The sequence below is a fragment of the Rhodoflexus caldus genome (assembly GCF_021206925.1).
GTDB classification, from domain to species: Bacteria; Bacteroidota; Bacteroidia; order Cytophagales; family Thermoflexibacteraceae; genus Rhodoflexus; species Rhodoflexus caldus.
On sequence record NZ_JAJPRF010000003.1, the window covers coordinates 401,795 to 449,211 of the forward strand.

The window sequence follows — 47,417 nt, forward strand, 5'->3', positions numbered from 1 at the left end:
GCGAGCAACTGACCGAAGTTTTGGATGAACTGGAACACAACGGCAATATCAAGATTGACAAAGGCGATAATATGTACATGAAGCTCGGTATTGATAAAATTCCGCCGATTTTGCTTGATAATACCGACCGCAACCGTACCTCGCCGTTTGCATTTACAGGTAATAAATTTGAGTTCCGTGCCGTGGGTTCATCTGCCAACTGTGCAACAGCACTGGTCGTATTGAATACCATTGTAGCCGACCAACTAAAGAAGTTTAAAGCAGAGGTAGATGCACAAATTGAAGGCGGCAAGAAAAAAGAGGTTGCCATTGTAGATGTACTGCGCGAATACATCAAGCAATCCAAAGCTATTCGTTTTGAAGGCAACGGTTACAGCGATGAGTGGGTGGAAGAGGCAGCTAAGCGCGGTTTGTCCAATATCAAAACAACTCCTCATGCGTTGGAAGCCTATCTGAGCAAAAAGTCCCGTCAGGTGTTGGTTGGCAACGGCATTTTCAGCGAGGTAGAACTGGAAGCACGTGTAGATGTTATGTTGCATAACTATGCGCTGAAAGTACAAATAGAGTCGCGTGCATTGGGTACTTTCGCCATGAATCAGGCCATTCCTTCGGCGTTGGAGTTCCAGAATAAACTGATTGAAAATGCCCGCGGATTGAAAGAATTAGGCTTGAAAGAAGAGTCGGAACACCTGAAAGACCTCATCAAAGACCTTTCCCGTCATGTAAATGCCATTAAGACCAACGTGGACGCAATGATTGAAGCCCGTAAGGCAGCCAATGAATTGGATACACATCACATGGCAATTGCTTACTGCGAGAAAGTAAAACCTTTCTTTGATGTGATTCGCTACCATGTGGACAAGTTGGAACTGATGGTGCCTGATGATATGTGGCCGTTCCCTAAATACCGCGAGTTGTTGTTTATCAAATAGTAGCCGGCAACTGTCATAAAAATGAGCCATCCTGTTTTTGGGGTTGGCTCATTTTGTTGTGAAATTATCGCAATTGCGCCTTATGATAAAGTCATTTCCGCAGGATTCCACTGCACGATGCGTCTTTCGGCAGCGCTCAGATTTGCTGCCAAGCAAGGCCCTGCTGCCCGAACGCCGAAGGCCGCATCCTGAATATTGGGTTTGCCTTCCCTGATGCTTGCGTAAAAGTTGCGGAAGTGGTCGGTGCGCTCATCGTAGCCTTGCGGTTGTTTAAATACGATGTCTTCCAATTTGGGAGCCTTGCGGTCTTCTTCTTTCCAGCGGCTTTTGTATTGCTGTTCAAAGGCTTCTTGTTGCTCCTTGGTGAAAGTATTGAACGAGTCATAGCCGCCATAGCCCGGCGCTTTGGGCAAAGGCGAGCGTTTAAGTGTAAACCCTGTCCATGTGAGTTCTATCATGCCCTCCGTGCCTATGATGCGGGTAAATTCGCCGCCGCCGGAGCCATCGGCAAAATTGACGGAAAGAACCATCTGAAAGGCAGGATGTGTGGCTGTGGCGGGGTACTCCATTACGGCCGAAACTACATCGGGCACATCGCGGCCGTCTTTCCAGTAGGAGAGTTGTCCCGATGCAAACACGCGCTCGGGGCCTAAAGAACCGGTGATGTAGTGCACGCCCGAAATCAGATGTACAAACAAATCGCCCGGGATGCCCGTGCCGTAGTCGCGGTAGTTGCGCCAACGGAAAAATCGCGTCGCATCAAACGGCGTTTTAGGTGCATTACCCAAAAAGGTCTCATAATCAACGGTTTGCGGATTGGCATCGGGTGGAATGGAGTATTGCCATGCACCGAGCGAGCTGTGCCGCCCCATATTGGCCACTACCATATTAATGGCACCGATAGCCCCCTGTTCATAATATTTTTTGGCTTCGTTAAATGCCAGACTGCTGACGCGCTGGCTGCCTACCTGCAAAATTTTACCCGATTTTTTCGCAGCTTCTACCAGCATTTTGCCTTCTTCGGGTTTGTGGATGAGCGGCTTCTCGCAATAGACATGTTTGCCTGCTGCCAAGGCATCCATTGCGATGCGTGTATGCCAATGGTCGGGGGTGGCAATGATGACGGCATCAATATCTTTGCGGGCGAGCAGTTCGCGGTAGTCGCGGGTGGTGAACAGATTTTTCCCGTATGTTTCCTTAGCCTTGGTAAGGCGACCTGTGTAGAGGTCGCAAGCAGCTACTATTTCACTACCCCCTGCTTCCAGCGCCGACTTAATGTCGTATTGCGAAATAATGCCCATACCGATACATCCCAAGCGGATTTTATCATTGGCGGCAAATCGGGAAGGAACGGGCGCTTGTTGCAGTTCTACGACCTGTGCATTTGACAGCGGAACAATGCCCGCACCTGCCAGCACGGAGGCTCCCAGCGTTTTTCTGATGAAATTGCGTCTTTTCATACTTACTGACAATCAATTACAATGCAGTAAGTTAGAAAATGATTGGCTATTTCTTCGTCGTCAGATTGCGGACTTTGAAGAGTTTTACCAAACGAGGTACGTAGTCTTCCGATGTATCTACGAACAAATAATTGGCATTGAACTGGTGGCACAATTTTTCTAATTGCTCACGCTTTTGGCTGAATTGTCCTGCAATTTTATCGCGAAATGCCTCTGATGACGTATTTACCCAAACGGTGCGGCGCGTTTCTTTATCTAACAGCGGTACAATTCCCATGGGTGGCAGTGTGCTTTCGCGATGGTCGGCGAGGTGAATAACAATCAGGTCGTGTTTTTTTGCCATTGCTTTCAGGTTGCGCTCGTAGCCTTCGTCTACAAAGTCGCTTACCAGTACTACGATGCTTTTGCGCTTAATGATGTTCATTGCCACTGCCAGAGCCTTGTTCAAACTGGTTTTGAACGATTCGGGTTGCAGGCGAAACATGGATGTAAGCAGTTCGTAGGCGTGTTTAGTGCCTTTTTTGGGCTTGATGTATTTTTCGCGTTGGTTGCTGAAACAGAGCAGCCCTACCGAACTGTTTTCTTTCAGTGCCGAGATGGTTAGGATGCCGCATATTTCGCGGCCATAGTCAATTTTTTGCTGATTCGGCTTGCCGATGTATTGCGAGCCGCTCACATCGAGAATCAGGAAAACATTCTGTTCTTTTTCTTCCTTGAACGTTTTAACATAGATGCCGTGGCCTTTGGCACTTACGTTCCAGTCGATAGTGCGTACATCGTCGCCGTATTGGTAGGCGCGCACGTCGTCAAACTCCAGCCCCGAACCTTTGAATACAGAGTGAAAGTCGCCCTGCATTTGGGTGTTTACAGCCTTGCGGATTTTGATTTCGTAGCGGCGCAACTTGAAGAATATTTCGCGAAGATTGTTTTCCAAAGCCTTTCAGGGAAATTAGCTTAAGCAAACTTACGCAATCGCTGCGTAACTTGCAGTATGATTATGCGTGAAATCCTCATTTTGCTGGGTAAGGAACTGCGCTTGGAGTGGCGCAGAAAGTACGCCTTTAACGGTATTTTGCTGTACATTGTCGCTACAGTATTTGTGGCCTATCTGAGTTTTAACCTGAAAAAGAGTCAGTTAAGCCCGCTTACATGGAATGCGCTGTTTTGGATTATTCTGTTGTTTACAGCCATCAGTGCCATTGCCAAAAGTTTTGTGCAAGAGCCTGAAAGCCGTCATTATTACTACTACCAATTGGTGCGCCCCGAAAGCGTGATTATATCTAAAATTCTGTATAACAGCTTGTTAATGGTTGTTATGTCTGTCATCGGGCTGTTGATATACGTCATTTTGCTGGGCAATCCGGTGCAGGATATGTCTTTTTTTCTGCTGGATGTGGCACTGGGCAGCATGGGGTTTGCTGCTGCACTAACGCTGGTTTCCGCCATTGCCGCCAAAGCGCAAAGCAGCGGGACACTAATGGCAGTGCTGGGTTTTCCTGTTGTGCTGCCAATGATTATGCTGCTCATCAAAGTTTCAAAAAATGCGATAGACGGCCTCGCACGCAGCCAAAGCCACGATGAGTTGCTGATGCTTGGCGGCATTAATCTGATTGTGCTGGCGGTTTCGTTCCTTTTATTCCCCTTTTTGTGGAAGGCGTAAAGCCTGACAGCCCTGCCGTTAGCCTTCCGACTTTTCGTGAGTGGCTAAGTCCCCACAAGCCGTTACGCAAAAGCGCAGGGGTGCGAAAAATATGTGTGTAAATACTTGAAAAATAGGTATTTAAACCTGACAGGTTTCCAATGCCTGTCAGGTTTGCTTATAACACGCAACATCCTTTTAACCGCCAAGAACGATGAGAAAAAACTTAGTGGATTGGGTGCTAAGAATCTGTATTGCTCACTCCACTACCAGCCGAAGTGTTGTCTGCTGTCCGGCCGTTGCAATTTTCAAAAGATACACCCCGTTTGCCAGCATGGGCAGTTGCAAGGCTGATTCGCCCGAGAGGTTTTGTTGATGCACTTCACGCCCCGACATATCTAAAACGACGATACTTGCAGACTGAAACACATCGTTAAAATAAACTTCGCTGCCCGAACGCGCAGGATTCGGGAATAGGCGCAAGGTACGTACCATGCCTGCGCTTCCCTCCCAAACAAGACTTACAATGCCCGAATAGTGAATCGTACCGTCAAAATCGCGTTGTGCAAGGCGGTAGTAGTTGATACCGGTAAAAGGCTCTTTATCAACAAATTGGTAGTTGGTCAATTGGTTGCTGTTGCCTCTGGCGGCCACTTGGCCGATATTTATCCAGCGTTTGCCGTCGGCACTTTTCTCAATGCCAAAAGTTTCGGCATCTTTTTCCCATGCGGTTGCCCATTGCAGCAGCGCTGAGGTTTCCTGCTTGGCAGCCGTGAAACTCACCCATTCCACGGGTGTAAGTTGGTCTTCAAATACAGGGACAAAGTCGGAAAAGGCAGAAAAGCCTGTGCGGGTATAGTTAGCGGCAAAGGTACTGCCCGAAAAACCCCATGCGGCCGTTGCATTGGCACGGCGTGCAATGGTCGGGCCTCCGCAAACATTGCTGGCGCCACAGGTAAAGCCGTTGGGGAATAATTGCATCGCATAAGTGCCTGAAATAGGCGTATCGGGCTCAAATGTCCAAAAGCCACCCGCGCAGGGGCTGTAAGCGCGGATACAACTTGGAACGGAAAAACTTGTCAGGGCATCGGTGTTGTTAAACCAAGCGGTTACGTGCGATACATTCAGAGAGGTAGTGATGGTTAGGCGGGCTAACTCATAGCGGGTATTACTGCCTACGGGGAAGTCATAAATAACATTATTAACGTTCTGCACATTGCGGCGCAATTTGCCAAATACATAATTGTTGGGTGCAGAGGCGTAGGAAAGTGTACTGAAGTTAAAGCCTGCCACTACATGCCCGCTGACAGCAGCAGGGGCATCATCTGTTACGCGAAACTCATATTCCATGCCTGTAGCGCCGGTTTGCAGCACGCCTGTTTCCAGCCGCAGCCGTGAGGCGCTGAAATTACTGGTTAGCATCACGCGGCTGTTATTGCTGACGGCAAAAGTTCCGCGCTCCCAATTGACAGCAGAGTTCTGAAAGGCAGTCTGCATAGCTGTTCCGTTCAGGCGGACTAAACTGCTGACTGCTCCGGCGCTGTTGCCCGTAATTGTTACCGTTCCCGCATTTTGGGTGAAACTGCCGGCGATATTGAGTTGTGCAAAGCCATTGTCCACATCGCGTGAAGAAAGATTGAGCGTGCCGCCTTCTTGTAAAAAATTTCCTGCCACATTAATTACAGGCTGAGTGGCAGTATGTGTAAGCACTAATGTTCCTCCTGTAATAGTCAGGTTGCCATTGATAGCACGCGTTACCGTAGCGGCAGCCACAGTATTCACCCAACGTTTTTCTCCTCCCCCTGAAATGATTAAGTGGTGATAAACAGTTATAAATGGTGTTCCCGATGTGTTAACAACCTGAATCCCTGATGTGGCGTGATAGTCTATCGTATTGCCAGGGTGGTCAGCATCCAGTCCACCGACATTCATCGGGCGCTGATTCAGACCAGCGTAGCGCAAAAGTGTGCGGTTTTCAAAAGTAGAGGTGGCGTCGGTGCCATTCAGCAAGCCGTTAATCACCAAGCCGTCTGTCGGTTCGCTGACCATGTTGGTGAGCACTACATTGCCCCCTACAATTACCTGACCATCAAATACAATGCTACTGCTTCCACTGATGTTTTGGTTATTGGTCGTGAAACTGTAAGTGCCTGTTCCTGAGTTGAAACTGAATCCGTTATGTTCCAAACCGCCCCGCAAGGTGATGTTTTCGTTGGCGGTGTTGTTCCATGCGCCGTTGATGGTAACTTTTCCCGTTAAAATTTTTTCACCTTGTATGTTATTCCACTCCAAAGTTGCTCCGGCTGCAATCTGGGAAGTTCCCAGCACGGTAAGTTCTACCTGCCCTATTTCGGAAATGGAGTTGGTAGGATTGGTATTAACCGAGAGGTTGCCGTTCACGAATATAGAGGAGGTAACAGTGCCGTTAATTCTACCCCCTTGCATAATGACATTATTTAGATTCGTAGTGCCTGTTATGCTGTTATCTGCCATAGTTGCCAGCCTGAGCGTAGTAGTTCCTGACACTATCAGGTTGAAGGTTGACAACTGAAAGACAGGTTTTGAGGCATCGCCTACGGCCAGCAAGTCGCCTAAAACATCTGTGCCTGCGGCCAGCGTTTTGGTACTGCTGCCGTTGTGTTGCAGCTCTAAGTGGTAGTAGCCATTGACCGTGCCGATGATATTTTGGTTGTTGCTGCCGCTGTAAATCACTCTGGATTGGTTGGGTGGTGTAGCACTTACCGGCTCAAATTGACCGCCACCCGTGAAGTTACCTCCGCGCAGGTCAAAAATACCTGTGCCTGTAATGCGAATAAAGTTACGTGGTGAGAGCGTATTGGTATTCATGGTTACGCCATTGGTAATATTGGCCCTGCCATTGGCAATGAGTATCCCGCAGCGACGGTTACCGTTAGCTGTTTCAGGCATGGTGATAGAAGCGGCATTCAGCGTTCCATCGCCTACATTAATTTGGTTGGTGGTGTTATTATTTGTCGGTTCGCCAATGTCTATATTGCCGGTATTCATTGTGCGGCCTGCATTAATAATAATGGTAGTGGCAGCACCACCGCCTGTCATAGTAACATTGCCGAATGTAAAGTCCGCATTAATTGTGAGGGTAGCACCGTTGGCCAAGATTATATTATCACCCGCTACAGGCAATGAGGGAGTCCATGTACCCGTGGTAGGCGTTCCTGCGCCTGTAAGCGTTTTTTGCGCATAACTAACCGGTATGCTAAACAGCGCTAACCATAGAAAAAAAAATCCTTTATGTTGATAAAGATTACGCAAAGTAATCTTTGGCAGTAAATGTATCATATGAAGTAAAAAGTTTGTTAGTTATCAGCAACTTACATCAAAACGGTTAAGTGAAAGGTTGTTATTTTGATGTAGTTTTAACCCTAAATTATGACAAAAAAAGAGAAAATGCAATAAAAATATGCAAAAAAATACATCATACTTACATTGCGGCACAATTGTCATACATTTGTTCGGATGCACACCACCGACATACATGCACTGCTGAAACAGTACTGGGGCTATGATGCTTTTCGACCCTTGCAGGAGGATATCATCCGCCATGTGTTGGCAGGTAGCGATGCGCTTGCATTGTTGCCTACGGGCGGGGGTAAATCGGTTTGTTTTCAAGTACCGACACTGGCAATGGGAGGGCTGTGCATTGTTGTTTCGCCGCTGATTGCCCTGATGAAAGACCAGGTAGAGCAACTCAACCGCAGGGGAATACATGCAGTGGCTATTTACAGCGGCATGACGCAAAAGGCAATAGATATTGCGTTAGACAATTGCATTCACGCACAGTCCCATCCGGTGCGCTTCCTGTATGTTTCACCCGAGCGGTTGCAAACAGAACTGTTTCGTACACGGGCAAGTAAAATGAATATTTGCCTGCTGGCCATTGATGAGGCGCACTGTATTTCGCAATGGGGCTACGATTTCAGGCCGCCCTATTTGGAAATTGCTGCATTCCGCGAGCATATCGGCATAAATATCCCCTGCCTTGCACTCACCGCTACGGCCACCCCCGAAGTGCAGCAGGACATACAGGAAAAATTGCTTTTCAGGCAAGGCAGCCGCGTATTTCGGAAAAGTTTCCTGCGCGATAACCTGTCCTATTCTGTTTTTGAAACCGAAGATGTTTACAACCGCCTGTTGCGGGTGTTGGCAGGAGTGCCCGGCACCTCGGTTGTATATGCGAACACACGCCGCGAAACCGAAGAAATAGCCCGATGGCTGCGGCAAAACAGTGTTTCGGCTGACTTTTACCATGCCGGATTGCCGCCGCAGGAAAGGTCGGCTAAGCAGGATGCATGGATTAAAGGCAAAACGCGCGTGATAGTAGCTACCAATGCCTTTGGGATGGGCATTGACAAACCCGATGTGCGTTCGGTGATACACTTAGCTCCGCCGGCATCGCCCGAGGCCTACTATCAGGAAGCAGGGAGAGGAGGCCGCGACGGTAAACGTGCCTATGCCGTTTTACTTTACAAACCCGACGAAATCCGGCATTTGACCCAAAGAGTCGAGCAAAGCTATCCCGATGTGGAAATATTGGCTACCGTTTACCATCGGCTGGCCAATTACCTCCAAATGCCTGTTGGTGTAGCGCCGCCTGCTCCGCAGGAGTTTGATATGGAGCACTTTCTGCAAACTTTTAAGGCTGCCGGCTTGGCTATTGCAACACCGACTGCTTTTCAGGCGCTCAATCGCTTAGAGGAGTTGGGGCTGATTCAGCGCAATGAGGCCTCCGAAACACAGGATAAGTTCCTGTTTCAGGCAGCATTTGAAGAAATTTACCGCTTTCAGGTAGCTCATGCAGCTTTCGAACCTTTGTTGAAATACCTGCTTCGCAACTTTGGCGGCGAGGCTTTCTCCGATTTTACGCCTTTTTCAATCAGTCGGGCGGCAACCTTGCTGAAAGTCAGCCCATCTGAAATTGTGAAACAATTACAAGTATTGGAACAGCAGGGGATAATCTGTTTTGCGCCTGCCCGTACCAAACCTCAAATCAGGTTTACCATGCCGCGCATGAGGGCAGATTACTTTCGGATAGACAAAAGTTTCTATCAGTTGCGCAAGCAGCAGGCAATGAGCAAGGCCTTGGCGATTGTCAATTACCTGCAAACCAAAGGCTGTCGCCAACAAGCCCTGCTTACTTATTTTGGCGAACGGCGCGAAACACCTTGCGGCATTTGCGACAACTGCATGGCTGCAAAAAAGCAGGCAATCAATAAGTTAGCCGATGTGTATGAATCGGCCGTCAGTGAACATTTGAGCAAACAACCTCTGCTGCCCGATGAGCTTCTGCGCAAAGTTTTGCCCGACAATGAAACCGTTTTCGCCGAAACGCTGCGGCAAATGGTAGCGCGCGGCCTGATAAAATATCTGGAAAACGGAAAAATCGCGCTCCAAGCAAAAAAAAATCGGAACACAGACGGTGCGGATTAGCTGCCCGTGCTTCAAGCAAAAAAATCGGTGCTATCCGTATAATCTGTGTTCCGAGGGGGCAGATGAGCAAAGTAAATCGCTATTTTCGGGTTGGGGATTAAAAAAATCGGCAAAGACCGTGCTATCCCCCAAAATCCGCGCACTTGTGTACGATGCGCTTTACATTACTCAACTGCTTTGCTGTTGTCAGCTTACAGCGACTTTTTCGCCAAATACCAATCTACCATTTCCAAATTGCTGGCTTTGCGGGCTACAAGTTCTTCCAGTGTTTTTGGCGCAGGAACGATAACCTTATCGCCGGGCTGCCAATCCAGTGGGCAAGCTACTTTGTTTTCCGAAGCAGTTTGCAGAGCCACCAGCGCACGTTTGATTTCTTCCATGTTGCGACCGATGTTCAGCGGATAGTACATAATCAAGCGAATAATGCCTTCCGGGTCAATGAAAAACACGGCGCGAACGGCGGCTGTTTCGCTTTCGCCGGGTTGCAACATGCCGTACAATTTAGATACGCTCATGTCTATATCGGCTACAATCGGGAACTCAAACAGCACACCTGTTTTTTCATACACAGCATTTACCCATGCAATGTGTGCGTGGATGCTGTCAATGCTAAGCCCCATCAGCAGGGTGTTGTGGTCGGCAAAGAATTGTTTTTCTTTGGCAAAACCTGTCATTTCAGTGGTACAAACAGGGGTGAAGTCAGCAGGGTGAGAGAAGAAGATAACCCACTTGCCTTTGTTGTAGTCTGAAAATTTAATTTTGCCAAGCGTGGTAAGTGATTCAAAATCAGGAGCTTTGTCGCCGATGCGCGGCATGGCATATGTTTGTTGATTTTCCATATCTGTTTGTTTTGTGAATAAATAACTTCAAATAGTACCACAAAATTAAGCCACGCGCTTTTTTGTATCAGTTACTTTTGTTACAAATCAAAGTGTAAAAAATACGTTAAGTTTCTGCTGAAAACGCTAACTTGTGGCATTAAAAAAGCGTTTCCATCAAGTAACGATATACCTACTTCTATGCAACTCATCAAAGTGGCCGGGGCTGTACTGAATCAGACACCCTTGGCATGGGTTCAAAACAAGCGAAATATACTATCGGCCATTGGTCAGGCACGCGCCGAGCAGGTAAGCATCCTCTGCCTGCCGGAACTTTGCATCACGGGCTATGGCTGCGAGGATATGTTTTACGCACCCGGTGTGCATCAGACTGCCTTACAGGTTTTGGAAGAAATCAGGCCGCATACCGAAGGAATGGCCGTATGTGTCGGCTTGCCGTTGATGTACCAAAACCGCATTTTCAATACAGCCTGTTTGCTGGTAAATGGCGAAATTGTCGGGTTTGTTGCCAAGCGATTTTTGGCAGGTAACGGCATCCACTACGAGCCGCGTTGGTTTACGCCTTGGCCTGAAGACGAGCAAGTGCAAATCAGCATCAACGGCAAAAAATATCCGCTGGGCGATATTTATTTCAACGTCGGTGGCGTAAAAATCGGTTTTGAGATTTGCGAAGACGCGTGGGTTGCTAATCGCCCGGGGCGGAAATTATACCGCTACGGCGTGGATGTACTGCTCAACCCAAGTGCAAGCCATTTTGCTTTTCAGAAGTTGGAAGTGCGCAAGCGCTTTGTGCTGGAAGGCAGCCGTGCGTTCGGTACGGCTTATGTTTACGCCAATTTGTTGGGCAACGAAGCGGGTAGAGCTATTTACGACGGCGGCACGCTCATTGCCTCATCGGGGCAATTGCTGGCAGTAGGTGAGCGGCTGACTTTCCACGACTATCTGCTGACTTCTGCTGTGGTGGACATTCAGGAAGCCCGTATGGCACAGGCGCAGGCAAGCACGGTTTTTAACATCCCCGAATTGCAGGAAAATTGCATTGAGGCCGATTTTCATTTCCCCGACATACTGCCCGTGGTGCAACAGGCCAAAGATGCCGCATGGGAAAAAAGTGAACATTTACAGGAGGAAGAATTTGCACGCGCCCTTGCACTGGGATTGTATGATTACATGCGCAAGAGCTATTCACGCGGATTTGTGGTGTCGCTCAGCGGCGGTGCGGATTCGTCTGCTATCAGTTGCTGTGTGCGCCTGATGCTTGAATTAGGTATCCAAAGCATTGGCTTGGAAGCATTTAAAGCGAAGTTGGGCTATTGGCAGGCGATTCAGCCGTGCCAAACTTCAAAAGAAATGATGCGCCTGATGCTTACGACTGCCTACCAAGCAACGCGCAATAGCGGCGAGGTTACGCGCACGGCAGCCCGTGAGTTGGCACACAGCTTAGGCGCTACTTTCTATGAGTTAGACGTAGATGCAGTAGTAGAAGGCTATAAGCAAATGGTTGCCGATAGCATCGGCAGGCCATTGAGTTGGGCTACCGACGACATCGCCCTGCAAAACGTACAGGCGCGGGTGCGCAGCCCAAGTATCTGGATGCTGACCAACCTCAGCGGCGGGCTGCTGTTATCTACTTCCAACCGCTCAGAGGCGGCGGTAGGGTATGCCACTATGGATGGCGATACCTCAGGCGGCCTTAGCCCCATTGCAGGCATTGATAAAGCATTTTTGAGACAGTGGCTGCGCTGGTTAGAAAAGAAAGGTATTTTGCTTGCCGATGGCAGCTACTTGACCGTTCCGGAATTACGCTATGTAAACGAACAAGCCCCAACGGCAGAACTGCGCCCACCCGACCGCAAACAAACCGACGAAGACGATTTGATGCCCTACGACCTGCTGGATGCGATAGAAGAAGCTGCCATCCGCGACAAAAAAATGCCGATTGAATGCTTTGAACTCATGCGGATTCGTTTTCCGCAATATACCATTCTGCAACTGCATGAGTGGGTCAAACGCTTTTTCCGCCTGTGGTGCCGCAACCAGTGGAAACGCGAGCGGTATGCGCCATCATTCCATCTGGACGACAAGAATTTAGACCCCAAAACGTGGTGCCGCTTCCCGATTCTTTCGGGGGGCTATGAGTGGGAACTGCAACAGTTGGACAATTACGTTACGACAAAATATTGAGGCTGCTTAAAAATCCCGAACGGTAAGAGTTTCCGATAGGAATTTCGCGGTTAGGCATCACTACTTTGTCGTCTTCAATGGAGCGGATGCAATCCGTATTGATGATGAACGAGCGATGTACGCGGACAAAGGTATTTTCGGGCAGTTTCTTTTCCATGCCCTTCATGGTGCTGTGAACCACGTAGCAGTTACCTGAAAGGGTATGGATTTCTACATAGTCGGAAAGTGCCTCAATGAACTCTATTTCATTGGTTTGCAGGTGTACGATTCGCCCGTCATCTTTGGTTTTCACAAAGAAATTTTCACCCTGAGCGGCTTCCTGTGGTGTGGCCATAATTTCCGGCTGCACGCGTTTTACGACAGGTTCGGCAACGGCCTTTACAGGCGGCAGTTGCAATTTGGAAGTTTCGCGTTGCAGGTTGCTTTCGGCGCGGTCAACGGCGCGCAAAAAACGCGGATATTCTACGGGCTTTACCAAAAAATCGGTTACGTCGTAGTCAAAAGCCTCTACCGCATAGTTCTTATTGCCCGTAACGACAATAATCTGCGGCATTTTTTTGAGGGTTTTCAGCAAATCCAACCCCGACATTTCCGGCATTTCCACGTCCAAAAAAATGATATCCACTTCTATGTTTTTCAATAGCTGATAGGCTTCAATCGCACTGCTGCATTCGGCTACTAGCTCGAGGTTGGTAGTCCGCTTTACCAATTGTCTAATTACGGTGCGGGAGAAAGCGTCATCATCTACAATAATGCAATTCATGGCAGTGCAAGGGGGATTTTGCTGTTTATGTGGCTTACTATATTAACCGTTTTTGGGGCGTGATATTGTGTTGCAGTGCAACTTATTTAGCGGCAGCAGGCATGTGCAAATCCATAATGCGCTTGATGTACTTGCCTAATATATCAAATTCCAGATTTACGCGGTCGCCAACCCGAAGGCTGTGGAAGGTGGTGTGTTCGTAGGTATAGGGAATAATGGCAACGCTGAACTCTCCGATTTTGCTGTCCACCACCGTCAGGCTCACCCCATTGACGGCAATAGAGCCCTTTTCAACGGTAAAGTTGCCAACAGAGGCATCGTAGGTGAACGTATAGCGCCAACTGCCGTTTTCATCGGCAATGCGGGTGCAAAGGCCTGTCTGGTCTACGTGTCCCTGCACAAAATGTCCGTCAAAGCGGCCTGTGGCAGGCATACAGCGTTCTAAATTGACCAAAGAGCCGACTTGGAGCGTTCCCAAATTGGTTTTATCCAATGTTTCCTGAATGGCTGTAACAACGTGCGTGTCGTTTTCAATGGCTACAACGGTCAGGCATACACCGTTGTGCGAAACGCTCTGGTCTATTTTCAACTCATGCGAAACAGGCGAAGTGATATGCAGGTGGATATTACTTTTATCCCGACGAATGGCCGCTACTTTGCCCAATGCTTCAATGATGCCTGTGAACATTTAGTTTATATTTGTGTTTCTGGCAAAATTATGCAAAAAAAGGATGACCCGCGTATCATACACGCATGGTGTATGTACGACTGGGCTAATTCGGCTTACATGCTGGTAATTAGCTCAACACTTTTTCCGGTATATTACAATTCGGTTACACGTAGCGCTTTTAATGGAGATATTGTTGATTTTCTTGGCTGGCGCGTGAGTAATACTGTTTTATATTCATATTCCCTTGCTTTCGCTTTTTTGTTGGCGGCGCTGCTTTCGCCGCTGCTGGCGGGCATTGCCGACTACGGCAGGTTTCGCAAACCGATGATGCGTTTTTTTACCCTGCTTGGTTCGCTGGCCTGTATCGGTTTGTTCTTTTTTGAAGGAGATAATATTGTCTGGGGTATTTTGTGTAACATTTTGGCCTGCTTTGGCTATACGGGCAGTTTGGTTTTTTACAACGCCTACCTGCCCGAAATTGCAAGCCGCAACCGTTTAGACAGTGTGAGTGCCCGTGGTTTTGCCTATGGTTATATGGGTGGTGTGGTGCTGTTAGTCATCAATCTGATAATGGTGCAGCAACCCCAATGGTTTGGGATTATCAATCAGTCGTCGGCCGTGCGCTTATCGCTGGCTTCTGTCGGGATTTGGTGGATTGTTTTTGCACAATATACTTTCTGGTATCTGGAAACCGCCCGCAAAGAGTCGGATATTTACACCAATATACTTACGCGCGGTTATGATAAACTGCGGTCGGTGTGGAAGCAGTTGCAACACCTGAAATCTACGCAATATTACCTGGTTGCCTTTTTCTTTTACAGCATGGGCGTACAAACCGTTATGCTGCTGGCAGCCACGTTTGGCGAAAAAGAAATTAAAATGAGTGCCGACAAGCTCATTATTACCGTGCTCATTATTCAACTGATTGCCATACCTGGCGGCTATTTGTTTGCATGGCTTGCCAAATCGGTAAGTAACCGCCTGTCTATCAACATTATGCTGGGGCTTTGGTTAGTGGTTTGCATGGGGGCTTATGTGGTGCAGGAAGAAACCGGATTCTATTTGCTGGCAGCGCTTGTAGGGCTGATTATGGGCGGTATCCAATCGGTTTCGCGTTCTACCTATACCAAACTGATTCCCAAAGATACGGCAGACAATACGTCATTTTTCAGTTTTTATGATGTGGTGGAGAAAGTTTCCATCATTGGCGGCACATTCACCTTTGGTCTGGTAGAACAAATCACCCAAAGCATGAGAAACAGTGCGCTCGCTTTGGGTGTGTTTTTTATTCTGGGACTGTTGGTGATGACTCTTGTGCACGTGCCACGCCACAGGGTGCTTCTGAGGCGAATTGCATCATAGTCGGCTATTGATTCAGCCATTCAAAAGCCTTGGCTTCATCTTCAAAAAATGCGGTCTGATATTCAGCCGTAGTGTCTTCTTCTATGGTTTGCTGCACCGAAAGCGCCGCATAGAAGTCTGCACTAATCAATACAGCCATTTTTTTAAGTCCGATTTCGCGGTAGGGTTCGGACAGAAGTTCGTTTGTCCATGCTTGCAACTCCGGCGTGATGGTGTTTCTGTTATTGACCCCATCGGCAAAAATCTTATCGGGGCGCTTTTCCAGTATGATATCCTTGTATTTAAAGAATATGTCTTTGTAAAGCTCGGCATCTACACTTTCCGGCATTGTCCAGCGGGTAATAAGCGTGTTGGTGGCGGTGTCGTAGCTCATAACGACCTTATCACTTGCATAGAGGGTTTCCATGGGCATTTTAGCTTAGTAGTTGTATAATGGATAACGCATATGCCCACTTTCTGTTTTGTAGTCGTGTACAAATATTTTTAATCGCATTCAAAGAGTATGCGGATTGTTGCAAATGAATGAACTTTCGCGCAGCTTTTTTAAACGACTATTTTTTCAACAATTTATACAAAAGTTTCTTGCAAACCTTTGCACTTTTATATATAAATCCGCAATCCCGCCCCCGCAATGCTTACGGTTCTTACTCCCCCGTAAAAGTTTTAAAAGGAATCGGTGCGTAGTATATCATTGTACCGATGATGAGTGCAACCGCAAAGCCGTAGGGCATTGCAAAAGCCACAACACCCGACAAAACAGCTATCAGAAAATTGCGTTTTTCATGGGCTAAATCTTTTACCAAAAATATCAGGCTCAAACCCTCAAAGAAGAGGATGACTCCCAAAACAGGGAGCGGGAAAATTTGCACAATTTGCTGAAACCCATTGCCGAAAAACAGCCCCAACACCATGTAGAACAAGCCGTAAATCAGTACGGAGCCGCCATTGCGACCGCCGAAGGTATAGTGCCCCACCATGCCGCCCGCACCATGGCAGCAGGGAATCCCACCCAGAAAAGGTGCTATCAAGTTCATCAGCGAATAGGTAATACCTATTTTTTTTACGGTAATATCTTTCCGTTCGGGGAAAAGGTCGCCGCTGATTTGCTTAGTGGCAATAATGGAATTGCCCAAAGAGAGCGGTATTTGCGGTATGGCGAGCAATACAAAGCCTTTGGCAATATCATCGGCCGTGGGTATAAAAAGTTGCGGCAGCCGAAAAGCAACGGCATCGGTAAAACTTGCAGCAGATACCTTAAACACCAGTGCATAAATCAGCCCCAGCGCTATTACGGCCAGCGCTGCGGGATATTTTTTGTTGTCCAGCAAAGCAAGGACAAATACAAATGCTACTGCGGCCAGTACATAACCTTGCCACTGTTCCGCTGCCACGTATTCTTTGATAGCCAGCGAGCACAGGCTAATACCTAACCCCAGTTGCAAGCCTCTGACAACAGCCTTGGGAATAAGCCGCATGAGGCGGTCTAACGCACCCGTCAGCGACAGCGCAAGCATTACCAGCCCGATGGCAAGCCCTGCCCCCAGCAAAATATTGCCTGCAATTTTCTGTGCGATGACCAGCGATGCCATCGCTTTGAGCGGCTGTACAGGCATCGGCATACGGTAGGCAAGAGCAGTCAGCACCTGCAACAGCCCGAAAATAGTCAGCACGTTGGCGCTTTCCAGCCCCGAAGCGATAATAACGGCCACCAGCAGCGGAAAATCCGTGCCGATGTCGCCAAATGCACCGGCCAGTTCCTGTCGGTTAATTTTGAGCATAATTTGTTTGAGCAGATGCGCAATTTAAAAACTTAGCACTTACCGCCAAGCAAAGGTTTTGTTGGTGCAACTATAAATAAAAACATCAGACCTGACAGGCTACGGCAACTTGTCAGGTCTGTTTTTATATTCCGCGATTTTTCAAAGGTTACTTCGCGTAGCTCACCGAGCGGGTTTCGCGAATAACCGTAACTTTGATTTGACCCGGGTATTGCATGTCTTTTTCTATCTTCTGCGAAATATCAAAAGACATTTGGCTTGCCTTTTTGTCTGATACATTGTCTGCATCAACAATTACGCGCAGTTCGCGGCCTGCCTGAATTGCATAGCATTTGTTCACGCCTTTGAACGACAGCGCCAGTGCTTCCAAGTCTTTGAGGCGTTGCACATAGCTTTCCATCATTTCGCGACGGGCACCCGGGCGCGAGCCTGAGATGGCATCGCAAGCCTGTACGATGGGGGAGATGAGTGAGGTCATCTCAATTTCGTCGTGGTGCGCACCAATGGCATTGCATACTTCGGGGTTTTCCTTGTACTTCTGTGCCAGTTCCATGCCCAGCAGCGCATGCGGCAGTTCGTGTTCTTCGTGCCATACTTTGCCAATGTCGTGGAGTAAGCCCGCACGTTTGGCCAACTTAGCATTGAGTCCCAATTCGGCAGCCATGATGCCGCACATTTTGGCAACTTCTTTGGAGTGCTGCAATAGGTTCTGCCCGTAGGAAGAGCGGAAACGCATCCGCCCCACCATTTTAATCAGTTCGGGGTGCAGGCCGTGAATACCCAGCTCAATGACTGTGCGCTCACCGATTTCAACAATTTCTTCTTCAATGGCTTTTTGCGTTTTGGCCACCACTTCCTCAATGCGTGCAGGGTGAATGCGGCCGTCGGCAACGAGGCGGTGCAGTGCCAGTCGGGCAACTTCGCGGCGCACGGGGTCAAATCCTGAAAGGATGATGGCCTCGGGCGTGTCATCAACGATGATTTCTACGCCGGTGGCAGCTTCCAGCGCACGTATGTTGCGGCCTTCGCGCCCAATGATTTTGCCTTTCAAGTCGTCGCTTTCCAGATTGAACACCGAAACGCAGTTTTCAATGGCATGTTCGGTGGCGGTGCGCTGGATGGTATTGATGACGATTTTCTTGGCCTCTTTTGTAGCAGTGAGGCGCGCCTCTTCCATGATGCTCTTGATTTCGGCAGCGGCTTTGGTTTGTGCCTCGCTCTTCAGCGCATTGATGAGTTGCTCGCGGGCTTCGTCGGCTTTTAAATTGGCTATTTTTTCCAACTGTGCCACCTGCGAGAGGCGCAACTGCTCGGCTTCCTCAATCTTTTTGGCAGCAACATCCAACTGCTTGGCAACTGTTTCGCGCAGCTTTTCGGCCTCTTCCATCTTCTCTTTGAGTTGCTCCTGCGCTTTGGTGAGGGTTTGCTCTTTCTTTTTGAGGTTGGCTTCTACTTGTTTAAGTTTGTTTTCGTACTGCTTAACCTTTCCTTCGTTGGTGATGATTTGCTCTTTGCGGCGGTTCATTTCGTTCTCAAACTCCGATTTTTGTTTGAGAACTCGCTCCTTAGATTCAATCTCCTTGTTTTTCCAAAAAGTTTCGGCTTTCAGTTCGGCTTCTTTAATAATAAGATTGGCCTTTTCGGCGGCCTCAGCTTCTTTTTGTTTGAAAACCCGCATCAGCAGGAAGTATCCGATGCCGACACCTACCAGCAGGGATACAATAGCAATAATTACGTCTGTCATTGTACAATGTATATAAAAAATAAAACCATCATGCAGGCGCTGCAACCGACACAATGAACAGACTTTACAGAAAGAAAAAACGAAACAGCATTACAGCGTATCAGGTATCAAACGCTCCAATTCCGACACTTTGTGGTGTATGGCTTGTATGCTTTCTTTATTGGCCAACTCTTCTACGATGATATCAAATGCCACCATTGCCAATAAATCCTGCTTGTCGTAAATGCGCATACGCTCCTGTTTATCCTGAATGCGTTGTTTGAGCAATGTGGCTGCCCTCTCGAGCAACGGGGCATCTTCGGGGGCAACCCTGAGGTTATATTCCCGATTGGCAATTACCACTTTCACATTTTGGCTCTGCATACAGGGTGATATCTATTCCAAATAATGCTTAGTCGTTTTTGGGCAGCTGACTGTTCAGAAAAACCAGCACGTGGTCAATCTTTTTGATGTATTGGTCAAGCCACTCTTTTAATTCTTCTGTTGTCAAATCATCGGTTGTCAGTGCTGCAGCCAACTTGTCCGTCAGCAGTGCTGCGGTTTGGGCAGCCTGACGGGAAGTTTCCTGCATATCACCAATCGCTTTGCGAAGACCGGCTACCTCTTCGGTTAGCTGCAAACGCTGCTTTTCTGATTCCCTATACGCACTTAAAAGGCTGATTATCTTGTTTTCCAGCCGTTGTAAGTTTACCTCGGGGCTATCAGGCGCAGATTCTGTTGCAGGTATCACAGATAAGGTACTCAATTCAACAGCAAGCGATTCACTTTGATTCTTAACTATCAAAAATAGAACTTAACTTTGAATAATGCAAAAACCGACGGGTGAATCGTGCAAATTTGCCTGTGTTATCCAATCATCAGGTAGGTTCGCGGATATTTGAGTAGGTTGCTTTTGGGCGTTCCGCTGAGTGCAATGGCCAGCGTCAGAGGCCCAATGCGCCCGATGAACATAGATACAATGATGATGATTTTTCCGCCTACGCTCAGCGAAGAGGTGAGATTCATGCTCAAACCAACAGTGGCAAATGCCGAAATTTGCTCAAATACCAACACGTGAATCGGTTGCTGCGGTTCAGTAAGGGTGAGCAGCAATACGGCGATGCTGTTGTAGGTAAATGCAAACAGCAGCAAAGTAAATGCTCTGTTTACCAATTCGTTGGGAATGTAGCGCTGTTCAATAATGATTTTTTTCTCGCCGCGGATGTTGCGAATGGCGGAAAGTACTACCAGTGCAAAAGTGTTGATTTTGATGCCGCCGCCCGTACTGCCCGGCGCCGTTCCGACAAACATAAGAAATATGCACAGAATAATGGTTGGGTTGTGCAATGCGCCGAAATCCATGGAGTTAAAACCGGCGGTGCGCGTTACTGCCGATTGGAACAAGGCTGTAATCAATGCCTGCCCGATATTAAGCACCCGCAGTTTTTCATATTCCAATACCATGAATGCCAGCGTTCCGCCTGTAAGCAGGATAAATGTGCCGGTGAGTGGAATTTTCGTGCTGAGTTGCAACTTTTTCCAAGGTTTGGCAATCCGCTCCCGAATGTTGGCGGGTGAGAATACATCTTCAATCACGTTGAAGCCCATGCCGCCAAATATGACGATGATGGTTGTAATAAAATGCAGACCAAACATCTCGTGGATGAAGAACTGATGGTTGTAGTATCCGTCGGTAAACAGGCTGAAGCCCGCATTGCAAAAAGCTGATATGGAGTGAAATACGGAGTAAAAAATTCGTTCGGCGGTATTGGCAAAAGGGCTTGCGCCGCCTGCCCAGCGTTCATCGTCCCAAGCGTTGTAAATAGCGATGGCGCCTAACAGTTCTATGATAAAAGTAATGACTACAATTTTCCGCAAGGCTGCTTTGGCCTCTGTAAGCGACTCGGCGCTGAGGTGGTTCTGAATCATGGACTGTTGTTTGATTCCCACGCCGCCGCTCATGAAGGTGGCAAAAAAAGTGGCAAATGAAACTACTCCCAAACCGCCCAACTGAAAAAGCAGCATGATAACAACCTTGCCTTTAAAGGTGAAAAAGGTTGCTGTATCTACCACAATCAACCCTGTTACACAACTTGCACTTGCCGAGGTGAACAAGGCATCAAGAAAGGAGATTTCGCCCTCTACGGTCATGGCGGGCAGCATCAGCAAGCCCGTACCTGCCAAAATGAGCAATGCGAAACTTGCCATAAAAATTACACCCGGCTTTACCTGAATTTCGGCGAGCAGTACCGAGAGCCGCGCCAAATCCAAAATGGTAAGCATCACCATAAAAACGCCTGTCAGGTGCTCGTAAATTAACGGGGCAGGCTCTATGGAAAACAGCAGCAGATAATACAGCAGCGGCGGAATACCCATAATTTGCTCTATAATGATATGGATAATCAGCAACCCGTACAGCGCTGCCTCCGGCTGCGACTCGCGCAGAAACGTCAGTCGGTTAATACTGAAAAACCAGCGCGCTAAAAATACACACAGAAATAATAGCAAAAGCAGCTTATACATTTCCTGTATCTGCGCATACTCGTGCTGGGTATGGATAAAACCATACCGATAGGTGAGCAGAATCACTGTCAGCACGGAAGTAATGTAGGATAGCCATTGCAGTAAGCGATTGGCAGGTTCGCGATACTGAAAAAAGAAACTATCCAAGCGGCTCCAAGCCATATTTTGTTTTTTTACTTACTTTGCAAATGTAAGAAACCTGTCAGGATTAGACCTTACGGGGGCTGTAATTTACCCGCCGATATTTATGTCAAATGATACTATCGTCCGCCTGAGCGATGTTACCATTGCCCATGCACAACATCCTGTTGTTGAACATGTAAGTTTTGAAATCAGCAAAGGCGAGTTTGTCTATCTGTTAGGCAAAACCGGCAGCGGCAAAACTTCGCTCCTGCGAGCTATTTATGCCGACTTGCCGCTGCTTAGCGGCACGGGCGAAGTGGCAGGATATGCGCTGCAAAACCTTCGGCGGCAAGACCAGCCTTTTCTGCGCCGAAAACTCGGCATCATTTTTCAAGATTTCCAATTGTTTCACGACCGAACGGTAGCCGACAACCTGCTGTTTGTAATGAAAGCCACCGGTTGGACAGACCGCGTGCATATGAAAACCCGCCTCAACGAAGTGCTGATGCAGGTAGGGCTGCTTAGTAGCATTAACAAAATGCCGCATCAGCTTTCCGGCGGCGAACAACAGCGGGTTGCAATTGCCCGCGCCTTAATCAACGACCCGTACCTGCTGCTTGCCGACGAGCCGACCGGCAACTTAGACCCCGCAGTAGCTTCCGATATTTTGGATTTGTTTGTGCGTATTCATCAGGGTGGAACAGCCGTTTTGATGGCTACACATAATCACAGTTTCCTGAAACGCTTTCCCGCGCGCGTGCTGTTGTGTGAAAATCATACCATTCGCGATATTCCCCGCGAGCACATCATCCGCAAAATCAATGAGTAAGCAAGCGAAGTGAAATGTTATTTCGGAATTCGGATTTGGGATTTCGGATGCGCAGTGAATCGCTTCATCCGCAACAACCTGCGTGCTGTTGTGTAGTGCGTTATTCCTGATATGTAGCACTTGTAATGACTTATTGCGGTCAAATTAGAAAAATAACGTAAGTGGCTGATAATCAAGTTTTTTAATTTTTCTGAAAGGCGGACAAGTCAGGGGATTTCGGATGCGCAGTGAATTGCTTCATCCGCAATAACCTGCGTGCTGTTGTGTTTCTGATTGGCTCAACTGCTTGGCAACAAAATAAAACAGCCAAAGGGGGTCTTCATTTCCATATTTGTTGCGTTGAACAAACTCCCCTTTGGCTTGAAAAAATAAATCAGTGGTGGAAATTAGCGAGCGATGCGGACGGTTTGAGAAATAACTTGCTCGCCACAGGTAATAGTGAAGGTGTAGTTACCTGAAGGTTGTTTGGTGAGGTCAAAAAAGCGGTAGAAATCTTCGGCAGTAGAGCTTCCATTGTACACTTCTTCGCCTTTTTCATTGAAAATGCTGATATCTACCTTCTCTTTGGCAAAATTCTGGAAATATGCCAAATGAAACAGCCCTTTCTGAGCACCTTCGGTAACATTCATGACCAGTTTGGCGGTGTCTTTGCCGCGCACTTCCACCAATTGCGTAGTAACGCCGTCTTTGCCAATCAACTCAAACTGATAAGCACCTTTGCCTAACAGGCTGACATCGTACAAACGTGCAGCAGATTGCGCAATCGTTTCTTGATGTACTACCTTGCCTGTTTGGTCTTTGATTTTCAGCACCAACTTTTCTCCGGCTGCATTATCGCAGGCAAAAATCACTTTCTCGGCGTTTTTTACTGCCGCAACGTTAAACTTAGGCCCATCGGCCGCCCAAAGAGGTACTACAGCCATCCCGGCTGCCAGCACCAAGGTTGCTTGAATTAACTTTTTCATTTTTGTAATGAATTAGTTTAAACATTTAATTCATCGCAAAAATAAGCCATTATTTTTAAAAATTCATAATTTTGAAATTAAAAAAAATACATTAAACTGATTATCAGAGTTTTAATTTTTATCAATTAATAATAGCGTAACAAAAAATATGTATCGTTAAAATATTAGCAATTAAATACCTGCTACTTTTGAATATGAGTAGGTGTGCGTTGCTTTACACTAATGGTTGTGTGCCCAAAGTAGTGGGCAAAAGAACGATTAGCCCAGTTACTCGTATCCGGTATGAAGTCTCCCTTCCAGATAGTTAAAGGCAGTGCCTGCAAAGTATCTAATACTAATGGTTGATTCCCTGCCCGTTGTCTGCGCATTATTTGATAGCGCTGCATTATTTCCATGTCATGCCTGGCAGCACTTCCTGACCTGATATCCACCCACATATGCCGCATATTAGATACATACTGCGGCAACAACAGCGTTAGCAGCATTGCCCCGAAAACAACAGAGTGCCATCCGCGGCCTGCTTCACGAAGGAACTTCTGCCTTTGCAGGAAATCTGCCAGATATACCAGAGATAAAATCCAGCCTGTTATAAAAAATACCAGCCCTGTATCAATTTGCCGGGAGGCAATGTAATTCACCAATAGTTTGGGAGTAAAAAACCATAGGTAGCCAAAAGCAAAAGTAGCTGCAAAAGGTAGCCACAAAGGCAGCCGTAACTGCGGCACTACCCGCCTCTCTGCCAACCAGCCAATAAATGCAACAGAACTCAGCATAAACAGACTATCAGAAAACCATTTAGCGAGATAGTCGCGATACATATTGAAGGCAAACAATGCAAGCGAAAGTATCGGACGCTCGACTAAACTCTGATGGCCGCCTTCTGATATACGGCGTGCGGTACCGGGTGCAGTGAGTAGGTATGCCAATACAAGTAACGCGAGTAATAATAAGAAGCCTAAAGCCAGCCGTTTTTGTCTTTGACCATTCAGTAAGGCATAGAGCAGCGCGCCCGCACATAGCCCGACGGTCAGCAAGGATACCACGGGCAATGAACCCATTGCCAGCAGCATAGCAACTATAACCATTATATATTTACCCGCCATCCCAACAGAGCTGTCAATACACAGATATCGCGTCAGTAGGGCGATAAACAAGATTGCCAGTACATAACCGGAGGTATAGCCAATAGCAGACATGCTCCAGAAAATAGTTTGCATGGGGCTTTCCATCAGCCTGAAAAAAACGGCAAAGCAGGCAAGTGCAAATAACCACCGTTCACTTGTCGTACTATGACGTGGCAGCAGTGCCGCTATACCTGTATAAAATGTTACCAGATATACCAGTACAATTCCTATAGGAACTATGCGAAAACCGATGCCCTGCACATCTGCCGGCTGAAACAATGCCTGCGCCAACACGCCTGTGTAGGAAGCCGAGCGTTTCATAAGCGCCATTGCCGTTTGCCAAATACTTTGTGTATGTACCAGCAATCCGCTGACTTCAAAATCGTCTGCTCCTGCATGATTATAGCGGGATATGTACAATAAAGGAGCTATGATGAGTACAATTATAGCGAGCGCATAAACCAGCGGAATTCGATTTCATATTTTTTGCAGCATACCACAACGGTTTTTAGCTGCGATAATAAAATATTTACTCTGTCAATTCGCACAAAATCACCTACTTTTGTGTTTATATTTAGTCTAAATCCTGACGTATCTATGAAACCTGCCTATAACGTTGATAACTTGTATAAAAAGCTCATCAACATCTACACGGAAGCCGTTCCCAATCCCAATGCGATGAAGTTTGTGGCCAATACCATGCTGGTTGCCAATGAAGACATCGTGAAAGATTATCCCGATGCGGCATCGGCCACTGATTCGCCGCTGGCACAGGAGCTGTTCAAGTTCCCGTTCGTACAGCGCGTATTTATTGCGTCCAACTTTGTAACCATCACTAAGGATGAGGCTTCAGATTGGGTGGAGCAAATCCCTGTAATGCGCCATTTCCTGAAAAACTATCTGGAAGAGGGCAGCCCGGTTTTTGAAGGTGAGGATGCGGAGGAAAATCCGGCAGCTAACCCAAACGATTCGGAAGCGGTAAAAAAAATCAAAGGCATTTTGGATGAATACATCCGCCCTGCCGTTGAAATGGACGGCGGACACATCATGTTCCACTCGTTTGAACCTGAAACAGGGGTGGTAAAGGTGCTGTTGCAAGGCTCTTGCAGCGGTTGCCCGTCTTCTACCATTACGCTGAAAGCCGGCATTGAAAACCTGCTGACGCGCATGATGCCCGGCGAAGTGAAGTCGGTGGTAGCCGAAGGTGTATAACATCTTACAGCCCAATGCACTGCAAAGGTTTATAGTCCTTTGCGGTGCATTGTTTTTTTTAAACGCAAATTATCAGGCGGTTAAAAATATCTCTTTTGGCAGATAAAGCCTCTGCCGTGTTTCAACAGTCTTTGTTATCGTTCCAATGCCTGATACCGATTGGCATTTGTCGGGTCTATGCGTGTGAGAATCGTTGCGGCTTCTTTGCGGGTAGCAGCGTCGGCTTGTGAAAAAATATTGACAATCTCCTCTGCTTTAGAGTCAAAAAAAGCATTCACCATGACAGCGTTGGGGCGCACCTGATTGACTTGTGCAATTTTTTTGATGGCTTCCAAAATATTTTTTCTGCCTGCTTCGGCATTTTCGGCAAAGTAATCCAGCCCTTTGCGATGGTAGAGGTACAGTGCTTCGCGATAACCGCTCAACTGCGGATTGTTCAGATTTTCGGAAATAAAGTAGCGGTTGCGGGTATCGCTGTTGTTCCAGCCTTGTGCATTGGCTTGTTGTGAGTTGTTCAAAATGTTCAGAATACGCTCAATGTACGCATTGCCGCCCTGCGGTGCAAAACTGTCTGCATCCAATGCCAAAATCGTGTAGGCGTAGTAAGCAAGCATGGCCGTCAGGTTGGTAGAAAACAGGTTTTCTGTAAAAATGAGTGGCTGCGAAGGAAAAAACTCAAAGTTGAAGTTGCGGTCAAAAAATGTGAGCAGCACCGTTTCGTAATTGCTCCCGTAAACAGGCCTGCTGGACTGAATTTGTACGTTGGCCGTGTAGCGCCCATTGACAAGGTCAGTTCCGCCGGTGAGGGTAATCAGGATGTTGCACTTTATCCGCTCGTGTTGTTTGTAGTTATCGTTTGTCCAGCGGGTAGTATTCATAAAATTGGCGATTGCATCGCGCAGTTGTTGAATAACTTGCCGCTCTTGTGTTTGTACTTGTGCATCATTGATAATGATATTGGCATTTAATTCCTGTGCCAACGCACTGCAAGCCATTGCAAAGCTCAGTGCAAGTATCAGAAGTTTGTTAAACCACATGCGATTTAGCTTGAAGAATATTTGTAAGATGCCGAACGATGATGCGTGCTACTTCGCTTTTGGGCAGAAGGGGCAATACCTCGCGCTTGCCTTCACGAAACAGCAGCGATACGCGGTTAGTGTCATGCCCGAACCCCGCGCCCGCATCGTTGAGCGAATTGAGTACAATCAGGTCAAAGTTTTTGCGTTCCATTTTGCTCTGCGCATGTGCCTGCTCGTTTTCGGTTTCTAATGCAAAGCCTGCGTGCACCTGCCCTGCCTGCAATTTCTGCCCTGTATCGGCTGCAATATCAGGATTTTTGACCAGTTCAATGGTCAGCTTATCGCCTTGTTTTTTGATTTTTTGTGTGGCCGCATGTGCCGGTGCGTAGTCGGCAACGGCTGCACAATGCACAATAATATCGGCGGTTGCCGTGCGTGTAGTTACTGCTTCGTGCATTTGCCGTGCGGTTTGTACATGGGTAATTTGTACCGACGGGTGCTCTAATTGCAAGGCCACAGGCCCTGAAATGAGATTTACTTGTGCGCCTGCATCGGCAAATGCTTGTGCCAGTGCATAGCCCATTTTACCCGTGGAGTGGTTGGTAATGTAGCGTACGGGGTCAATGGGTTCTATGGTCGGCCCTGCGGTAAGCAATACATTTTTGCCTGCCAAGGGGCGGCCTGCGGAGAAAAAAGTAGCTATCCATTCGGCCATTTGCTCGGGTTCTGCCATCCGCCCTTTGCCGTGCAAGCCGCTGGCGAGTTCCCCCTCGCCCGGTGAGATGATTTGACAACCGTCTGCCTGCAATTGGCTGATGTTGCGTTGTGTGGCAGGATGCAACCACATGTCCAAATCCATTGCGGGAGCAAGCACAACAGGGCTGCGCGCAGAAAGGTAAACAGCCGTCAGCAGATTATCACAGTGGCCATGGGCTATTTTGGCAATCGTATTGGCCGTAGCCGGTGCAATTACCATCAGGTCTGCCCATAGGCCAAGCGCCACATGATTGCTCCACTCTCCTGTGTTGTCATCGGCTACATAGCGGGTCAGTACAGGATTTTTGGACAGCGTAGCAAGCGTAAGGGGGGAAATAAAATCGGAGGCTGCGTCGGTCATAATAACCTGCACTTCAGCCTCCTGTTTTATCAAAAGCCGAACAAGGGTTGCAATTTTATAGGCGGCAATGCTGCCGCACACGCCCACCAAAATTTTTTTCCCTTTCAGCATATGGGGGTTCTATTCTGTATCGTCGTTGCGATGGTATATCAATTTGCCTTCCAGATACTCATCGGTGGCGATGGTTGTAGGTTTGGGCAGTCGCTCATAATAGCGCGAGATTTCAATTTGCTCGCGGTTCTCATGAATTTCTTCCAAATTGTCAATACCTGTTGAAAATTCTTCCAATTTGCCTGCCAGTTCTTCTTTGAGTTTGGAGGCTATCTGGCGGGAGCGCTTGGCAATAATTACGACGGCTTCGTATATGTTGCCGTTGGCCAGTTCTGCTACCTTGGCAATATCGCGGGTAGTCAGTGAGGTATTGCTGTTATACTTAGACTTAGACATATGAACAGTGTTTTGATGATTGCGGGTTGATGTTATTTCTGTGCCGTTTTTTCGGCTTTCTCTCTTTCTTTTTGCATGGCTGCCTCTATGGATGCCACGTTTTTGAGTTGGCGCTGCGTGTTTTCAAAGATGTTTTCCGCCTGCCTCAGAAAAATGCTTTTCGGATATTTGTCGACGAAAGCCTGATACATTTTTACCACTTCCGTAAATCGCTCGCGCTTTTTGTCAATATAACTGTTTTGTGCCAGTTCATATTGCGCCTCTATTCTGCGGAAAGCCGCTTCTTCCTGATAACGGGAGTCGGGAAAATCTTTCTGAAAATTGTCGTAGGCAATCACTGCGGCCTTGTAACGCTCTAACTGCTGGTAAAGTTTGGCATTTTTAAATGCCTTTGTTTCCAACTTGGCACGCAGGGTGGTAATAGCACCGGCTGCTTGCTGTGCATAGCTGCTGTTAGGATAGCGGTTGATAAAGTCCTGAAACGCATCAATGGCCGTAATGGTGTTTGCTTGGTCAAGGTGTATCGGAGGCGAGCTCATGTACAACGAATAGCAGTGCATGTACAGCGCTTCTTCGGCAAACTTGCTGCGATTGTATGTATCATGAAATTTCTTGAACTCTGCCGCACTGGTTTCGTACTGCCCTTGTTTGTAGTAACAATAAGCCCAATAGAACTGCGCCTTTTCAGCCTCGGGTGTACCGCGAATGATAGGCACTAAATCTTCCAACAGCACGCCTGCACGATAATAGTCGCCCTTTTTCTCGTAGTACTCCATGGCAGCATTGTAGCGGAACTTCCAGTCCTCGTTTTTGATGATTTTCTGAAACTTACTGCACGAGGAGCCGCCTAACAATACAACAAGGATTGCGATGGCAACAGATACGTTTTTGCGGATTAACATAAAGGCAAAATTATGCTTTAAGCTGCAAACTGCAAAAAATATGCGACTTAGGCGGCTTCATGCTTGCCCGAATAAAATTTATGTTGCAGATTATCGTTAAAGTTTTATAGCTTTGACCAACTGACTGCGTGAAAAGTGAGGATGTCCAAACGCCTTTTCTGTTTTTTACTTAAATAACAAGCCTATGGATACAGGCTTAGCACCTTCTCCGGAAGAACGCACCGCTTTGGGAATGTGTGCAAAAGATTTTATTAATCCGATGGTGCCGCCGCTCAAACCGGCTGACAGTGTTGGGCGCGCCTTGGCGTGGATGGAAGAATTTCGCGTACATCAATTGCCGTTGGTTGAAGATGGGGTTTACAAAGGCATGTTTTCCGAATCGGCACTGTATGATGCGAATCTCTCTCCCGACGTGCTGCTTGGCAGCCTTACCCCCGATTTGGCAGAGTGTTTTGTAACAGAAGACCAGCATTTTTATGAAGTAATCCGCATTGCCGAGTCGTTTAAGGTGCAAACCGTTCCAGTGCTTTCCAATGAGCGCGCATTCAAAGGCGTGATAGTACTGCGCGATACGGTGGGAGCTTTGGCGCGTGCATTTGCCACCCAAAACCCGGGGGGTATTATTGTGCTGCTGATGCCTGCCTACAATTATTCGCTGGCAGAAATCAGCCGACTGGTAGAGTCCAACAATGCCAAAATTCTCAGCAGCTATGTAGAACCCGACACACAAGACCCTACGATGGTAAAAGTAACACTCAAACTCAGTGTGATGGAAATTTCAAGGGTAATTGCCACACTGGAGCGCTTTGGTTATCATGTGGCGGCGCGTTTTGATGAGAATGAAGACGTTGATATCAGTCGCGAGCGCTTGGATATTCTTTTAAAATACCTTGAAATCTGATGAAAATAGCTTTGCATAGCCGCCCTGTCGAGAGCCGGAAACAACCCTATATACAAACTATTTTTGAAGAACTTCATAAACTGGGCGCGCAGTTGCGTATCTCCGAGTCATTCAAAGCACACATGGACGAAACAGGTTTGGACGTTGCCTGCGAATATACTTTTTCCAGTTATCACGAATTGGCAGATACCGACCTGATGCTGAGTGTTGGCGGAGACGGCACACTGCTGGAAACCATCACATTGGTACGCCATACAGGTATTCCTATTCTGGGCATTAATTTGGGTAGGCTCGGATTTTTGGCCACCCTGTCCAAAGAAAATATTGCCGAAGGTTTGCGTGCTGTTATAGAAGGCAGATACAGCATAGAGGAGCGCTCTATGATTCGCTTAGACAGCAGCATTAACCTTTTCGGCGACCTAAACTTTGCACTGAACGAATGCACTATCAGCAAGCGGGACAGTGCCTCAATGATTATCGTACATGCCTATTTGGACGGCGAATACCTCAACTCTTATTGGGCAGACGGCTTGATTGTGGCAACGCCCACAGGTTCTACGGCCTACTCTATCAGTGTGGGAGGCCCCGTAGTGCTGCCCGATTCGCGCAGCTTTATCATTTCGCCCATCAGCCCCCACAACCTGAACGTGAGACCTTTGGTGATACACGACGGCTGTGTGCTTTCCTTTGAGATAGAAGGGCGAAACAATAATTTTCTGGTATCGCTGGACTCCCGTTTCCGAACGGTAGATTCCAACGTAAAACTCTCTTTGCGCAAATCGGATTTTAATGCGCGGCTGTTACGGTTGGAGGGCGATAACTTTCTGCACACGCTGCGACAAAAACTTAATTGGGGAACCGATTCAAGAAATTAAATCCTCGTAAATTTGTAAAGTTGTCATTTTGAGGCATTTTTTTTGTGCGTTGATATCGGGCAGGCCGATACTGCATTCTTCCAAAAAGCATGGTTATGAAATCATTCAGTTTACGCTTTTTACCTTTCCTCTTGTTTGTAACGGCATTTTTGTCGGTGCAACAGGCTGATGCGCAGCTTATTGAGAACAGGGAGAATCCTAAATTCAAGCAAAATCCTAAGCATACATGGTCATGGTTTAACCGCAAGAAATACTGGAGCATAGGGGCAAGTATCAATGCCATGAATTACTTCGGCGATATTGTGCCGCAGCCCTATTTCACCAGTATGGATTTGGGGTATACGCGTCCTAATTTTGCTATCCATGCACAAAAGCGCTACCGTCCTAACTTCAGCATGCGCTATTCGCTTTCATGGGGCAGGGTAAAAGGAGACGACACAACCAACATAGGGCCTGACAAGCCACGTTGGGAACACAACCAGTTTCGCTACATTCGCAACCTGCGTTTCCGCAATGATATTTTGGAACTGTCTGCCGTGGGTGTTTGGGATTTGGTAGGTAATCGCGGCACATTCTATCAACGCCCCAAGCGCGTGATTCCTTATTTGGTAGGCGGTGTAGCTGTTTTCAGGCATAACCCTAAGGCACAAGCCCCCGAGGCTTTCGGAGGGGGGTGGGTGGCTTTGCAGCCGCTGGGAACCGAGGGGCAAGGCTATGCCGATGAGTACGGTAAGAAATATTCACGCTGGCAAATTGCCATCCCCATGGGTTTTGGTATGCGCTACCGAATTGCTACCCGCTGGGACTTGGCTTTTGAGGTTTCTTATCGCAAACTCTTTACCGACTATATAGACGATGTCAGCCGCAACTATGTGGATTTGGGCATTTTTGGCGACAACGACTTAGCGCGTGCCATGTCTGACCGTTCGCTGGAAGGAGGCCGCAGAATTGACCAGTTGGGGCTGACCTTCAGACCTAATTTCTACACCTATGTAGGTGCGGACGGGCGCGTTTACAGAACGCTGGAAGGATTTGGCAATGAGCAGTACGAAGACAACATCCGCGGTAACTATCGCGATAAGGACGTGCTCATTACCGCCGGTATTCATTTGATGTATATTATCCCCGGTCAGGTGCGCTGCCCCGAACCGTTCAAAAAACGCTTCCGCAGACACCGCCTGTAATAACAACATTGCTTGTAATTTGTTGTAAAGCCATTCTGCATTAGGAATGGCTTTTTTGTTGATTATTTCTTCATGTGGGCTACTATTTTCTTCCGAATGGTAAACAATTGCTTGGCAACTTGCCAAAGCCCGTAAACTAATTTCTGTGCGGTAGCTTTCCCGAAAAAGTACAGATAAACGGCTGAGGCAACGGGGGAAAGCAACAGCAGCCATTCTTCCATTAATACGGCTTGATACAGCGGGTATATGTTGGCTGCACCCACAATGCCTTTCAGGCTGTTTTCCCAAAACGTGGTTTGTTTCTCAAAAGCATTTAAAAATGCAGTGGTTTTTTCAAAGTGCAGGTTAATATGCTCTTTGTAGTGATTGTGCCAGTCGGCAGGGTCATACTGCTCCTGTGCCGGATTAGGTATGAAATTGATGACATCGCCAAACCCAATGACAGTGCGCAGCATGAAGGTATTGCCCTGATAGGTAAAAGGTGTTTCTATGCTATGTCCGCCTTCTTTCAGCAAATTGCGGGCAAACCGAAGCGCACGAACAGGTTTTTGCAGCCATTCCGTGGTGTTTTTCCATAATTGAGAAAGGTTGCGTTCAGCAGGCATCACTTCTTACTGAAAATTTGATTGAACGATTTTCCGGCTAAGTTGATAACGGTAGTGAACAGCGTATTCCAAAACTGTGTGGAGGTGTTAATGGAGCGGTTATGCACGCCCATGATAATTTCCTTGATTTGCTCGGGCATGTTGATATACTGCGGCGTAATGTATGAGGTAACATCGCCTTCTACCTGAATAACGGTTTGCAGCACAATTTGCTCGGTACCTATCTCATAGGCTTTGTAAATCATACCCAGCATATCGGGCAGAAACGGCAGCTCAACGGCGCTGTTCATATGTCCCCAGTCCAAATCGTTGTTCCAAAGCGCGGTTTCCTGATGCGAGCGGAACGGCACGCATGACAGCGGCAACTCGCGGCGTTGATAACGCAAATAATTGAAATGCTCTTTATCTACGTAATAGATTTGCTTGTCTTCATCCTCGTGCTCGTTGCTTTGGGTGAGCGTATCAGGGGCAAGGTCGCGGCGGAACAGTTTAAATATCCCAATCACATTATAGCTCTGATTGCTAATCCGCTGCAAAATTTTATGACGACTGTTCAGCGTGTTCAGCTTGGCAGGGTCTGTTTCTTTCTGCATCAGTTCTTCCATCAGTTTCACGCCGCGCCCCGATTGGAGCGCCAATTCTTTAAAAGAAAACTCGCCGCCAAACTGCCATCGCAATACCTTGCCTGCATCTTCTGCCGTGATATCGGGGTCATTGGGCGACTTGACAAGCCCGTAGTCAATCAGCGTTTCCCGATAAATATCTGCCAGCTTGCGCAATAGTACCCGCTTGTTGCCGGGTATTTTTTCGGCAGACATATTTTGCTTAATAATAGTGTTGATTTCTAACCGCAACAGGTCAGAAGCAAGGTTTTTAATAAAATCACTCATTGAGCTTAGGTTATTAGCCGATGCAAAAAATTATTGAGCGTCTTCGTTGGGGTTGATAACAAACCCGGGGTTGTTGTCTGTAACAATTTCGTTGGAAAAACTGCTGCTCAAAGCAGTAAAACTGTCATTGGCGGCCGACAGACTGCTGCTGCTCATATCGGGTTGGGTAATATTGCTGCCGCCATAGGCCGGAGGCGGCAAATTGATATTAAGCGGCGCATTGCCTTGCAACTGTTGGTACATGTTTACCAATGAAAGAATTGTAGCAATATTGTTCTGAATGACCTGATAGCCGTGCGCTTCTTTCTCTTTGTGGAATTGTCGCACCCAGTCATAGCGCGAGGTGGTCAGTTCCTGACTCATGCGCACGGTGATATCGCCCATGAGCATATTGATGCGGCTTTCCAGAATGAGGTATTCACCGCCTGCGGGCTGTACGTTTTCCTTGCTGTCGAGCTTAAAATCGCCGACAATGGTTTTGATATCGAGCGTGGTCATGCGCGAAAGGCTGTCTTTGATGCGCTCCAAAAAACTGTTGAATTGGGAGTCCATGTTGTTCTGATTTTGAATTGGTAAGACAAGTTAATTAAAAATTTGTAAGCGGCTGCTTTTGTGCATAATCTGCCAGCAATTGTACAATGCCTGCCATATCGGTGTGTCCGCTTTCGTTCTCATATTGCCAAGTGTAGTAGGGCATGTGGTCGGGTGTCTGCCCGATTTTCCATTGGGAATCGGCCGCCTGCCACAGTTGAATACCTCTTTTGGCTAAGGCTTTTGTCAGCCAATAAGAACAGGTCTCCGACAAACGCAGGTCTGCATGTAATACTCGGCTTGTAGTCGGCATCGGGAAGTTGAAATGCCCGGTATAACGATTGAAGAACACATGTGAGCCCGAGAAGATATGGCCGATTTTGTCTTCAAGAACCAACTGTTCCGGCAGGTTGCCGTGCAATAAGTTGTCGTGGTCTATCAACCATAAAAAATCGGCTGTATGGATAGCCAACTCAATATGGTGCGAGCTGAGCAAAATGGCTTTGCCGTTTGTTTTTGCATACGCCGCGAGGCTGTTGAGCAGCAAGGCACTGTTGGCAAGGTCTAAATGTGCCAGAGGCTCGTCTAACAGCAGAACGGGGGTGTCCTGTGCAAGTGCGCGAGCTATCATGAGTTTTTGGCATTGCCCGTCGCTCAATTCTTCAATCAGACAATTTTGAAGGTCGGTTGCATGGGTGATTTGTAATGCCTGTTCAATCAGTTGGTGGTCGTGGGGGGTTAGCCTGCCCGTCCAGCCGGTATAAGGCGCTCTACCCAATGCAACGAGCTCATAGCCCGACATAAATTGCGTATGCGGCCGTTCGGTTAGCACAACTGCTATTTGGCGTGCCAGCCACTCATGGTTCGCTTGGGGCGAAACAGTTCCTGTTTCGGTGCGTATTGTGCCGCCGAGTGCAGGCAACAAGCCGGCGAGCGTGCGTATCAGGGTGGATTTTCCGCCGCCATTGCGCCCCAGCAAAATAGTGAGCGTACCGGCCGGCAAAGTCAGATTCAGCCCTTTGAGCAAAGGGTTGCCGGAGTAGCCGATGCTGAGTTCCTCACTTTGCAGCAGTATCATAAAGCCGTATGTAAACAAGCCCTAAGGACAGTCCTCAGGGCTTGCTGTAAAAAATTTTGGTTATGCTTTACTTGATTTCAAAATTGTAGTCGTCCATTACCTGTTGGTTTTGGTAAGTAACGCGGAACGTATATTTACCTGTTTCTAACTTAGGTTTGATATCAAATTCGCGTGTTACCATACCGTTGGCAGCAGGTGTAACCGCAGTGTTGATGAAGCGGTAAGGCTGACCGTTGCGATACAGGGTGATATAAAGTGTGCGGTCTGCACCTTCATCAAACATTTGCTCGCCAATGCGGAAAGTAACGGTGATTTTATCCACACGGCCGGCATTGTGTGTTTGTCCTTTCAGTTCTACGTCGTAGTCTTTGCCTAAGCCGCGCTTGAACAGGTATTTAGCTCTGAAATCGTACACGCGTTTGGCCACAGAGGTAGAGGTGCGTGCCTGCATGGTGCGAATTTGCTCCTCTTGTTGTTTAATGATGGCCTCAGCAGCAGCCAGCGCATCGCGAAGTTTTTCGTTTTCGGCTACTACGCTGTCAAGTTTCAACAGAATAGCGCTCTGCTCCTGATACATTTGGTCAAAGCGAGCTTTTTCTGCTTTGAGGGCTTCCAATTCTTTCTGTGCACCTTTAAACAGCTTGATGGTTTTGCTCAATTGTCCGCTCAGGCTGCGGTTTTTCTTCATGGCTTCGTCCAAGTCGGCTTTGGTTTTTGCCAACTGGCTTTTCAGGTCGCCGATGTAATTGCCGACGCTGCGGTCGCGAGAGGCGATAATATCGTTCAAACGACGCTCATACTGTATCTTATTGGCGCGAATCTGTTCTAATTTGGCAGCAGCTTCGTTGGGTTTGCCCGATAAAATACTTCTGTCGGCATTCACGGCTTCGGCAAGCTGTGCAAGTTCTACGCGTACCGAATCGGCATTCGGATAGGGGAAGCCGCCTTGTGTGTTATTAATTTCGGCATCATAGCGGGAGGCAAGCTCATCCAAATCGGAGCGCAATTCTTTCAAGGCTTTCTGGTCACGCTCGGTGTTGGTTCGGTTGACCCATATTGCACCGGCAATCAGTGTGGTTGCCAAAAGGACAGCTATCACGGCTGCCACAGTTCCTTTGTTATTCATAAGCAAAAGGGGGTTAAAATTGGGGATACAATGACAGTGAAATTATTTCTTTAAGTAAAGGTATGTATTTAATTCATTTACAGCAAGAAATGCTTTTGCGAAGGTAAGAAAAAATTTTTCTGCGCAAGAATTGTACAGCTAATTTTTGAACAAATTTTTTTTTGACCTAAATTTGCGGATTCAAAGCGGCTATATAACAGAAGCTACATCTGTTGGGTAGTCGCTGCTAACCAGGCAAATAATAGTTGTTCACCATAAAAACCTGAAATACTTTGGCTAAAGTCATTGACGGAAGAATCAACTTCTCTTCCATAAATCATCATTTGGAGTATCCGGACTTTCTTGACGTGCAGTTGCAGTCCTTTAAGGATTTCTTCCAATTAGAAACCCCTGCCGAGAAACGTCAGCACGAAGGGTTGTTCAAAGTATTCAAAGAAAACTTTCCTATTTCAGACTCCCGCGAAAATTTTGTGCTGGAATTTATTGACTACTTGGTAGACCCGCCCAAGTACTCAATTGACGAGTGTATTGACCGCGGACTGAGCTACAATGTGCCGCTCAAAGCCAAGTTGCGCCTTTCATGCAACGATAAGGACAACGAGGACTTTGAAACCATCGAGCAGGAAGTGTTCTTAGGAAATATTCCTTACATGACTCCTCGCGGTTCGTTTGTCATTAACGGTGCCGAGCGCGTTATTGTATCGCAGTTGCACCGTTCGCCCGGCGTATTCTTTGCGCAAAGCAAGCATACGAACGGTACGAAGTTGTACTCTGCCCGTATCATTCCGTTCAAGGGTTCGTGGATTGAGTTTGCAACAGACGTGAACAACGTCATGTATGCCTACATTGACCGTAAGAAGAAATTCCCGGTAACTACCCTGCTCCGTGCCATCGGCTACGGTTCAGATAAAGATATTCTGGATATCTTCGGTCTGTCGGAAGAAGTACCTGCCACCCGCGAAAACCTGCAATTGGCCGTTGGGCGCAAATTGGCGGCAAGGGTGCTGAAAACATGGTACGAAGACTTCACCGACGAAGAAACCGACGAGTTGTACAATATCATGCGCCACGATGTGATATTTGAGCGCGAGCACATCTTGGAAGCAGAAGATATTGACCTCATCCTTGACTCAGGCGTGTCTTCCGTTATTCTCCACCGCGAAGACATCAATGCGTTTGACTACGCCATTATTTACAATACGCTTCAAAAAGATACGTCCAACTCCGAGAAAGAGGCAGTTGAGCAGATTTATCGCCAGTTGCGCAATACGGAAGCTCCCGATGAGGCAACCGCTCGTGAAATCATCCAAAGCCTGTTTTTCAGCGACAAGCGCTATGATTTAGGCGAAGTTGGCCGTTACCGCATCAACAAGAAGTTGAACCTCAGTACAAGCATGGATGTGCGCGTGCTGACTAAGGAAGATATCATTGAAATTATTAAGTATCTCATCACGCTGATTAACTCAAAAGCGATTGTTGATGATATTGACCACCTGAGCAACCGCCGTGTCCGCACAGTGGGCGAGCAGTTGTATGCACAATTTGGCGTAGGTTTGGCACGTATGGCGCGTACTATTAAAGAACGCATGAACGTGCGCGACAACGAAGACTTCAAACCCGTAGATTTGATTAATGCACGTACGCTGTCTTCTGTGATTAACTCGTTCTTTGGCACCAACCAATTGAGCCAGTTCATGGATCAGACCAACCCGCTGGCAGAAATTACTCACAAACGCCGCATGTCTGCTCTCGGCCCCGGTGGTTTGAGCCGCGAGCGTGCAGGTTTTGAGGTGCGCGACGTTCACTATACCCACTACGGCCGCCTGTGTACCATTGAAACACCGGAAGGCCCGAATATCGGTCTGATTTCGTCGCTTTGCGTACACGCCAAAGTAAACTCCATGGGCTTCATTGAAACCCCTTACCGCAAAGTACAAGGCGGCAAGGTAGACATTGACGACAGCCACGTGGTGTACCTGACGGCAGAAGAAGAGGATAATCACTACATCGCACAGGCCAACGCAGCGGTGAATGCCAACGGCGAATTTGAGATTGACCGCGTGAAAGCCCGTTTTGAAGGCGACTTCCCGATTGTAGAGCCTACCGAATTGACCTATATAGACGTTGCTCCTAACCAAATCGTATCGGTGGCGGCTTCGCTGATTCCGTTCTTGGAGCATGACGACGCGAACCGTGCGCTGATGGGTTCAAACATGCAGCGTCAGGCTGTGCCGCTGCTGCGCCCCGAAGCACCGATTGTGGGTACAGGTCTTGAAAAGCGCGTGGCAATTGACTCACGCACATTGGTTGTGGCCGAAGGCGATGGCGTAGTGGACTACGTGGATGCCAATAAAATTGTCATCCGTTACGACCTTTCCGACGATGACCTGCTGGCAAGTTTTGAAGGTAACCTGACAACTTACAAGCTGACCAAGTTCCGCCGAACCAACCAAGATACCTGCATCAACCTGAAACCGATTGTTAAAAAAGGACAGCGCGTTACCAAAGGGCAGGTGCTGTGTGAAGGTTATGCAACCAATAACGGAGAACTTGCACTGGGGCGCAACCTGAATGTGGCATTCATGCCTTGGCAGGGTTACAACTTTGAAGACGCGATTGTTATTTCCGAAAAAGTAGTTCGCGAAGATATCTTTACTTCCATTCATATAGAAGAGTTTGAATTGGAAGTGCGCGATACCAAACGCGGAGAGGAAGAACTGACTTCCGAAATTCCGAACGTGAGCGAGGAAGCTGTTAAAAATCTGGACGAAAACGGTATCATTCGCGTAGGCGCAGAGGTGAAAGAAGGCGATATCCTGATTGGTAAAATTACGCCCAAAGGTGAAACCGACCCGACACCGGAAGAAAAACTGCTGCGTGCCATCTTCGGAGACAAAGCCGGTGATGTGAAAGATGCATCTATGAAAGCGCCTCCTTCCATGCGCGGTGTAGTAATTGATACAAAACTGTTTACGCGTCCGAAAAAGGATAAAGACGTGCGTGCCCGTATGAAGCGCGATGTAGAAGCGCTTAAAGCGAAGTACAGCAAACAGTTGCTGGCATTGCGTGCCGAAATGATTGACAAGATGTTCTCACTGCTGGACGGTAAAACCAGCAGAGGTGTTTATCATAAGTTTGGCGATGAAATTATTGCCAAAGGCATGAAGTTTACCCGTGCGAACATTGAAAGCAATCTGTTCCCGCCAAAGAATGCCTATCGCGATGAAAGCAACTACAACGTACCCGAGGAAGCAAACCTGATTGCCGATATCAACTTGGACGGATGGACAGACGATGAGCGCATCAATGGCCTGATTGCCAAATTGGTGAAAAATTACAACATCAAACGCAACGAAATTACGGGTACGTTCAAGCGCGACCGCTTTACTCTTGAAGTAGGCGACGAATTGCCCGCGGGCATTGTGCAGTTGGCTAAGGTTTATATTGCCAAAAAGCGCAAGTTGAAAGTAGGCGATAAAATGGCCGGTCGCCACGGTAACAAAGGTGTGGTTGCGCGCATCGTCCGTGAAGAAGACATGCCTTTCTTAGAGAACGGTAAACCTGTGGATATTGTACTGAACCCACTGGGTGTACCTTCCCGTATGAACATCGGTCAGATTTACGAAACCGTTCTTGGTTGGGCCGGTTCAATTTTAGGGCGCAAATATGCAACACCTATCTTTGACGGAGCAACAGAAGAAGAAGTACAGAAAGAATTGGCCGAAGCAGGGTTGCCTTCTTGGGGGCGCACCGTGCTGTACGATGGTCTCACGGGTGAACCCTTTGACCAGAAAGTTACTGTTGGAGTTATCTACATGCTGAAACTGGGGCACTTAGTAGATGATAAAATGCACGCACGCTCTATCGGCCCGTACTCACTCATTACGCAACAGCCTCTGGGTGGTAAAGCACAATTCGGTGGACAACGTTTTGGCGAGATGGAAGTGTGGGCATTGGAAGCCTTCGGTGCATCCAATATTTTGCAGGAAATTCTGACCATTAAATCTGACGATGTTGCCGGACGTGCGAAAGCCTATGAGTGCATTGTAAAAGGTGAAAATATGTCCAAGCCGAATATTCCTGAATCGTTCAACGTATTGATTCACGAATTGCGTGGTCTGGCACTGGAAGTTACGATGGACTAACTGACAGTAATATAAACTACTGTAAAACAGCCTTCTGCGAAAAGCAGGAGGCTGTTTTTGTTTGTATGATAGATTGATTACATATACTGCTGCTAAATAGGTAAACAAATTGAATCGTGTCGCATATGTTTGATAGGGATTTTTTGATAGCTAAAATCATAGACTGCTGATTTTCAATGTCTTACTTCGCGTAAATATCAAGAGATTTGTGGACAGTAAACTAATTCCACAGGAAAAAATTGATAGAAAAACTGATGCAGGCAAGCGAAATATAGTGCAATACTAATGGGAAGCAGGTAAAGGCGGCAAATTAAGCCAATTGGTAAGTATGATGTTGTTATATGGTCTTTTATTTCAACTTTTTATGTTATAAATACCATCTTAGCTGTAATAGTTAAATAAATTAATCATTAAAAGTGGATATATGAAAAAAATACTACCGATAATTTGCTTATCTGCTTATTTATTTATTTATTACATCATGTTTAACCTAAATTCGAAAACAGATGAAAAACATGATGAAAATGATGGTTGCTGTGGCGGTGTTTGCTATGGCAGTGTTGGTTACACCGGAATCTACGGGCGCAGGAGTTCCTGAAGAGAAGATTGTACATAATACGTATAGTGACTGTGAAACCAGTTCCGGTCTTGGTGATGTGGTGTTTAGGGAGGAACGAATCCTAATTGATGAGATTGAGTTTATAGAAAGTTGATATTTATTCATGGCGGATTAATGCTGATTGCACTGTAGATATTACTGTTGATACAACCTGTACTCTTTAATGCTTGCAAACTGGGGTAAATTTTTTATGGCCTCAGTTTGTAGAAAAAATATTTATCCTATGTTTTACTTCATCATAATTATTTGCCGGTTATTTGCCGTAGCCTTCTACCCACAACCACCCATAAAGGCTGTGCGGGTAACATATAGCCATGTAAGCAAACAGATAGCCTCTGATCCTGCAAAGCTCGGTAAAGAATTTATCCGCACCCACGAGAATATTTTGGAAAGTACTTCGGCTCATTCAGTTTACAAAACTGTACCCAAGGGGACTTTTCAATCCAAGAGAAAAGCAACAGAGAAGGATGAAGCGATTAACCCTAAAATATTGGCAGGGCAGGAAGTAAAAGAGAGCTATAGTGTAGCTAATCAGCAGTTATTCAAGTTTTTTGCTGACAGATTGCAAGTATCGGTATATCTCATTGGTAATCAGAAGCTTCGTTCCGAAACAAGCCTACATGGCTATAACTGGGTATTGACGAATGAAAGAACTGTTATTGCAGGCATGAATTGCCAAAAAGCTACAACCGTTATGAGAGAGCAGCCTATTTCGGTAGAAGCATGGTTTACAGATGATATTGCTATCTCAAACGGCCCGTCTGTTTTTCATGGGCTGCCCGGGCTGATTCTAAAAATTGAAACCTCTCAGTACACGATTACAGCAGATAAGATACAGTTTACTGAGCCGCCTGTAATCAAAAAAACCCGTAGATGGTGAGCTTGTCAGACAGGAGCATTTACGCCAACGTATCAGAGAAGTATCAACAGAGGTACGACGGAGAGGATATTAAGAAAAATCTATGCCAGTTAATAGTTATCAAAACTATTGGTTGAAAAAGGCGGCAGAAGAAAAAGATCTAAGCCAATAAGGAACGATAACTAAATCATCTGGCGTATTTATGGTTATTACATGGTTACTTATTTAGTCTTTATATGTTGCAAACACCATCATATCTACAATAGTTAAGTTAATTAACCATTAAAAGTGGGTAGATGAAAAAAAATACTACCGATAATTTGCTTATCTGCTTATTTATTTATTTATTTATTGCATCATGTTTAACCTAAATTCAAAAACAGATGAAAAACATGATTAGAATGATGGCTGCGGTGGCGGTGTTGTTTGTATCAACTGCTGCCAACACTCCTAAGATGATTATTGAAGGCTGTATTCCTTCAACAGAAATTACAATTAGAGAATATATAGACTACACTTTTTTCTCGTATGGGCAATTTCTTATGCTATGGTCTTGTGTAGAGCACTCTATTGAAGTTGTTAAGGCTGATTGTAGCAGACAGAAATGGTCTCAAATTGATTGTGTACCGATGTAATGACAAAGTTCATGCTATCTGCATATGAATGACAGAGCATGGTTTCATAAATGAGAATTACTGACAATGAGAAAAAGTATAGTATTATCGTTTTTATGTTGCCTGATTGTACAGTTCTGTATTGCGCAGGCCGTTGAGGTAACTTACATCCAACAGGTGAAAAACATACCTCAGAAGGCGCGTGCTGATATGAGCGATGCTGCCCTGAAATTTTTATTCACTACTCGTGCCGTTTTACAGGCAACCAATGATGTTTCATGGTATCAGGAATTGGGGGAAATGGTTTTTACTGAGAAAAAATCTACTACCAACAAAGATTTACCTGCCAATCTGCCACTGAAACAAGAAGAAATAACTTCTATCCAATCGGAGAAAGTTTACAGGAAGTCTTTAAATGACACCTATAAGTCGTTTAAGGAGCAATCGCTGGTATTAATGTACCGTTCTGTGGCGCATGTTTTCCGTATAGAAGAGGTATTGCCTGCATATAACTGGACGATTACAAATGAGGTTGCTACTATTGCAGGTCTGATATGCAAAAAAGCAACGACTATGACTACTATGCAGCCACAATTGCCCGTAGAGGCATGGTTTACTGATGAAATTCCTATTTCCAGTGGTCCTGGTTCGTTTCACGGATTGCCCGGCTTGATTTTAAAAATAGAAACGCCTGTATTTTCTGTTGCGGCAGATAAAGTTCGGTTTGTAACGTCGCCTGTCATCAAAAAGCCAACAGAAGGGGAGCTCGTAACATCTGAACAGCTCATGCAGCGCATATCCCAAAGACCCAAAGCCGATAATTAAATCACCTTGTCTCTATGTTGTCTATATCATAAAAACACGTTTCACTTGCACTGCTGCTGTCTTTATTAGCCCCCCCCTCTCTTTGCCCAATCTGTTAGGATAGAACATGTGGAGGAGTCCAAACGAAAATTTCCACATTGAAAACCCTGAAATTAAGCGCTGGACAGATAGTCGCTTAGTAGCAGCAGGTGATTTATTTGAGTCGTTGAAAAAAATAGCAGAAGAAAAAATATCTAAGCCAGTAAAGAACGATAACTAAATCATCTGGCGTATTTATGTTATTACATGGTTGCTTATTTAGCCTTTACATGTTGTAAACACCATCATATCTACAATAGTTAAGCTAATTAACCATTAAAAGTGGGTATATGGAAAAAAATACTACCGATAATTTGCTTATCTGCTTATTTATTTATTTATTTATTGCATCATCTTTAATCTAAACCTAAAACAAAATGAAAAAGATGATTAAAATGATGGTTGCTGTGGCGGTGTTTGCTATGATGGCAGTTGTAATGCCTCTTGAATCTAAAGCATCTTCTAGTATTAAATCCCTAATCGTAAATGAAACAGGTAGTGCTAAAATTTTAATAGAGACAACGATTTCACCCACAGCTAAAGTTACGACTCCGCTGCGTAATTGTCAGAAAGTAACAGAGATTGAAATTAGTTTTTCAGAAGGAGATGTGTATTACAACGGTGTTCTTCATCATTGGGAGTGTACAGGGGTAAGTATTAAAGGACATGATGCTAATTGTAAGCCTATTCAAACAGAGATAGAATGGGACTGCATGATATATCAAGTTTACCAGGCGTAGATAAAAGTACAATAGTTTACTGTTTGATTTAAACTATTGTACTTTGAGTAATTTAATTTTTATATAATTTTTTATTTTAAATATTATGAATAATATAAAATGTATTTGCTTTTTTATATTTTATTTTTTACTAGGAGTCATTCCTTTACTACGTGCGCAATCTGTGCGAGTAGAATATTTAGAGGTATCTAAACGGGAGTTTAAGCCTGGCACCAGTCAGGCTGCTATGGATTTCATGCGATTTACGCAAACAGTTTTAACAACTGATGCAGAGTTATCTTGGTATGAAGCGCTTGGTGAAAAGTCATTTATCGAAACGCTGGATGTAAAAACTATCAAGCCTGAACTATTGCAGCAATTACCTCTGAAAGATATGGAGCAAGCCAATGTTCGCTCTTCAAAGATTTGGACAAAGAACAGAGCAAATGAATATAAATCATTGATAGCGAATCAAACTACATCATATATGTACATTGGGCATCAGAAATTTCACATAGAGTCGCCCATTTATACTTATGATTGGAAGATTACAGCAGATACTGCTACGATAGCCGGAATGCGTTGCAAGAAGGCTCAAACCACCTCAAAAAATGGTATTGCAGTGGAAGCATGGTTTACCGATGATATACCTATTGCTAATGGACCTGATATGTATCATGGATTACCCGGGCTGATTTTAAGAGTTGAGACCCCTCAAAGGATTATTTCAGCACAAAAAATTACTTTCATTGATGCTTTTGATATCAAGAAACCTGCGGACAGCGAACTAATTCCACAGGAAAAATTGATGGAAAAACTGATGCAGGCAAGCGAGATGGAGCGCAATGCGCGTGGAAAGCAGGTAAAGCCGGGAAACTAAGCAAGTTGGTAAGTATCATATTGGTTGCATGGTTACTTATTTAGCCTTTACATGTTGCAAACACCATCATATCTACAATAGTTAAGCTAATTAACCATTAAAAGTGGGTATATGGAAAAAAATACTACCGATAATTTGCTTATCTGCTTATTTATTTATTTATTTATTTATTGCATCATCTTTAATCTAAACCTAAAACAAAATGAAAAAGATGATTAAAATGATGGTTGCTGTGGCGGTGTTTGCTACCGTAGGCTTATTTTCCAACCATGCAGAGGCGTCAGCTAAGCCAATGTCAAAACAGAAGCATTTGAAATCAATGGCAAGTCCATTTAAAAGTATAAAGCTTGTAAAGGAAAAAGTGGTAGAGGGTTGTCAGGCTAGTACGGAAATTACTATAATGGCTTATTCAATTCTCGTTCTAGAAATAGATGGCTCTTATGGTTTTAGAGATTGTACACAGGTTTATGGCAGACATGTAAAGCCTAATTGTGAAATTATAGACTATCTGTCAATACCAGATTGTATTTAATTAATTATTTTTTGATGCTTGGATTATTATTGACTATTTATCAATAATAGACCAAGCAGCTATCTTATTATGTTTGATATTACTAATAATTAAAAAATGATTTATAAATCAATTTTATCAGCTTTTTTATTGGTTGTTACTTCTGGACTGTCTTGTTACGCTCAGAAATTGACTGCTCAATGTGTCCAAGTAGAATATCGCGAGGTATTGAAAGATGCTATTCTTAGTCAAATGCGGCCTGAAACTGCCTCTATGTTGAAGAATAAGAGAGCAATTTTGCGAGCAACAACAAATGAATCTTACTACGAGGAGTTGGGTAGTAAGACTCAGATCAAAGAAGTATCAGATCCCCCTCAAAAAGCTCCACTCCTCTTTGAAGATCAGCAGGGTGCTTCTTTGAACATGACAATGATACATAATGTAACCATGATGGACTGGTATAAGAATTTTGACTCTCAGAAGTCAATTCAGATATATCGGGTAGGTGATAAAAAAGCGCGTTTGGAAAACCCTCTTTACACACATGAATGGGAGATTACGAATGAGCGTGCGGTAATCGCAGGAATGAATTGTAAGAAAGCTGTTAGAAACCACCCGGAAAAGCCTGTTGTAGAAGCATGGTTTACTGACGAGATTCCTATTACAGGTGGCCCATCTGCTTTTCATGGACTTCCCGGACTCATCTTAAAAGTTGAAACAGAGCAGGTTATTTGTGAAGCGGAAAGAATACAATTTATTGAGCCATTTAATATGGAAACGCTTGTTAAGGGCGAGCTGCTTGATCCAAATACATTCAAGCAACGAATTTCTGAGTTATTCTCCGAATCATTTAAGGAACAGATGATGAAAAAGAACAAGTAAAATATTTCTATTCAGCGTTTTATTTTATCATGAAACAAGCAAAATTGTTATTTCTTGCTACGCTACTGTCTTTATTAGCCACCCCTCTCTTTGCCCAATCTGTCAGGGTAGAATATGTGGAGGAGTCCAAACGAAAATTTCCACATTGAAAACCCTGAAATTAAGCGCTGGACAGATAGTCGCTTAGTAGCTGAGGGTGATTTGTTTGAGTCGTTGAAAAAAGTAGCAGAGGAAAAAAGACCTAAGCCAGTAAAGAACGATAACTAAATCATCCGGCATATTTATGGTTATTACATGGTTGCTTATTTAGCCTTTACATGTTGCAAGCACCATCATATCCACAATAGTTAAGCTAATTAACCATTAAAAGTGGGTATATGAAAAAAAATACTACCGATAATTTACTTATCTGCTTATTTATTTATTGCGTCATCTTTAATCTAAACCTAAAACAAAATGAAAAAGATGATTAAAATGATGGCTGCTATGGCGGTGTTTGCTATGGCAGTGTTGGTTACACCGGAATCTACAGGTGCAAGTGCGCCTAAGAAAGTTAGGATTGGCGACTGTCTTCCAGGTACTTATGACGCAGCCGCCTCGTTTGATGTAGAGGTTTTTGTTTTAGAGGACTTGCCAGCCACATTGCATTGTGACATAAAGTTAAAGGTTACAATTAGTCCTGATTGCACAAGTTCTGCAAAAGTGACAAAAACAGATTGTTATTTTATTTAAGTAGTGCACAAAATATAGTATCCTTTCAAAGGATGTCAAGTATTTGATTTTTAGACTATAGGAATCGTGCATCCTAAAGATGATGCTGTATTTTAAATTGCTCACTTACTTATAGTAATTAATTTAGTTATTTAAGGATAATGATTGTTATTTAAATAATAGACCTTTTGGAAGTTAAAATACTGAAAATCAATTGATTGAAAATTTCAACTTGTAATTATGTAAGCCTGCGGTTAATTGGAAATTTTCTAATATCTGCTCTTTTTGCTTCACTCTGCTTCTAATC

The 47,417-nt window shown here is 45.9% G+C and carries 45 protein-coding genes (1 of these 45 cut by a window edge); 22 read left to right on the forward strand and 23 right to left on the reverse strand.

Annotation, left to right across the window (positions count from 1 at the left end):
* A protein-coding gene (locus NDK19_RS06055) for a glutamine synthetase III family protein (RefSeq protein WP_250630953.1) crosses the window boundary here: on the forward strand, positions 1–932 show its 3' end. Its footprint begins 1,252 nt before the window's first position; the window shows 932 of its 2,184 coding nt (coding positions 1,253–2,184); its start codon lies beyond the left edge, outside the window; the stop codon is at positions 930–932.
* Between the two features lie 80 nt (positions 933–1,012).
* Here the strand turns inward: NDK19_RS06055 and NDK19_RS06060 are convergent, their stop codons facing one another.
* Positions 1,013–2,392 (reverse strand): Gfo/Idh/MocA family protein, encoded by a 1,380-nt coding sequence (locus tag NDK19_RS06060; protein WP_250630954.1) that lies wholly within the window; start codon positions 2,390–2,392, stop codon positions 1,013–1,015.
* Between the two features lie 46 nt (positions 2,393–2,438).
* A complete protein-coding gene (locus tag NDK19_RS06065) occupies positions 2,439–3,326 on the reverse strand; it encodes a DUF58 domain-containing protein (protein WP_250630955.1) in 888 nt (295 codons plus the stop codon).
* A 57-nt stretch (positions 3,327–3,383) separates the two neighbouring features.
* On the opposite strand from NDK19_RS06065, the gene NDK19_RS06070 reads away from it, so the two are divergent.
* On the forward strand, positions 3,384–4,052 hold the full coding sequence (locus tag NDK19_RS06070) for a heme exporter protein CcmB (RefSeq protein ID WP_250630956.1): 669 nt from the start codon (positions 3,384–3,386) through the stop codon (positions 4,050–4,052).
* Positions 4,053–4,289: 237 nt separating this feature from the next.
* Here NDK19_RS06070 and NDK19_RS06075 read toward each other — a convergent pair whose 3' ends face one another.
* Entirely contained in the window at positions 4,290–7,349 is a 3,060-nt protein-coding gene (locus tag NDK19_RS06075; RefSeq protein ID WP_250630957.1) for a T9SS type A sorting domain-containing protein, read from the reverse strand.
* 177 nt (positions 7,350–7,526) lie between these two features.
* Between NDK19_RS06075 and NDK19_RS06080 the strand changes: the two genes are divergently transcribed.
* Complete coding sequence (locus NDK19_RS06080; protein ID WP_250630958.1) at positions 7,527–9,497, forward strand: RecQ family ATP-dependent DNA helicase; 1,971 nt, start codon at positions 7,527–7,529, stop codon at positions 9,495–9,497.
* 191 nt (positions 9,498–9,688) lie between these two features.
* Here the strand turns inward: NDK19_RS06080 and NDK19_RS06085 are convergent, their stop codons facing one another.
* Positions 9,689–10,336 (reverse strand): peroxiredoxin, encoded by a 648-nt coding sequence (locus NDK19_RS06085; RefSeq protein ID WP_250630959.1) that lies wholly within the window; start codon positions 10,334–10,336, stop codon positions 9,689–9,691.
* Between the two features lie 180 nt (positions 10,337–10,516).
* On the opposite strand from NDK19_RS06085, the gene nadE reads away from it, so the two are divergent.
* On the forward strand, positions 10,517–12,520 hold the full coding sequence (gene nadE, locus NDK19_RS06090; RefSeq protein WP_250630960.1) for an NAD(+) synthase: 2,004 nt from the start codon (positions 10,517–10,519) through the stop codon (positions 12,518–12,520).
* Here the strand turns inward: nadE and NDK19_RS06095 are convergent.
* Together NDK19_RS06095 and NDK19_RS06100 are read right to left on the reverse strand one after the other, a co-directional pair.
* Entirely contained in the window at positions 12,504–13,283 is a 780-nt protein-coding gene (locus NDK19_RS06095; protein ID WP_250630961.1) for a LytR/AlgR family response regulator transcription factor, read from the reverse strand. The genes nadE and NDK19_RS06095 overlap by 17 nt on opposite strands.
* Before the next feature lie 82 nt (positions 13,284–13,365).
* Entirely contained in the window at positions 13,366–13,971 is a 606-nt protein-coding gene (locus NDK19_RS06100) for a riboflavin synthase (protein ID WP_250630962.1), read from the reverse strand.
* Positions 13,972–14,001: 30 nt separating this feature from the next.
* On the opposite strand from NDK19_RS06100, the gene NDK19_RS06105 reads away from it, so the two are divergent.
* On the forward strand, positions 14,002–15,315 hold the full coding sequence (locus tag NDK19_RS06105; RefSeq protein ID WP_250630963.1) for an MFS transporter: 1,314 nt from the start codon (positions 14,002–14,004) through the stop codon (positions 15,313–15,315).
* Positions 15,316–15,319: 4 nt separating this feature from the next.
* Here NDK19_RS06105 and NDK19_RS06110 read toward each other — a convergent pair whose 3' ends face one another.
* The 6 genes from NDK19_RS06110 to NDK19_RS06135 form a co-directional block, all read right to left on the reverse strand.
* The gene (locus NDK19_RS06110) at positions 15,320–15,721 is read right to left on the reverse strand and encodes a hypothetical protein (protein WP_250630964.1); all 402 of its coding nucleotides are present in this window, start codon (positions 15,719–15,721) and stop codon (positions 15,320–15,322) included.
* Between the two features lie 238 nt (positions 15,722–15,959).
* Positions 15,960–17,093: a putative sulfate/molybdate transporter gene (locus NDK19_RS06115; RefSeq protein ID WP_250630965.1), complete on the reverse strand. Its 1,134-nt coding sequence runs from the start codon at positions 17,091–17,093 to the stop codon at positions 15,960–15,962.
* A gap of 148 nt (positions 17,094–17,241) precedes the next feature.
* On the reverse strand, positions 17,242–18,837 hold the full coding sequence (gene rny / locus NDK19_RS06120) for a ribonuclease Y (RefSeq protein WP_250630966.1): 1,596 nt from the start codon (positions 18,835–18,837) through the stop codon (positions 17,242–17,244).
* A 90-nt stretch (positions 18,838–18,927) separates the two neighbouring features.
* Positions 18,928–19,200, reverse strand: coding sequence for a cell division protein ZapA (locus tag NDK19_RS06125; protein WP_250630967.1), 273 nt, complete (start codon positions 19,198–19,200; stop codon positions 18,928–18,930).
* Between the two features lie 28 nt (positions 19,201–19,228).
* Positions 19,229–19,567, reverse strand: coding sequence for a hypothetical protein (locus tag NDK19_RS06130; protein WP_250630968.1), 339 nt, complete (start codon positions 19,565–19,567; stop codon positions 19,229–19,231).
* A 116-nt stretch (positions 19,568–19,683) separates the two neighbouring features.
* Positions 19,684–21,501, reverse strand: a complete 1,818-nt coding sequence (locus NDK19_RS06135; protein WP_250630969.1) for a TrkH family potassium uptake protein — start codon at positions 21,499–21,501, stop codon at positions 19,684–19,686.
* An 85-nt stretch (positions 21,502–21,586) separates the two neighbouring features.
* On the opposite strand from NDK19_RS06135, the gene NDK19_RS06140 reads away from it, so the two are divergent.
* The gene (locus NDK19_RS06140; RefSeq protein WP_250630970.1) at positions 21,587–22,291 is read left to right on the forward strand and encodes a cell division ATP-binding protein FtsE; all 705 of its coding nucleotides are present in this window, start codon (positions 21,587–21,589) and stop codon (positions 22,289–22,291) included.
* 386 nt (positions 22,292–22,677) lie between these two features.
* Here the strand turns inward: NDK19_RS06140 and NDK19_RS06145 are convergent, their stop codons facing one another.
* Both NDK19_RS06145 and NDK19_RS06150 read right to left on the reverse strand, forming a co-directional pair.
* Positions 22,678–23,256 (reverse strand): hypothetical protein, encoded by a 579-nt coding sequence (locus tag NDK19_RS06145; RefSeq protein WP_250630971.1) that lies wholly within the window; start codon positions 23,254–23,256, stop codon positions 22,678–22,680.
* 182 nt (positions 23,257–23,438) lie between these two features.
* On the reverse strand, positions 23,439–24,800 hold the full coding sequence (locus NDK19_RS06150; RefSeq protein ID WP_250630972.1) for a DUF6056 family protein: 1,362 nt from the start codon (positions 24,798–24,800) through the stop codon (positions 23,439–23,441).
* A 177-nt stretch (positions 24,801–24,977) separates the two neighbouring features.
* Here NDK19_RS06150 and NDK19_RS06155 point away from each other — a divergent pair, with 177 nt between their 5' ends.
* On the forward strand, positions 24,978–25,592 hold the full coding sequence (locus tag NDK19_RS06155; RefSeq protein ID WP_250630973.1) for a NifU family protein: 615 nt from the start codon (positions 24,978–24,980) through the stop codon (positions 25,590–25,592).
* Positions 25,593–25,726: 134 nt separating this feature from the next.
* On the opposite strand, the gene porD is transcribed toward NDK19_RS06155, so the two are convergent.
* From porD to NDK19_RS06175, 4 genes are read right to left on the reverse strand one after another with little or no spacing between them, the layout of a single operon-like run.
* A complete protein-coding gene (porD, locus tag NDK19_RS06160) occupies positions 25,727–26,629 on the reverse strand; it encodes a type IX secretion system protein PorD (protein WP_250630974.1) in 903 nt (300 codons plus the stop codon).
* Positions 26,619–27,839, reverse strand: a complete 1,221-nt coding sequence (gene coaBC / locus NDK19_RS06165) for a bifunctional phosphopantothenoylcysteine decarboxylase/phosphopantothenate--cysteine ligase CoaBC (RefSeq protein ID WP_250630975.1) — start codon at positions 27,837–27,839, stop codon at positions 26,619–26,621. The genes porD and coaBC overlap by 11 nt, the downstream gene beginning before the upstream one ends.
* 9 nt (positions 27,840–27,848) lie before the next feature.
* Positions 27,849–28,175 carry a DNA-directed RNA polymerase subunit omega gene (locus tag NDK19_RS06170; RefSeq protein ID WP_250630976.1) on the reverse strand — a complete coding sequence of 109 codons (327 nt, stop codon included), beginning with the start codon at positions 28,173–28,175 and terminating at the stop codon, positions 27,849–27,851.
* A gap of 32 nt (positions 28,176–28,207) precedes the next feature.
* Positions 28,208–29,077: an outer membrane protein assembly factor BamD gene (locus tag NDK19_RS06175; protein WP_250630977.1), complete on the reverse strand. Its 870-nt coding sequence runs from the start codon at positions 29,075–29,077 to the stop codon at positions 28,208–28,210.
* A 184-nt stretch (positions 29,078–29,261) separates the two neighbouring features.
* On the opposite strand from NDK19_RS06175, the gene NDK19_RS06180 reads away from it, so the two are divergent.
* The 3 genes from NDK19_RS06180 (at position 29,262) to NDK19_RS06190 (ending at position 32,037) form a co-directional block, all read left to right on the forward strand.
* Positions 29,262–29,978, forward strand: coding sequence for a CBS domain-containing protein (locus tag NDK19_RS06180; RefSeq protein ID WP_250630978.1), 717 nt, complete (start codon positions 29,262–29,264; stop codon positions 29,976–29,978).
* Positions 29,978–30,853 carry an NAD kinase gene (locus NDK19_RS06185; protein ID WP_250630979.1) on the forward strand — a complete coding sequence of 292 codons (876 nt, stop codon included), beginning with the start codon at positions 29,978–29,980 and terminating at the stop codon, positions 30,851–30,853. Before NDK19_RS06180 ends, NDK19_RS06185 begins: the two co-directional genes overlap by 1 nt.
* A 95-nt stretch (positions 30,854–30,948) precedes the next feature.
* Entirely contained in the window at positions 30,949–32,037 is a 1,089-nt protein-coding gene (locus NDK19_RS06190; RefSeq protein WP_250630980.1) for a hypothetical protein, read from the forward strand.
* A 62-nt stretch (positions 32,038–32,099) separates the two neighbouring features.
* Here the strand turns inward: NDK19_RS06190 and NDK19_RS06195 are convergent, their stop codons facing one another.
* The 5 genes from NDK19_RS06195 to NDK19_RS06215 form a co-directional block, all read right to left on the reverse strand.
* Entirely contained in the window at positions 32,100–32,645 is a 546-nt protein-coding gene (locus tag NDK19_RS06195) for a hypothetical protein (protein WP_250630981.1), read from the reverse strand.
* Positions 32,642–33,532 carry a hypothetical protein gene (locus NDK19_RS06200; protein WP_250630982.1) on the reverse strand — a complete coding sequence of 297 codons (891 nt, stop codon included), beginning with the start codon at positions 33,530–33,532 and terminating at the stop codon, positions 32,642–32,644. The genes NDK19_RS06195 and NDK19_RS06200 overlap by 4 nt, the downstream gene beginning before the upstream one ends.
* Positions 33,533–33,562: 30 nt before the next feature.
* Positions 33,563–34,084, reverse strand: a complete 522-nt coding sequence (locus tag NDK19_RS06205) for a hypothetical protein (protein ID WP_250630983.1) — start codon at positions 34,082–34,084, stop codon at positions 33,563–33,565.
* A 34-nt stretch (positions 34,085–34,118) separates the two neighbouring features.
* Positions 34,119–35,141, reverse strand: coding sequence for an ABC transporter ATP-binding protein (locus tag NDK19_RS06210; RefSeq protein WP_250630984.1), 1,023 nt, complete (start codon positions 35,139–35,141; stop codon positions 34,119–34,121).
* Positions 35,142–35,208: 67 nt separating this feature from the next.
* Positions 35,209–36,267 (reverse strand): hypothetical protein, encoded by a 1,059-nt coding sequence (locus tag NDK19_RS06215; protein WP_250630985.1) that lies wholly within the window; start codon positions 36,265–36,267, stop codon positions 35,209–35,211.
* Between the two features lie 272 nt (positions 36,268–36,539).
* Here NDK19_RS06215 and rpoB point away from each other — a divergent pair, with 272 nt between their 5' ends.
* The 12 genes from rpoB to NDK19_RS06275 all read left to right on the forward strand — a co-directional run bounded on the left by rpoB (position 36,540) and on the right by NDK19_RS06275 (position 47,131).
* Positions 36,540–40,412 carry a DNA-directed RNA polymerase subunit beta gene (gene rpoB / locus NDK19_RS06220; RefSeq protein ID WP_250630986.1) on the forward strand — a complete coding sequence of 1,291 codons (3,873 nt, stop codon included), beginning with the start codon at positions 36,540–36,542 and terminating at the stop codon, positions 40,410–40,412.
* Positions 40,413–40,918: 506 nt separating this feature from the next.
* The gene (locus NDK19_RS06225; RefSeq protein WP_250630987.1) at positions 40,919–41,125 is read left to right on the forward strand and encodes a hypothetical protein; all 207 of its coding nucleotides are present in this window, start codon (positions 40,919–40,921) and stop codon (positions 41,123–41,125) included.
* Between the two features lie 69 nt (positions 41,126–41,194).
* Entirely contained in the window at positions 41,195–41,911 is a 717-nt protein-coding gene (locus NDK19_RS06230) for a GLPGLI family protein (RefSeq protein WP_250630988.1), read from the forward strand.
* A gap of 362 nt (positions 41,912–42,273) precedes the next feature.
* On the forward strand, positions 42,274–42,525 hold the full coding sequence (locus tag NDK19_RS06235) for a hypothetical protein (RefSeq protein WP_250630989.1): 252 nt from the start codon (positions 42,274–42,276) through the stop codon (positions 42,523–42,525).
* Between the two features lie 66 nt (positions 42,526–42,591).
* Entirely contained in the window at positions 42,592–43,329 is a 738-nt protein-coding gene (locus tag NDK19_RS06240) for a GLPGLI family protein (RefSeq protein WP_250630990.1), read from the forward strand.
* A 106-nt stretch (positions 43,330–43,435) separates the two neighbouring features.
* Positions 43,436–43,588, forward strand: a complete 153-nt coding sequence (locus tag NDK19_RS06245) for a hypothetical protein (RefSeq protein ID WP_250630991.1) — start codon at positions 43,436–43,438, stop codon at positions 43,586–43,588.
* Between the two features lie 196 nt (positions 43,589–43,784).
* A complete protein-coding gene (locus tag NDK19_RS06250) occupies positions 43,785–44,147 on the forward strand; it encodes a hypothetical protein (protein WP_250630992.1) in 363 nt (120 codons plus the stop codon).
* An 85-nt stretch (positions 44,148–44,232) separates the two neighbouring features.
* Positions 44,233–45,006 (forward strand): GLPGLI family protein, encoded by a 774-nt coding sequence (locus NDK19_RS06255; protein WP_250630993.1) that lies wholly within the window; start codon positions 44,233–44,235, stop codon positions 45,004–45,006.
* Positions 45,007–45,208: 202 nt separating this feature from the next.
* Positions 45,209–45,538, forward strand: a complete 330-nt coding sequence (locus NDK19_RS06260) for a hypothetical protein (RefSeq protein WP_250630994.1) — start codon at positions 45,209–45,211, stop codon at positions 45,536–45,538.
* A gap of 96 nt (positions 45,539–45,634) precedes the next feature.
* Complete coding sequence (locus tag NDK19_RS06265; RefSeq protein WP_250630995.1) at positions 45,635–46,399, forward strand: GLPGLI family protein; 765 nt, start codon at positions 45,635–45,637, stop codon at positions 46,397–46,399.
* 114 nt (positions 46,400–46,513) lie between these two features.
* Positions 46,514–46,666 (forward strand): hypothetical protein, encoded by a 153-nt coding sequence (locus NDK19_RS06270; protein WP_250630996.1) that lies wholly within the window; start codon positions 46,514–46,516, stop codon positions 46,664–46,666.
* Positions 46,667–46,855: 189 nt separating this feature from the next.
* Complete coding sequence (locus tag NDK19_RS06275) at positions 46,856–47,131, forward strand: hypothetical protein (protein WP_250630997.1); 276 nt, start codon at positions 46,856–46,858, stop codon at positions 47,129–47,131.
* Positions 47,132–47,417: the final 286 nt, after the last annotated feature.

Bases quoted from the DNA above. Each gene is read 5' to 3' on its own strand.
- NDK19_RS06060 (WP_250630954.1), bottom strand. From the start codon at position 2,392: ATGAAAAGACGCAATTTCATCAGAAAAACGCTGGGAGCCTCCGTGCTG.
- NDK19_RS06070 (WP_250630956.1), top strand. From the start codon at position 3,384: ATGATTATGCGTGAAATCCTCATTTTGCTGGGTAAGGAACTGCGCTTG.
- NDK19_RS06075 (WP_250630957.1), bottom strand. From the start codon at position 7,349: ATGATACATTTACTGCCAAAGATTACTTTGCGTAATCTTTATCAACAT.
- NDK19_RS06080 (WP_250630958.1), top strand. From the start codon at position 7,527: ATGCACACCACCGACATACATGCACTGCTGAAACAGTACTGGGGCTAT.
- NDK19_RS06085 (WP_250630959.1), bottom strand. From the start codon at position 10,336: ATGGAAAATCAACAAACATATGCCATGCCGCGCATCGGCGACAAAGCT.
- nadE (WP_250630960.1), top strand. From the start codon at position 10,517: ATGCAACTCATCAAAGTGGCCGGGGCTGTACTGAATCAGACACCCTTG.
- NDK19_RS06095 (WP_250630961.1), bottom strand. From the start codon at position 13,283: ATGAATTGCATTATTGTAGATGATGACGCTTTCTCCCGCACCGTAATT.
- NDK19_RS06100 (WP_250630962.1), bottom strand. From the start codon at position 13,971: ATGTTCACAGGCATCATTGAAGCATTGGGCAAAGTAGCGGCCATTCGT.
- NDK19_RS06105 (WP_250630963.1), top strand. From the start codon at position 14,002: ATGCAAAAAAAGGATGACCCGCGTATCATACACGCATGGTGTATGTAC.
- NDK19_RS06110 (WP_250630964.1), bottom strand. From the start codon at position 15,721: ATGGAAACCCTCTATGCAAGTGATAAGGTCGTTATGAGCTACGACACC.
- NDK19_RS06115 (WP_250630965.1), bottom strand. From the start codon at position 17,093: ATGCTCAAAATTAACCGACAGGAACTGGCCGGTGCATTTGGCGACATC.
- rny (WP_250630966.1), bottom strand. From the start codon at position 18,837: ATGACAGACGTAATTATTGCTATTGTATCCCTGCTGGTAGGTGTCGGC.
- NDK19_RS06125 (WP_250630967.1), bottom strand. From the start codon at position 19,200: ATGCAGAGCCAAAATGTGAAAGTGGTAATTGCCAATCGGGAATATAAC.
- NDK19_RS06135 (WP_250630969.1), bottom strand. From the start codon at position 21,501: ATGGCTTGGAGCCGCTTGGATAGTTTCTTTTTTCAGTATCGCGAACCT.
- NDK19_RS06140 (WP_250630970.1), top strand. From the start codon at position 21,587: ATGTCAAATGATACTATCGTCCGCCTGAGCGATGTTACCATTGCCCAT.
- NDK19_RS06145 (WP_250630971.1), bottom strand. From the start codon at position 23,256: ATGAAAAAGTTAATTCAAGCAACCTTGGTGCTGGCAGCCGGGATGGCT.
- NDK19_RS06155 (WP_250630973.1), top strand. From the start codon at position 24,978: ATGAAACCTGCCTATAACGTTGATAACTTGTATAAAAAGCTCATCAAC.
- porD (WP_250630974.1), bottom strand. From the start codon at position 26,629: ATGTGGTTTAACAAACTTCTGATACTTGCACTGAGCTTTGCAATGGCT.
- coaBC (WP_250630975.1), bottom strand. From the start codon at position 27,839: ATGCTGAAAGGGAAAAAAATTTTGGTGGGCGTGTGCGGCAGCATTGCC.
- NDK19_RS06170 (WP_250630976.1), bottom strand. From the start codon at position 28,175: ATGTCTAAGTCTAAGTATAACAGCAATACCTCACTGACTACCCGCGAT.
- NDK19_RS06175 (WP_250630977.1), bottom strand. From the start codon at position 29,077: ATGTTAATCCGCAAAAACGTATCTGTTGCCATCGCAATCCTTGTTGTA.
- NDK19_RS06180 (WP_250630978.1), top strand. From the start codon at position 29,262: ATGGATACAGGCTTAGCACCTTCTCCGGAAGAACGCACCGCTTTGGGA.
- NDK19_RS06185 (WP_250630979.1), top strand. From the start codon at position 29,978: ATGAAAATAGCTTTGCATAGCCGCCCTGTCGAGAGCCGGAAACAACCC.
- NDK19_RS06190 (WP_250630980.1), top strand. From the start codon at position 30,949: ATGAAATCATTCAGTTTACGCTTTTTACCTTTCCTCTTGTTTGTAACG.
- NDK19_RS06200 (WP_250630982.1), bottom strand. From the start codon at position 33,532: ATGAGTGATTTTATTAAAAACCTTGCTTCTGACCTGTTGCGGTTAGAA.
- NDK19_RS06205 (WP_250630983.1), bottom strand. From the start codon at position 34,084: ATGGACTCCCAATTCAACAGTTTTTTGGAGCGCATCAAAGACAGCCTT.
- NDK19_RS06210 (WP_250630984.1), bottom strand. From the start codon at position 35,141: ATGATACTGCTGCAAAGTGAGGAACTCAGCATCGGCTACTCCGGCAAC.
- NDK19_RS06215 (WP_250630985.1), bottom strand. From the start codon at position 36,267: ATGAATAACAAAGGAACTGTGGCAGCCGTGATAGCTGTCCTTTTGGCA.
- NDK19_RS06225 (WP_250630987.1), top strand. From the start codon at position 40,919: ATGAAAAACATGATGAAAATGATGGTTGCTGTGGCGGTGTTTGCTATG.
- NDK19_RS06230 (WP_250630988.1), top strand. From the start codon at position 41,195: ATGCTTGCAAACTGGGGTAAATTTTTTATGGCCTCAGTTTGTAGAAAA.
- NDK19_RS06235 (WP_250630989.1), top strand. From the start codon at position 42,274: ATGAAAAACATGATTAGAATGATGGCTGCGGTGGCGGTGTTGTTTGTA.
- NDK19_RS06240 (WP_250630990.1), top strand. From the start codon at position 42,592: ATGAGAAAAAGTATAGTATTATCGTTTTTATGTTGCCTGATTGTACAG.
- NDK19_RS06245 (WP_250630991.1), top strand. From the start codon at position 43,436: ATGTGGAGGAGTCCAAACGAAAATTTCCACATTGAAAACCCTGAAATT.
- NDK19_RS06250 (WP_250630992.1), top strand. From the start codon at position 43,785: ATGAAAAAGATGATTAAAATGATGGTTGCTGTGGCGGTGTTTGCTATG.
- NDK19_RS06255 (WP_250630993.1), top strand. From the start codon at position 44,233: ATGAATAATATAAAATGTATTTGCTTTTTTATATTTTATTTTTTACTA.
- NDK19_RS06260 (WP_250630994.1), top strand. From the start codon at position 45,209: ATGAAAAAGATGATTAAAATGATGGTTGCTGTGGCGGTGTTTGCTACC.
- NDK19_RS06265 (WP_250630995.1), top strand. From the start codon at position 45,635: ATGATTTATAAATCAATTTTATCAGCTTTTTTATTGGTTGTTACTTCT.
- NDK19_RS06270 (WP_250630996.1), top strand. From the start codon at position 46,514: ATGTGGAGGAGTCCAAACGAAAATTTCCACATTGAAAACCCTGAAATT.
- NDK19_RS06275 (WP_250630997.1), top strand. From the start codon at position 46,856: ATGAAAAAGATGATTAAAATGATGGCTGCTATGGCGGTGTTTGCTATG.